This is a genomic window from Saccharicrinis aurantiacus, from assembly GCF_001660705.2.
GTDB lineage: Bacteria > Bacteroidota > Bacteroidia > Bacteroidales > Marinilabiliaceae > Saccharicrinis > Saccharicrinis aurantiacus.
Genome location: NZ_LYBV02000017.1, coordinates 1 through 57,671, shown reverse-complemented (window position 1 = coordinate 57,671; position 57,671 = coordinate 1). Strand labels below are relative to the sequence as shown.

Annotated in this window: 47 protein-coding genes, 8 tRNA genes and 2 pseudogenes (1 of these 57 running past the window's edge); 35 read left to right on the top strand and 22 right to left on the bottom strand. The window is 33.4% G+C overall.

The window, feature by feature from the left end:
- From A8B35_RS06075 to A8B35_RS06055, 5 genes are all read left to right on the top strand, one after another.
- Window positions 1–474 carry the 3' end of an MFS transporter gene (locus A8B35_RS06075; RefSeq protein ID WP_075602452.1) on the top strand. 759 nt of this gene lie to the left of the window's left edge, so only the last 474 of its 1,233 coding nucleotides appear in the window; the start codon falls outside the window, past its left edge; the stop codon is at window positions 472–474.
- A 151-nt stretch (window positions 475–625) separates the two neighbouring features.
- Window positions 626–1,696 carry an aldose epimerase family protein gene (locus A8B35_RS06070; protein WP_075602451.1) on the top strand — a complete coding sequence of 357 codons (1,071 nt, stop codon included), beginning with the start codon at window positions 626–628 and terminating at the stop codon, window positions 1,694–1,696.
- Between the two features lie 92 nt (window positions 1,697–1,788).
- On the top strand, window positions 1,789–3,123 hold the full coding sequence (locus A8B35_RS06065) for an MFS transporter (RefSeq protein WP_075602450.1): 1,335 nt from the start codon (window positions 1,789–1,791) through the stop codon (window positions 3,121–3,123).
- Window positions 3,124–3,842: 719 nt separating this feature from the next.
- On the top strand, window positions 3,843–4,424 hold the full coding sequence (locus tag A8B35_RS23670; RefSeq protein WP_075602449.1) for a PhnA domain-containing protein: 582 nt from the start codon (window positions 3,843–3,845) through the stop codon (window positions 4,422–4,424).
- A gap of 144 nt (window positions 4,425–4,568) precedes the next feature.
- Window positions 4,569–4,820 carry a putative signal transducing protein gene (locus tag A8B35_RS06055; RefSeq protein WP_075602448.1) on the top strand — a complete coding sequence of 84 codons (252 nt, stop codon included), beginning with the start codon at window positions 4,569–4,571 and terminating at the stop codon, window positions 4,818–4,820.
- A 71-nt stretch (window positions 4,821–4,891) separates the two neighbouring features.
- Here the strand turns inward: A8B35_RS06055 and A8B35_RS06050 are convergent.
- The 8 genes from A8B35_RS06050 to A8B35_RS06015 form a co-directional block, all read right to left on the bottom strand.
- Window positions 4,892–4,965: transfer RNA gene (locus tag A8B35_RS06050), tRNA-Asp, on the bottom strand.
- Between the two features lie 25 nt (window positions 4,966–4,990).
- Window positions 4,991–5,064 (bottom strand) — tRNA-Asp (locus A8B35_RS06045).
- Between the two features lie 70 nt (window positions 5,065–5,134).
- A tRNA-Asp gene (locus A8B35_RS06040) sits at window positions 5,135–5,208 on the bottom strand.
- Window positions 5,209–5,263: 55 nt separating this feature from the next.
- Window positions 5,264–5,337: transfer RNA gene (locus A8B35_RS06035), tRNA-Asp, on the bottom strand.
- Window positions 5,338–5,392: 55 nt separating this feature from the next.
- Window positions 5,393–5,466, bottom strand: a tRNA-Asp gene (locus A8B35_RS06030).
- A gap of 66 nt (window positions 5,467–5,532) precedes the next feature.
- Window positions 5,533–5,609, bottom strand: a tRNA-Asp gene (locus A8B35_RS06025).
- Between the two features lie 73 nt (window positions 5,610–5,682).
- Window positions 5,683–5,756 (bottom strand) — tRNA-Asp (locus A8B35_RS06020).
- Between the two features lie 274 nt (window positions 5,757–6,030).
- The gene (locus A8B35_RS06015) at window positions 6,031–6,237 is read right to left on the bottom strand and encodes a DUF3820 family protein (protein WP_075602447.1); all 207 of its coding nucleotides are present in this window, start codon (window positions 6,235–6,237) and stop codon (window positions 6,031–6,033) included.
- Window positions 6,238–6,730: 493 nt separating this feature from the next.
- Here A8B35_RS06015 and A8B35_RS06010 point away from each other — a divergent pair, with 493 nt between their 5' ends.
- The 5 genes from A8B35_RS06010 to A8B35_RS05990 all read left to right on the top strand — a co-directional run bounded on the left by A8B35_RS06010 (window position 6,731) and on the right by A8B35_RS05990 (window position 10,843).
- Window positions 6,731–7,456: a DUF2490 domain-containing protein gene (locus tag A8B35_RS06010; protein WP_075602446.1), complete on the top strand. Its 726-nt coding sequence runs from the start codon at window positions 6,731–6,733 to the stop codon at window positions 7,454–7,456.
- 3 nt (window positions 7,457–7,459) lie between these two features.
- Window positions 7,460–8,890: a CotH kinase family protein gene (locus A8B35_RS06005; RefSeq protein WP_075602445.1), complete on the top strand. Its 1,431-nt coding sequence runs from the start codon at window positions 7,460–7,462 to the stop codon at window positions 8,888–8,890.
- Between the two features lie 124 nt (window positions 8,891–9,014).
- Window positions 9,015–9,419 carry a hypothetical protein gene (locus tag A8B35_RS06000; protein WP_075602444.1) on the top strand — a complete coding sequence of 135 codons (405 nt, stop codon included), beginning with the start codon at window positions 9,015–9,017 and terminating at the stop codon, window positions 9,417–9,419.
- Window positions 9,397–10,188, top strand: coding sequence for a polyphosphate polymerase domain-containing protein (locus A8B35_RS05995; RefSeq protein WP_083634341.1), 792 nt, complete (start codon window positions 9,397–9,399; stop codon window positions 10,186–10,188). The genes A8B35_RS06000 and A8B35_RS05995 overlap by 23 nt, the downstream gene beginning before the upstream one ends.
- 10 nt (window positions 10,189–10,198) lie before the next feature.
- Window positions 10,199–10,843 (top strand): DUF4956 domain-containing protein, encoded by a 645-nt coding sequence (locus tag A8B35_RS05990; protein ID WP_075602443.1) that lies wholly within the window; start codon window positions 10,199–10,201, stop codon window positions 10,841–10,843.
- 501 nt (window positions 10,844–11,344) lie between these two features.
- On the opposite strand, the pseudogene A8B35_RS23665 reads toward A8B35_RS05990, so the two are convergent.
- Window positions 11,345–11,826: pseudogene (locus A8B35_RS23665) on the bottom strand (WbuC family cupin fold metalloprotein).
- A gap of 330 nt (window positions 11,827–12,156) precedes the next feature.
- On the opposite strand from A8B35_RS23665, the gene A8B35_RS05980 reads away from it, so the two are divergent.
- Window positions 12,157–13,641, top strand: coding sequence for a succinate CoA transferase (locus tag A8B35_RS05980; protein ID WP_075602442.1), 1,485 nt, complete (start codon window positions 12,157–12,159; stop codon window positions 13,639–13,641).
- A gap of 127 nt (window positions 13,642–13,768) precedes the next feature.
- Window positions 13,769–14,203 carry an outer membrane insertion C- signal gene (locus A8B35_RS05975; RefSeq protein WP_075602441.1) on the top strand — a complete coding sequence of 145 codons (435 nt, stop codon included), beginning with the start codon at window positions 13,769–13,771 and terminating at the stop codon, window positions 14,201–14,203.
- Between the two features lie 325 nt (window positions 14,204–14,528).
- Here A8B35_RS05975 and A8B35_RS05970 read toward each other — a convergent pair whose 3' ends face one another.
- Window positions 14,529–14,747 (bottom strand): Nif11-like leader peptide family natural product precursor, encoded by a 219-nt coding sequence (locus tag A8B35_RS05970; protein ID WP_075602440.1) that lies wholly within the window; start codon window positions 14,745–14,747, stop codon window positions 14,529–14,531.
- Between the two features lie 194 nt (window positions 14,748–14,941).
- Here A8B35_RS05970 and A8B35_RS05965 point away from each other — a divergent pair, with 194 nt between their 5' ends.
- Both A8B35_RS05965 and A8B35_RS05960 read left to right on the top strand, forming a co-directional pair.
- Complete coding sequence (locus A8B35_RS05965; protein ID WP_075602439.1) at window positions 14,942–15,583, top strand: Crp/Fnr family transcriptional regulator; 642 nt, start codon at window positions 14,942–14,944, stop codon at window positions 15,581–15,583.
- Window positions 15,584–15,714: 131 nt separating this feature from the next.
- Window positions 15,715–17,313: an alpha-L-fucosidase gene (locus A8B35_RS05960; RefSeq protein ID WP_075602438.1), complete on the top strand. Its 1,599-nt coding sequence runs from the start codon at window positions 15,715–15,717 to the stop codon at window positions 17,311–17,313.
- A gap of 151 nt (window positions 17,314–17,464) precedes the next feature.
- Here A8B35_RS05960 and A8B35_RS05955 read toward each other — a convergent pair whose 3' ends face one another.
- The 8 genes from A8B35_RS05955 to A8B35_RS05920 form a co-directional block, all read right to left on the bottom strand.
- Window positions 17,465–17,980: a DUF7691 family protein gene (locus A8B35_RS05955; protein ID WP_075602437.1), complete on the bottom strand. Its 516-nt coding sequence runs from the start codon at window positions 17,978–17,980 to the stop codon at window positions 17,465–17,467.
- An 8-nt stretch (window positions 17,981–17,988) separates the two neighbouring features.
- Complete coding sequence (locus tag A8B35_RS05950) at window positions 17,989–18,591, bottom strand: leucine-rich repeat domain-containing protein (RefSeq protein WP_075602436.1); 603 nt, start codon at window positions 18,589–18,591, stop codon at window positions 17,989–17,991.
- A 75-nt stretch (window positions 18,592–18,666) separates the two neighbouring features.
- The gene (locus A8B35_RS05945) at window positions 18,667–19,932 is read right to left on the bottom strand and encodes a M48 family metallopeptidase (RefSeq protein WP_075602435.1); all 1,266 of its coding nucleotides are present in this window, start codon (window positions 19,930–19,932) and stop codon (window positions 18,667–18,669) included.
- 77 nt (window positions 19,933–20,009) lie between these two features.
- A complete protein-coding gene (locus A8B35_RS05940) occupies window positions 20,010–20,423 on the bottom strand; it encodes a hypothetical protein (RefSeq protein ID WP_075602434.1) in 414 nt (137 codons plus the stop codon).
- 18 nt (window positions 20,424–20,441) lie between these two features.
- Complete coding sequence (locus A8B35_RS23510) at window positions 20,442–21,599, bottom strand: DUF6882 domain-containing protein (protein WP_075602433.1); 1,158 nt, start codon at window positions 21,597–21,599, stop codon at window positions 20,442–20,444.
- An 11-nt stretch (window positions 21,600–21,610) separates the two neighbouring features.
- Window positions 21,611–22,270 carry a hypothetical protein gene (locus tag A8B35_RS05930; protein ID WP_075602432.1) on the bottom strand — a complete coding sequence of 220 codons (660 nt, stop codon included), beginning with the start codon at window positions 22,268–22,270 and terminating at the stop codon, window positions 21,611–21,613.
- Between the two features lie 183 nt (window positions 22,271–22,453).
- A complete protein-coding gene (locus tag A8B35_RS05925; RefSeq protein ID WP_075602431.1) occupies window positions 22,454–23,191 on the bottom strand; it encodes a LytR/AlgR family response regulator transcription factor in 738 nt (245 codons plus the stop codon).
- A complete protein-coding gene (locus A8B35_RS05920) occupies window positions 23,188–25,041 on the bottom strand; it encodes a tetratricopeptide repeat-containing sensor histidine kinase (protein WP_075602430.1) in 1,854 nt (617 codons plus the stop codon). The genes A8B35_RS05925 and A8B35_RS05920 overlap by 4 nt, the downstream gene beginning before the upstream one ends.
- A 347-nt stretch (window positions 25,042–25,388) precedes the next feature.
- Here A8B35_RS05920 and A8B35_RS05915 point away from each other — a divergent pair, with 347 nt between their 5' ends.
- From A8B35_RS05915 to A8B35_RS23845, 5 genes and pseudogenes are all read left to right on the top strand, one after another.
- A complete protein-coding gene (locus A8B35_RS05915) occupies window positions 25,389–27,053 on the top strand; it encodes a Kelch repeat-containing protein (RefSeq protein WP_083634340.1) in 1,665 nt (554 codons plus the stop codon).
- Between the two features lie 795 nt (window positions 27,054–27,848).
- A complete protein-coding gene (locus A8B35_RS05910) occupies window positions 27,849–28,328 on the top strand; it encodes a hypothetical protein (RefSeq protein ID WP_222844103.1) in 480 nt (159 codons plus the stop codon).
- A gap of 143 nt (window positions 28,329–28,471) precedes the next feature.
- The gene (locus tag A8B35_RS05905) at window positions 28,472–28,918 is read left to right on the top strand and encodes a hypothetical protein (protein WP_075602427.1); all 447 of its coding nucleotides are present in this window, start codon (window positions 28,472–28,474) and stop codon (window positions 28,916–28,918) included.
- Window positions 28,919–29,587: 669 nt separating this feature from the next.
- Window positions 29,588–30,241 carry a toxin-antitoxin system YwqK family antitoxin gene (locus A8B35_RS05895; RefSeq protein ID WP_075602425.1) on the top strand — a complete coding sequence of 218 codons (654 nt, stop codon included), beginning with the start codon at window positions 29,588–29,590 and terminating at the stop codon, window positions 30,239–30,241.
- A 1,260-nt stretch (window positions 30,242–31,501) separates the two neighbouring features.
- Window positions 31,502–31,792, top strand: a pseudogene (locus A8B35_RS23845) (RHS repeat domain-containing protein); the annotation flags it as partial.
- Here the strand turns inward: A8B35_RS23845 and A8B35_RS05880 are convergent.
- Window positions 31,725–33,245 carry a M13 family metallopeptidase gene (locus A8B35_RS05880; protein ID WP_394365396.1) on the bottom strand — a complete coding sequence of 507 codons (1,521 nt, stop codon included), beginning with the start codon at window positions 33,243–33,245 and terminating at the stop codon, window positions 31,725–31,727. The pseudogene A8B35_RS23845 and the gene A8B35_RS05880 overlap by 68 nt on opposite strands.
- 222 nt (window positions 33,246–33,467) lie before the next feature.
- Between A8B35_RS05880 and A8B35_RS05875 the strand changes: the two genes are divergently transcribed.
- The 7 genes from A8B35_RS05875 (at window position 33,468) to A8B35_RS05845 (ending at window position 42,617) form a co-directional block, all read left to right on the top strand.
- Window positions 33,468–34,778 (top strand): dihydrolipoamide acetyltransferase family protein, encoded by a 1,311-nt coding sequence (locus A8B35_RS05875; protein WP_075602421.1) that lies wholly within the window; start codon window positions 33,468–33,470, stop codon window positions 34,776–34,778.
- Window positions 34,779–34,823: 45 nt separating this feature from the next.
- Window positions 34,824–36,872 carry an alpha-ketoacid dehydrogenase subunit alpha/beta gene (locus A8B35_RS05870; protein ID WP_075602420.1) on the top strand — a complete coding sequence of 683 codons (2,049 nt, stop codon included), beginning with the start codon at window positions 34,824–34,826 and terminating at the stop codon, window positions 36,870–36,872.
- Window positions 36,873–36,896: 24 nt separating this feature from the next.
- Window positions 36,897–37,403, top strand: a complete 507-nt coding sequence (locus A8B35_RS05865) for a flavodoxin (protein WP_075602419.1) — start codon at window positions 36,897–36,899, stop codon at window positions 37,401–37,403.
- A 1,221-nt stretch (window positions 37,404–38,624) separates the two neighbouring features.
- Window positions 38,625–39,110: a helix-turn-helix domain-containing protein gene (locus A8B35_RS05860; protein ID WP_171973163.1), complete on the top strand. Its 486-nt coding sequence runs from the start codon at window positions 38,625–38,627 to the stop codon at window positions 39,108–39,110.
- Between the two features lie 263 nt (window positions 39,111–39,373).
- Window positions 39,374–40,147, top strand: a complete 774-nt coding sequence (locus A8B35_RS05855; protein ID WP_075602417.1) for a dihydroorotate dehydrogenase electron transfer subunit — start codon at window positions 39,374–39,376, stop codon at window positions 40,145–40,147.
- On the top strand, window positions 40,141–41,052 hold the full coding sequence (locus A8B35_RS05850) for a dihydroorotate dehydrogenase (protein WP_075602416.1): 912 nt from the start codon (window positions 40,141–40,143) through the stop codon (window positions 41,050–41,052). The genes A8B35_RS05855 and A8B35_RS05850 overlap by 7 nt, the downstream gene beginning before the upstream one ends.
- Window positions 41,053–41,141: 89 nt before the next feature.
- Window positions 41,142–42,617 (top strand): transglycosylase SLT domain-containing protein, encoded by a 1,476-nt coding sequence (locus A8B35_RS05845; RefSeq protein ID WP_075602415.1) that lies wholly within the window; start codon window positions 41,142–41,144, stop codon window positions 42,615–42,617.
- Window positions 42,618–42,863: 246 nt separating this feature from the next.
- Here A8B35_RS05845 and A8B35_RS05840 read toward each other — a convergent pair whose 3' ends face one another.
- Entirely contained in the window at window positions 42,864–44,042 is a 1,179-nt protein-coding gene (locus tag A8B35_RS05840) for a hypothetical protein (protein WP_075602414.1), read from the bottom strand.
- Window positions 44,043–44,328: 286 nt separating this feature from the next.
- On the opposite strand from A8B35_RS05840, the gene A8B35_RS05835 reads away from it, so the two are divergent.
- The 6 genes from A8B35_RS05835 to A8B35_RS05810 all read left to right on the top strand — a co-directional run bounded on the left by A8B35_RS05835 (window position 44,329) and on the right by A8B35_RS05810 (window position 48,922).
- Window positions 44,329–44,598, top strand: a complete 270-nt coding sequence (locus A8B35_RS05835) for a hypothetical protein (RefSeq protein ID WP_139314825.1) — start codon at window positions 44,329–44,331, stop codon at window positions 44,596–44,598.
- 39 nt (window positions 44,599–44,637) lie between these two features.
- A complete protein-coding gene (locus A8B35_RS05830) occupies window positions 44,638–45,789 on the top strand; it encodes a lipoprotein N-acyltransferase Lnb domain-containing protein (RefSeq protein WP_083634338.1) in 1,152 nt (383 codons plus the stop codon).
- Between the two features lie 65 nt (window positions 45,790–45,854).
- Complete coding sequence (locus A8B35_RS05825) at window positions 45,855–46,340, top strand: TlpA family protein disulfide reductase (RefSeq protein ID WP_075602412.1); 486 nt, start codon at window positions 45,855–45,857, stop codon at window positions 46,338–46,340.
- A gap of 44 nt (window positions 46,341–46,384) precedes the next feature.
- Window positions 46,385–46,975 carry a thioredoxin family protein gene (locus A8B35_RS05820; RefSeq protein WP_075602411.1) on the top strand — a complete coding sequence of 197 codons (591 nt, stop codon included), beginning with the start codon at window positions 46,385–46,387 and terminating at the stop codon, window positions 46,973–46,975.
- Window positions 46,976–47,047: 72 nt separating this feature from the next.
- A complete protein-coding gene (locus A8B35_RS05815; protein WP_083634337.1) occupies window positions 47,048–48,367 on the top strand; it encodes a serine hydrolase domain-containing protein in 1,320 nt (439 codons plus the stop codon).
- A gap of 75 nt (window positions 48,368–48,442) precedes the next feature.
- The gene (locus A8B35_RS05810) at window positions 48,443–48,922 is read left to right on the top strand and encodes a globin domain-containing protein (RefSeq protein ID WP_083634336.1); all 480 of its coding nucleotides are present in this window, start codon (window positions 48,443–48,445) and stop codon (window positions 48,920–48,922) included.
- Between the two features lie 101 nt (window positions 48,923–49,023).
- Here the strand turns inward: A8B35_RS05810 and A8B35_RS05805 are convergent, their stop codons facing one another.
- Both A8B35_RS05805 and gyrA read right to left on the bottom strand, forming a co-directional pair.
- Window positions 49,024–50,187 carry a tetratricopeptide repeat protein gene (locus A8B35_RS05805; protein WP_075602410.1) on the bottom strand — a complete coding sequence of 388 codons (1,164 nt, stop codon included), beginning with the start codon at window positions 50,185–50,187 and terminating at the stop codon, window positions 49,024–49,026.
- Window positions 50,188–50,277: 90 nt separating this feature from the next.
- Window positions 50,278–52,800, bottom strand: a complete 2,523-nt coding sequence (gyrA, locus tag A8B35_RS05800; protein WP_075602409.1) for a DNA gyrase subunit A — start codon at window positions 52,798–52,800, stop codon at window positions 50,278–50,280.
- A gap of 411 nt (window positions 52,801–53,211) precedes the next feature.
- On the opposite strand from gyrA, the gene A8B35_RS05795 reads away from it, so the two are divergent.
- The 3 genes from A8B35_RS05795 to A8B35_RS05785 all read left to right on the top strand — a co-directional run bounded on the left by A8B35_RS05795 (window position 53,212) and on the right by A8B35_RS05785 (window position 57,484).
- The gene (locus A8B35_RS05795; protein WP_075602408.1) at window positions 53,212–55,746 is read left to right on the top strand and encodes an ATP-dependent Clp protease ATP-binding subunit; all 2,535 of its coding nucleotides are present in this window, start codon (window positions 53,212–53,214) and stop codon (window positions 55,744–55,746) included.
- Window positions 55,747–55,904: 158 nt separating this feature from the next.
- A tRNA-Ser gene (locus tag A8B35_RS05790) sits at window positions 55,905–55,989 on the top strand.
- Window positions 55,990–56,260: 271 nt separating this feature from the next.
- Window positions 56,261–57,484, top strand: a complete 1,224-nt coding sequence (locus A8B35_RS05785) for a site-specific integrase (protein WP_075602407.1) — start codon at window positions 56,261–56,263, stop codon at window positions 57,482–57,484.
- Window positions 57,485–57,671: the final 187 nt, after the last annotated feature.

The following is a 57,671-nucleotide window of genomic DNA, read 5'->3' as shown; positions in this document are numbered from 1 at the left end:
ATGGATTTTGCTTCTAAAATTTTAGGATTTTATCCATTAGGGTTCTTCTTTGGTCGTGTAATTGGAGCGGGGTTATTGAAGAAATATGAGCCAACAAAAGTATTACTTGTAAACTCAGTAATTTGTGTGGCTTTATTAGCAACATTCTTTATTACAAAAGGAAGTGCATTCTCAATTTGGCCATTAATTGCGCAAGGTTTATTCTTATCTATCATGTGGTCTGTATTATTCGATCTTTCAATGAAAGATGTACCTGCAAGCGCTGCAAAACAAGCTTCTGGTATTATTTGTACTGGTGTTGTATTCACAGGTATGTGGATGGTAATTATGGGTAAAGTTGTAGAAAACTCTACAATGACATTTAATGGTGCTGAAGTAACAAATTATGGAAGTGCTTATGCATTCTTCTTCTTATTTTACGCATACATTATTTTCTTTGCTTTGAAAGGTGCAAAAATCAGAAGAAACGCTTAAATTGGCATTCGTTTAAAAATAATAGATACATGCTAACAACAGCATAATATGATATAAATGCAAGTTTCAAATGAAGTACTACTTCATCGAGACTTGCATTTTTTATTTAGTAAAGAGATCATTTTTTTAATAATATAATCGATAAAATAATATGAAAGTTATTGATCAAGATAGTTTTAAAGGAACTTACAAAGGAAAAGAAGTAGCATTATTTACCTTAAAAAATAAAGGTGGAATGGTAGCGCAGGTTACTAATTTCGGGGCTAAAATTGTTAGTGTTTTAGCGGCTGATCGCGATGGTAACTATGCTGATGTTGTACAAGGCTACGAAACTATTGAAGAGTGGTTTAAGGGAATGCCATATTTTGGCGCCGTTTGTGGTCGTTTTGCCAATCGTATTAAGGATGGTAAATTTACTATTGATGGTGTTGACTATCAATTGCCAATTAACAATGGAACAAACAGTTTACACGGAGGACCAAACGGTTTTAACGATCAGGTGTTTGATGTTGAAGGTGGCGTAGTTGAAGCCAATGGAGGTGCATCTGTAAAAATGAGCTATGTAAGTGTTGATGGTGAAGAAGGATATCCAGGAACAGTTAAATTTAGCATTACTTATACATTAACTGAGGAAAACGAATTGGTGTTAGATTATTATGCTACCACTGATAAGACTACACATGTAAATATTTGTTCGCATTCTTTCTTCAACTTAGAAGGTGTTGAAAGTGGATCAACAGTAACTTCTCATGAGTTAATGATTAATGCTAAGGAATTTACACCTTACGATGATACTTGTGCGCCAACAGGCGAAATTAGAGCAGTAAAGGATACTCCAATGGATTTTACTGAAACTCATGTTATCGGTGATAGAATTGATGCTGATTATGAGCAATTGCAAATTGGTGTTGGTTACGATCATAACTGGATTTTAGATAAAGGAGCTGGGGAACTAGGTTTAGCAGCAGTTTACTCTGAACCAAAGTCGGGTAGAGGAATTGAGGTTTATACTACACAGCCAGGAATTCAAGTTTATACAGCAAACTGGCACGATGGCAGCGATGTAGGTAAAGGCGGAGTAGCTTATCAAAAGCGTTCGGCAATATGTCTTGAGACTCAGGGATTTCCTAATTCTCCTAACAAAGAAAACTTTCCAAGTTCTATCCTTAAACCAGGAGAAGAATATAAAGAATCTTGTGTATACAAGTTTGTAACAAAATAAAACACTACCAAATTGCCCGAATTTGCTATTTTTTGTGCAAATTCGGGCTCTAAAATTTACCAAAAAACATACTTTTAATTAAAAACTAAAAAATGACTTTATCAAAAAACAAAAGCAACTTATTGCCAATAATAATGATGTTCGCATTATTTGCGATGATATCATTTGTAACTGGGTTATCTAATCCTATTGGTGTAATTTGTAAAGCACAAGATGGTATTCCGAACTGGATGTCTCAACTAGGAAACTTTGGAAACTTTATAGCATATGCTGTAATGGGGCTTCCTGCAGGGATTATCCTTAAAAATAAAGGATACAAATTTACTGCTCTAACAGCCATCGGAGTGGGTATTATTGGAGTTGCAATACAAATGGTATCTGGCTATATGCCATATGCACCAGGCGATAACTTTATTCCAATATTTATGGTATACTTATTAGGTGCATTCGTTTCAGGATTCTCTATGTGTATGCTTAATACAGTTGTTAACCCAATGTTAAACACATTAGGTGGCGGTGGAAAATCCGGAAACCAATTGATTCAGTTTGGAGGGTCATTAAACTCTATGGCTGCTACAATTGTACCTATCTTAGGTGGAGCTTTAATTGGTACTATTACAAGAGAAACTTCTCTTCGTGATGCTATCCCAGCACTTCAAATTGCATTAGTTATTTTCCTTGTTGCATTTGCAGTTCTAGCAGCTGTAAAAATTCCAGAACCAGGTTTAGCTAAAGGAAGTGCTTCTAAAACTAAAGAAGATCATGGCCCAATGTCATTTCGCCATTTTGTGTTTGGTACGGTAGCTATATTTTTATACGTTGGTATTGAAGTTGGTATTCCTAACTTTATGAACCTTTTCTTAACAGCACCATTAACTCCAGAGGCTGGTGAAGCTGCTGGTATGGGCATCGACCCTGCTGCTGCTGGTACCGTAGTAGGTACATATTGGTTCTTAATGTTAATTGGTCGTTTATTAGGTGGTGCTTTAGGTGGAAAATACTCAGCTAAAGAACAATTGTTATTTGTTTCAGGTCTTGGTTTAATCCTTGTAGGTACTGGTATCTTTCTACCAAAATCAGTTACTGTTGAGATGCCTGTATTTTTAGCGGATATTAGCTTTGGTTTCCAAACGGTTCCATTATCTGTAATGTTTTTTGCATTATGTGGATTGTGTACGTCAATTATGTGGGGTGGAATTTTTAACCTTGCCGTAGAAGGAATTGGTAAATACACAGAGATGGGTGCCGGTATCTTTATGGTGATGGTTTGTGGTGGTGGAATATTACCACTTATCCAAGGAGGAGTTGCTGATGTAACACTTAGCTATACAGCCTCATTTTGGGTAATTGTTGCTGCTTTGGTTTACTTATTATGGTATGCTTTAGCAGGATGTAAAAATGTAAATACAGATATCCCTGTTGAGTAATTAGCGCGGATTGAATATAACTCGTCCTAAAATAAGTCTACAGGTTATTGTATAATAATATTATAATTCATATTAGTCCTCAAGGGTTGCCTTGGGGGCTATTTTTTTTCGATAAGTTTTCAACTCTTCATTCTATACGAAAGAAAATTTTATCCTTACGAAACCTATAATGGTAGTTGGTTGTGAATAGATAACTTTTTCTTGTTTTTATAAACATATTATTGGCCGTTATGATAGGGGAATTTTATCACATTTAATGTGATATATTGTAATGGTTTTTAAATGTTTGATGCAGATGTAAGGCACTGCAATACGTATTTAGTTCGCTAATTTCAATATTTCCTAAGTTTATATTTTTTTAGTCTTTAGTGAAATGGTGATTGATTGGGTGGATTAGACTTTTTCGTATAGAGATATTCAACTCCTATTCTATTATCGATAAGAGAAATATATTTTGATCTAGCCAAATATTCTAAAGAACATTAAACCTAATAATCGAGGTTCTTCAAAATATTTAATAATTGGTTCTGTCATTTGTCTAATTCAAAATGGTGGAAGGTTTCAGTAAATTGAATGGAGCAACATAGATATATCGCTTATTCTATCTATGCTATATACAATATAGTTTTATTGTACACTAATCTATAAATACTATATAGACTCTTTCTGTGGTTCTATGTAATTCAGTATATTCGCATTCTAATTATTATCAGATAAAAATGAGCATAGAAAAAGATATTATTAAAAGAAGTAATTCAAGTTGTGAACTTTGCGGATCAACTGAAAGTCTATCGATATATACGGTACCAGCCTCTCCAAAGGATGGTATTGATGCAAGCATTCATATATGTAATACTTGTGCCTCTCAAATTAACAACCCAGAAATGGTTGATGTTAATCATTGGCGCTGTTTAAATGACAGTATGTGGAGTGAAGTTCCGGCGGTACAAGTGATGGCTTGGCGTATGTTAAATCGCTTAAAAGCAGAAGGCTGGCCTCAGGATTTATTGGAGATGCTTTATTTTGATGAAGATATGAAAACATGGGCAGAAGCCGATGGTGATGGGGAAGAGGATGAGTTTGCCATTAAGCACATTGATAGTAATGGTGTTCGTTTACAAGCTGGAGATACTGTAGTTTTAATAAAAGATTTGAATGTTAAAGGCGGTGGATTTACGGCAAAAAGAGGTACTGCAGTAAGAGGAATCGGACTTGTGCATGATAATGCAGAGCAAATTGAAGGAAGAGTTAACGGGCAACACATTGTATTGCTAACACAATACGTTAAGAAAACGAATTAAAATACCATACCGTTTTAACTGAATAAGGCCTTGTGACTGATGTTGCAAGGCCTTTCTGTTATAAAGGCTCTAATAGTCAATAATCAGATAAACACTCGATTAATAATTATTAGTAACTTATCATTTTTATAAAACTGATTTGATATGAAGGCTGAAATTATTGAATTACTTACAATTGGAGATAAGTTTATTGCTGAAGAAATACAAAGGATACTTGAAGATAAAGGGATTTATGCCCTATTAGAGTCTGATAACCCTGCCTCATCATTTTTAAATACCTCTGTTGGTACAGGTACAATTGAGAATATAAGTATAAAAATAAACAGTTTAGATTACGAAAAAGCAAGCACTGTTATAAAAGACACTAGCTACAGTGATTTGCTAACTAAATCATAACCGACTTAAGGCCAAAGTGTAAACTATTTATACGAAAAAAGGGAAACTAAATAATTAGCTTCCCTTTTTTGCGGTCTGGACGGGACTCGAACCCGCGACCTCCGGCGTGACAGGCCGGCATTCTAACCAGCTGAACTACCAGACCCGGTCTTTTTGTTTTTTATATAATGCGGTCTGGACGGGACTCGAACCCGCGACCTCCGGCGTGACAGGCCGGCATTCTAACCAGCTGAACTACCAGACCAGTATATAAAAAACAGTATTTCAAGTTTTATTTTTCACAACAAGTTATTGTTCAAGTAACTTTTAACTAGCGGTCTGGACGGGACTCGAACCCGCGACCTCCGGCGTGACAGGCCGGCATTCTAACCAGCTGAACTACCAGACCAGTTATGTGAAAAATGTTTTGTATTTCCTTATTTATCTCTAAAGAGATTAACTAGCGGTCTGGACGGGACTCGAACCCGCGACCTCCGGCGTGACAGGCCGGCATTCTAACCAGCTGAACTACCAGACCAGTTATAAGGAAATGTACTTTAGATTTTTTCTTTATCTCCAAAGAGATTAACTAGCGGTCTGGACGGGACTCGAACCCGCGACCTCCGGCGTGACAGGCCGGCATTCTAACCAGCTGAACTACCAGACCAGTTTAGAAAAAATCTTCAAATACGTTTACATTTTAGATTTCTTCTTTATCTCCAAGGAGATTAACTGGCGGTCTGGACGGGACTCGAACCCGCGACCTCCGGCGTGACAGGCCGGCATTCTAACCAGCTGAACTACCAGACCAGTTTAGAAGAAATCTTCAAATATTTTTATGCTTTAAAGAGATTATTACGTTTAATAAGCTCCGTTTTACTAGCGGTCTGGACGGGACTCGAACCCGCGACCTCCGGCGTGACAGGCCGGCATTCTAACCAGCTGAACTACCAGACCAGTATTGTTTTTCATTAAAGCGATGCAAAGATAGAGGTTCTTTTTCTATTTGCAACAGTAAGGGGCTTTATTTTGCAATTATTTTCGAGGTAAAATGAGCCATATTGCAATAGCTATCTACAATACAGGGTCTTAGTGCTTGAAATTATTTTATGTTTTTCATTAACAAATATTCAAGATATGTCAATTGTCATATCATAGCACTATTTATAGGCCAATATGCAAATTATTGCTTAGAGGAAATAATTAGATACTTAACATATTTGAATAAAAACTACCTCAATGGTTTCAATAAATATTCTAAACCATTGAGTTTAATTTCATACAATGTTGATAATAACATTCCTATTTTCCCTTCGGGGAATCCTTTCTGATGATACCATGCCAAATAGAATTCAGGTAAGTCACATATTATTCTTCCTTTATATTTTCCATAAGGCATTCGCATTCTTACTAATTCAAGTAATATCTTGTTATCCATATATATTATTTCTTACTTATATCTGTCTTATAATAGTCCATTAGCTTCTAGCATTGCTAAATTACTAGGCAAGCTAAAAAAATATTTAGAAATCCATTCTCTATTATGCTTGAATGTTGATGTATGTTGTATTGCAACTTTTAAAAGTAAGGACATAATCATTTTAAATCTCTTATTACTCTCTTAATTTATATAGTAGTCTATAAGACTATGAATATGGTTTCTTGAAATCACTCATTTTAGGATAATAATTTATCACTTATTCAAATAATTAGTCCACATGAATTGATATGCATTATGTTTTCTATGCGAATACAATAAATGTAGACAAAAAAATAGAAGTCAAATTTCATGGCTAAGGTACATATTCTGAGAAAGTAATAGGCTGTGGTGTATTGCAAAGATAAAAACACTTTAAATAAATATTAAGTTTTTGGTAGGGTAAAGGAATTTTCGAACGGTATTAATGAATAACAGAAAAATCTCTAGAAATATGATTAGAAAAATTCAATTATTATTATGTGCAATTATTGTCTCCATAAATGGTGTAGCTCAAGATTCACAGGTTACGCAAGATTTAGAAATGTGGACGTCTGTTGCGGTTCAGAAAAAAGTCTTTAATAATAAACTATCATTAAATCTAAACCAGCAATTCAGGTTCGATGAAAACTCAAGCAGACTGTACGAATACTTTACGCGAATTAAAGCAGATTACGAAATTTTTAATAATCTATATCTGGGAGCTGGTTATCGTTTTATAAAAACTGGTAATTCAGACAAAGGCTTTAGCACCGAATATAGATTTAATACTGACATCACCTATAAACAAAAAATAGACAGGATTCGATTATCATATCGTTTAAGGTATCAGAATAGGACAAATGCTAAGAATAAAGATTTATCAAATAAAAAATATAGGTTCAGGTTAAAGCTAGACTACAATATTAAAAACTGGAAGTATGATCCATTCTTTGCATCTGAGATTTTCTATGCAAAAAAAGACTATAATGAAAGTTATATAGATGAAGTAAAAGATTATAATACTATTTCTGATTTCCAGAAGATACGCTTTCAGGTAGGGACAACAAAAAAAACAGGTAAGGTTGGTGTTGTTAAAATATTTTATATGCTTGAATATCAATTTGCCGATTATCAGGCAAGCTATGGTAATGCAATTACCACTAATAATATAGGTATCAATTACACATTTAAACTTTAAACCATGAAACGATATATAATATTTATATTAAGCATTATCACAATAAGTGCTTGTACGGAAGAAGTAATAATAGAACCTGGATTGGGCTATGATGATTGGAGCGAAGCAACTCATAGTAGCAGCTCACCAGACTATAATCAGGTATTTGTAACTAATGAAGTACAAAGACTTGATATAGTTATTGAAGAGGAGTATTGGGATGCTATGCAATCCGATTTAATGTCAATTGTTGGAACGACAACAAATCAGGGTGGCGGTGGAAGACAAATGCCTGGTGGTATGCCAGGGGGTATGCCTGGAGGAATGCCAGAGGGTATGCCAACATCAACCGATAGTGAAAATCCCATTTATGTTCCATGCCAAGTATTCTATAATGATAAGCAATGGTTTGATGTAGGCATTAGATATAAAGGTAATTCAAGTTTAAAGCTTGCTTATAAAGATGGTGCCAGGAAATTTCCATTTCGTTTAGAGTTTAATCATTTCGAAGATGAGAACCCATACATATGGGGTCAAAACTTTTATGGTTTTCAACAACTGTCATTTAGTAGTGGATATCATGATTTGTCGTTGATGAGAGAAATGATAACACCTGGTTTATTTCGAGATTTTGGAGTTCCTGCGGCTAAAACTGCCTTTTATAGAATCTATGTAGATCATGGTGAAGGTTCTGAATATTTTGGATTATACACTATGGTTGAGATTATCTTTGATACAATGATAAAAGAACAGTTTGAAGGTGAAAATGGTAATTGCTATAAACCTGATCAGGAAGGAGCATATCTAACCAATGCCAATGTTTTAAATGAAACCACCATGCCAAATAAAACAAATGAGGGCGATTACAGTGATGTTACTAATCTGATAAATGCATTAAATAGTTCGTTACGTACTAGCAATGTGGAACAATGGAGACAGGAGCTTGAAAAAACAATTGATATGGAACAGTATTTAAAGTATTTAGCAGCAAATACTACCATTGCTAATTGGGATACCTATGGTTTGATGTCACATAATTATTACTTATATACAAACCCTGGTGATGGCAGAATAAATTGGATTCCTTGGGATAATAATGAATCATTAACAATGACAGGTTCTAGGGATGCTCTCGAATTTGATTTTAGTAATATGGAAAACCCAGAGTCATGGCCGTTAATAAATTTCATATACAATGACGAAGTTTATCATGCTAAGTATATCGCGTATATAAACGAATTTGTTCAGCAAGTATTTACTCCCGAGAATGTTCAAGGGATAATAAATAGTTATGCAAGCATAATAGAAGAATATACCATAGGAAGTCAAGGCGAGTCTGGTGATTACTCATTTTTGGTTTCAGATTCTGATTGGACAGAAGCTGTTTCTGAATTAAATAGTTATGTAACTCAAAGGTATGATGATGCTAATGAGTTTGTTGAAGAGAATAATTAATTTTTTGTACACTTATAAATAGGGCAGTGTAAAAATTCAATAATAATCTTTTAACCAAGCTCACCTTTTTTATAATATACATTTAATAAGGAATAATAGACTCAAAAAATAAATAGATATACAGATGAAGAATTTTATGATTATAATTTTTCTTTTTTCGATAACAGCAACCGTGTTTTCGCAAAGTGAAAAAAAAGCAAAGAAGTATCACGTGAAAACAGTTACAATTAACGAAACTGTTCTTGATAATGGAAATAACAAAGAGTTAATAGAAGAAAAAGCTTTTGATGAAAAAGGAAAGCTCACGGAACACAAGGAGTATAATGACAATAAAATTAAAACGTGGAAAAAGTACACTTATACACAGGATGGAAATATTGAAAGCGAACAAACCCTGAATGCAAAAGGGGTAATAATAAAGAAGATAGTTTACAAATATTCAAATGGACTTAAAATCAGTAAGAGCTATTACGATTCAAAAGATCGTTTAAAAAAACAAAAATATTATGAGTACAACTATTATGAATAAATTAACAGACTTGCTCAATAATATGCAAGCAATTAATTTAAACGAAATGGATCATGTTAAATTAATGCGTAGGAGGGATACAAAATATGTAATACCTACAATTAAACTACCATCAATTTTAAATGATATTAAAAATCAATATAGAATCCTTGAAATAGATAAAAAACGAATACATCCGTATCAAACATTGTATTATGATACACCGATGTTTAGTATGTATCAGGCTCATCATAACCACAGGTTAAATAGGTACAAAATTCGAGAACGTAAGTATTTAACTTCTGATGATACTTTTTTAGAAATAAAGTTTAAAAATAATAAGGGAGAAACTCAAAAAAAACGTATCAAGTACAGTTTTAAAAAAACCATGAGGGATGATGTAAGAAGTAGTGCTTTTTTATATTTGAACTCGCCATATAGTAGAGACGAAATAGAGCCAGCTTTGGAAAATTCGTTTCATAGAATAACACTCGTTAATAAAGTAAAGCCAGAACGAGTAACAATTGATTTAGGACTCATGTTTTCAAAATCTAAAGAAGAGGATAGTCTGGAAGTTCCTAACCTTGTTGTAATTGAGATTAAACGCGATTTAGATGCTGGTAATTCAGAAATTGTTGATGTATTGCATGAAAGAAGATTAAAGTCTCAAGGCTTTAGTAAATATTGCATGGGAACGGCATTGGTAAATAAAACAGTAAGAACCAACCTTTTTAAAGCTAAGATGAGACGTATCGGAAAATTTGAAAAAAATATGGTTGCTAATTTTTAAAAGAAGAAAGATGGAAATATTTAATATGGAATTGATTGATGTAGAGGATTTTTTAAAGTTGGTAACCAGGTTTGCCTTAAATGCATTTGTATTAATAATATTGGTGCGGGTACTTTACTACTCTGGCTCAAAACGAAAAGATTATCTGTTTACATATATTCTTATTGGATTTATTGTATTTTTAATGTGCTTTTTGCTTGAAAATGTGAAGCTTGAGCTAGGTTTTGCACTTGGTTTGTTTGCAATTTTTGGAATAATTAGATATCGAACAAGGCAGATAGAAATAAAAGAAATGACTTATTTGTTCTTAGTCATAGGAGTATCGGTTATAAATGCTTTAGCTAATAAGAAGATTAGCTATGCAGAATTATTATTTACAAATGCGAGTTTAATTTTTGTAACCTATTTGCTCGAAAAGGTATTTCTATTAAAGCATGAATCAAGGAAGATTATAGAATATGATAAAATTGATTTAATAAAGCCTGAAAATTACCCTCTTTTATTAAGTGATGTAGAAGCAAGAACAGGCCTTAAGGTAAATAGAATTGACATTGGTAAAATTGACTTTTTAAGAGATTCAGCTAAATTACATATCCATTATTTTGAGACTCATAACGAAGTCAATTTCGCCGATGAATACAATACGGATGAGTGAAAAATATAAGAGATAATCAAGAATTAAAAATATTGAAGTAAAAGCGAGGTTAGTCTCCAAAATAGAAAGAGTGTTCAATAAAGAGCACTCTTTTTTTTGTCAAAGCTGTAAGTATCTAACCTTAACGTAGACTCTTGCGTCAAACTTAAACCAGAATACGATAATAATTGATGAATGATCTACAGCTTAACCAGAGAAAGAAAACTCGCAATGCCTATGTAGAAACTATAAAACGATTTGGAGTTTATATAGAACTAGTTATAAGTGTAAATTGAAGGTAACAATAGAACGCTAAAGAATCATATACAGGTATACTATCATAGACTAATTAAATATATTTTGTCAGGAATATTTTTCAATTTAAAGAACATGCTCTATAGATTTTAAGTGCAGATTTCTTTGCAACTCTTAAAATGTTAAGTAATTGTGAAATATTTCTTAAAGCCTGTAGTATATCAAATTACAGGCCTTTTTATGATGTAACTAGTTTTATATTACTCACTATTTAGTATTCGTGGCAAAATAATTAATGAGCATTTCTTTATAATTATTTGCATCATCAATATTACTTCCATCAGGTGCCCATGATGCAAAATCTTCAGGAGCTAAGGGATCAAATGGCCCAGGTTTTACTTCATATATTACAGTGTTCTCTATAAGAGGGATAAGCATATGCCATTCACCTGCTTTTAAATCCACACCACCGTTTCAGTATTAGGACCCATATTCAAACAATCTTTTACTTTCCCATCTTCATAAAAACTAAAAAACAGTAATTCTCCACTCAAAACAATAATCGATTCCTCTTTAGCAGGGTTTGTATGCCTATGTGGCCTTATGTATGTTTCAGGCTCAAGGGTATTTAGAAGCCTATGTACCGGGTTTTCCATTTCATCATGGAAATTATGATTGATACGCTTGCGTTTATTTAAACGTGCTTTTTCAGAAGTTTCAGAAAGAAGTTTATGGTTAATTATCTTCATTTATATTTATTCTTATTTTGTGATAACTAGAAGTAAGGTTGATATTATTTATCAATTTAGAATTAATGTAGCTATACAATTTATTAACTAATCAATAGATTAACAATATTAATTCGTATTAGAAAAGCAAAGTCTATTGTTTTAACATATATATGCTGTAGAACATGGAGTGCTTTAGCTTAATAATACACTCTACGAAGCCCATAAATATTGAGGTGTAGAGGTTTTTCTTTTTAAAGAAATATTTCTTTAATATGTGTGATTATTTACCATGTTTGACTTATATTTGCGCTCGTTATTTTGATAATAAAAAATTCGATTAGAACAGATATGTCATTTAAAAAAATTACACCAGAAGAAGCAGCATCATACATTCATCATGATGCAACTGTAGCGTTCAGTGGTTTTACACCAGCAGGTTCGCCTAAAGTAGTACCTGCAGCAATAGCAGCGAAAGCTGAGAAAGAGCACGAAGCTGGAAGAGAGTTTAAAATTGGAGTTATCTCAGGAGCATCAACAGGTGACTCTTTAGATGGAAAATTAGCTAGAGCTAATGCAGTTAAATTCCGTACGCCTTACCAGTCTAATAAAGACTTAAGAAACGCTATTAATAGTGGTGAAGTTGAGTATTTCGATATGCACTTATCTGCATTAGCTCAAGAAATGCGTTATGGCTTTTTTGGTGATATTGATGTGGCTATCATTGAAGCGGCAGATGTTTCTCCTAACGGTGAAGTTGTTTTAACTTCAGGTGTAGGTATTTCTCCAACGGCTGCTAAGTTAGCTAAAAGAGTTATTATTGAGTTAAATACAAATCACCCAGCATATATTAAAGGTTTACACGATATCTATGAGCCTTTAGATCCTCCATACAGAAAATCTATTCCAGTTCATGCTCCTGATATGCGTATTGGTGATTCTGTATTAAGAATCGATCCTGCTAAAATTATGGGTATCGTTGAGAACAATGCTCCTGACGAAACAGGTGGTTTTGCTCCAGTTGACGAGGTTACTGCTAAAATTGGTGATAACGTAGCAAGTTTCTTAGCTGGCGAATTACGTAAAGGTACTATTCCTGAGGAGTTTTTACCAATTCAATCGGGTGTAGGTAACATTGCAAATGCCGTTTTAGGTTCATTAGGATCTAATGAGGATATTCCTCCATTTAAAATGTACACTGAGGTTATTCAAGAGTCGGTTATTGAATTAATGAAAAAAGGTGATATTACTTTCGCTTCTGGTTGTTCATTAACGGTTTCGCCTCCAGTATTAGATGAGATTTATAAAGATTACGATTTCTTTAAAGATAAATTAGTTCTTCGTCCGCAAGAGATTTCTAACAACCCTGAGTTAGTACGTCAGTTAGGATTAATTACTATTAATACTGCAATTGAAGCAGATATCTTTGGTAACATTAATAGTACGCATATTTTAGGTACAAAAATGATGAATGGTATTGGTGGTTCGGGTGACTTTACTCGTAACTCATTCCTTTCAATATTTACTTGTCCTTCAGTTGCTAAAGGTGGAGCTATCTCTGCTATTGTTCCTTTGGTATCTCACCAAGATCACTCAGAGCACTCGGTTAAAGTATTAATTACTGAGCAAGGTGTTGCCGATTTAAGAGGAAAATCTCCTCGTCAGCGTGCAGAAACAATTATCGAGAATTGTGTACACCCTGATTACAAAGACTTAATGAGAGATTATTTAGCGCAAACTGATGGTGAGCCTCAAACTCCACAAGCATTGAAATCAGTATTCAATATGCACAGTGAGTTTTTATCTTCAGGTGATATGAGAAAAACTAAATGGTAATCTACCATTTTAGCTAATAATATATAATGAGGGGGTTGTTCGTAAGAGCAACCCTTTTTTTTAATCGAAATTACTCGATTTTTTTTTACACAACTTTAAACATCAAACTATTTAATTCAATCACCATATGAAGAAATTACTTTTTTCTATCCTATTCCTTCTTACATTATTATCAACAAGTAAAGCACAAGAAGTTGGTATTCGTTTCCCTAACTTTAGTGGTAGTCAGGTTGCTATCGATGGTGTTTTTAGTTTAGGTAAATTCTCTCGTTTGCATACAGATATAACATTTGGAGGTGGCATGGGTATAGATTGTTTATGGGATTTTTGGTATCAGAATTTAGGAGGTGAAAAAGGCTTTATGTGGTATACAGGTGTTGGGCCAACTGCTTTTTTTGGAGATGCTTTTAAATTTGGTGCCGCTGGTGAAGTCGGGATAGAATATCACTTTTCAAGTGCACCCTTAGCAATTGGGGTTGATTGGAGACCTTATTTCCAAATGATTGATACCACTACCTTTAATGCAGATAGTTTTGGATTAAATATCAGGATCTGCTTTTAATCTATACAGTAAGGTTATAAACCAAATTAGTTTTAAATATACACTTATGTATATTGAAGTTGTTTAAAGTCGTGCTGAAAAACTGCGAGTAACATCTTGATTTTATGAGATTGAAACATGTATTTTATTTTGTCTCATAGAACTCTCGTTTCATTGACTTCTGCTAATCTTTATTCCGTAGCTAAGGCTATGCAATAAAAATTGAGCCTTGCCACTGAAAACCAATATATCATTCTCGAAATTTCCAGACAACTTTAAACAACTTCATTTAAAACTAATTGTAATTGGTTGTATATGACTATAAATCATATGGTTTTTCTGGATATTATATCCAAATGGCTTTTTTAGGTGGATTACCTGTAGATTCAAAGCCATCTCCGTTTTCACGTAATACAGCTTGTAATTCTTCTGCTGTAAACTCAAAACCATCTTCTTTTGCTACAGCTGCAAATTTTTCCATAGAGAAAATGTTGTCGTATTTAACACGAAACTCTCTATCATCTCCTCCTTTGTCTAATAATGCTTCTACATCTTTCCTTGACATAATATATAAGTTTAAATTTTAATTTGCTCAAAGATAATTACATTATGTAATATTTAAAATACAAATACTGTTAAATCGTAAATATTAAGCGTGTTTATGTGTTATATTGAAATTATTATTTCAATGAAGGAGAAAAGTTAAACTACATTTTGAATTTATTATATTTGCTGCTCACTGAATATGAAACTTAATCTATGGAGATAACAGAACTTGTAAAGAAGCATTTCCCATCACTCTTGGAACCTGAATTACTAGCAGATATAGAAAAGTACTGCAGTATTAAAACTATCGATGCTAATCAGAACTTTATCAATATTGCCGATGATGTTATAGCAATGCCATTATTAATTAAGGGAAGCATAAAAATAGTTCGTGAAGATGATATGGGTAACGAACTGTTACTTTATTATTTAAATGGTGGAGAAACTTGTGCAAGTATAATTTCATGTTGCATGAATAGGGCCATAAGTGAAGTTAGGGCTACTGTTATAGACGAGGCCACAGCAATCATGGTACCAATAAAGTATATGGATGAGTGGTTACAGAAATACAGTAGTTGGCGCAGTTTTATTATGATCGCTTATAGAACTCGTTTTGAGGAATTATTAAAAACCGTAGATAGTATTGCTTTTTTAAAGATGGATGAGCGTCTGGAGAAATACCTCATACAGAGATCAAAAGATACCAATACATTAATACTGCAAGGTACACATCAAGAAATTGCCGATGATTTACATACTTCTCGTGAGGTGGTTTCTAGGTTATTAAAACAGCTCGAAAAAATTGGAAGAGTTAAATTATCAAGGAATAAAATTGATGTAAGTACTTTATTTTAGTTATAAAATTTACTGAAGGGTGCTATTGATGGACAGAAAAGACATTATAATAGCAGAAGTGTTTGTTTATTTAACATGTAGATAAATTGTAGAGTATAAGAATTTTCAAATAACCTTTAAGTAAATAATTTATGAAACTATCCGTTTTATCAATTGCATTAGTTGTAAGCTTAATTTCTGTTAAGGCGCAAACTAAATATAGTGCAGATTGGGAATCATTACAAAATTATCAGGCTCCAGAATGGTACGAAGATGCTAAAATAGGCTTTTGGGTACATTGGGGCGTTTATTCAGTACCTGCATTTAAAGGTGGTCATGCTGCTGAATGGTATGGACGCTGGATGTATTGTCAGAGAGGACAAAGTAGCAGAAATAACCAGGGCTTAGCAACTCATTTACATCATAATGAAGTATACGGACCACCAGAGGAATTTGGTTATAAGGATTTCATACCTATGTTTAAGGCAGAAAACTTTAATGCCGACGAATGGGCTGATCTATGTGTAAAAGGTGGTGCTAAATTTTTTACAATGATGGGAGCCCATCACGATGCTTTTTGTTTATGGGATACCAAACTAAGTAAATGGAATTCGGTTAATATGGGACCCAAACGTGATTTGGTTGGTGAGATGGCCGAAGCAGCACGTTTGAAAGGACTGAAGTTTGGCGTTTCGAACCATACGGCATGGAATTATTGCTTTTTTGAGTGGAATCATATTAATAGGTATGATGCAGTTAATCCTGCATATGAAGATTTATACGGAAATCCTATCGTTCAAGCGAGCGCAGATACCATTAGAATGTACGATGGCGAAACACGTAAAATCTGGATTCCGCGTTCAAGGGGTGCAGTTAAACCCAGTGAGCGTGATATGAATCGTTGGTTAGACCGTACAAAAGAACTTGCAGATATGTATAAGCCTGATTTGTATTATTTCGATTGGGGATTTAACCCGAAAGAATGGGAATCGCGCAAGCAACAATTTGGGGCCTATTATTATAATAATGCCATTGAAGCGGGTAAGGGTACTATGGGTAATCCTAACGTAGTAATTAATTATAAAGGATGGCCAACATGGCGTCAAGGTGCGGCTGTGCGAGATTTTGAGCGCGGTGGTATGAATGATATCGCAGATATGGTTTGGCAAACAGATGATTGTGTTTACGACGATCATAATTGGGGTTATGTAGAAGGAACACCCATTAAACCTACCAATATGATTGTAGATCAGCTAATGGATATTATTAGTAAGCGCGGAGTGCTCATGTTATCATTTGCACCAAAACCAGATGGTACTTTCCCCGAAGAGCAAAAAACAATGATGTATGAATTAGGCGATTGGTTAAATATATGTGGAGAGGCAGTTTATAGTACGCGTCCGTATGAAATATTTGGTGAAGTAGGCGAACTATGGGGACAAAAAAATGAAACTGGTCATAAAATGTATACTGCAACCAATCAAGATATCCGCTTTACCCGTAATAAAGAAAATACAATTCTTTATGCCACTATTTTAAAGTGGCCATCAGATGGTAAGTTTATGATTACGAGCATGAGTGAAACTGATTTAAGTAACTTAAAATCGATGCGAATGATAGGAGCGAAGGGTAAAATAAAATTTGAACAAAGCAATGAAGGCTTATTATTAAGCTTACCAAAACAACCCAACTACAAATATGCTTATCCAATAAAAATGGTATTTAAAGGTCAAATTCCGAGTGTAAAATAGTTATTGAATTCAATTATATTGAAGCGATAGTATGTAAATAATTCTTACATATTATCGCTTTTGTTTGTTTAATCAATATAGGAAACAGAGTCTTTGTTGTTTGGTTTTTAGCCAACGACTTGCTATGTAATGATTCAATAATGCTATAAAACTAATAGTAATATAACACTAAATCATTATTGTCTCCAGAATTACAGGCATCTATCCATGATAGAAATTGGTCTCTTTGCGCGCTATCGCTTATTATTTCACTTACCTCTATTCGAAGGGTTTCTATATCTTCGCTTCTACAAGAATATACCAATGGAAAATCATCAGGGTAAGGAATGTTTTCTAGTTGAAGGTCAAAAATCTTTAGCGCTTTTAATTTTCCTAGTTCTGAAAGATCAGTAGGATACCACTCACTGTTATTGAGGGAACTACCATGCAGCAAAAATATTTTCTCGAATATGTACCAATACAAATAGTCATATTCAGCCTCGAAACCTTTACCGTTTAACATGTCTTTTAATATCTGTAAAACGGGTTCGCCAAAAGAAGCTTGTAGTTCTTTTAAATGCGGCCTTAATGCTTTTATATACTCCTTTTTTTGTGTCTCGTTTAGGTTTAATATTTGCTGCTCTATCAGCTTAATATTAGTTTGTATGGGTGTAATGCCGTAACTCATAATATGTATTAATTAGATGTTTTAAAAGTGATGCTATTAAAATCTGATCCGGTAAATATGCTTTCCCTATCGCTCATAAATTTTTCTGGTAAGGATACCTTTTTAAGGTTTTTAGAACTAGCGAAAGCCGCAGAGCTTAATGTTTCTATATGGTTAGGGATTGTAAGCTCGGTAAAATTATTCTCGGCAAAGCAATTGTTATATAAGGTGTTTACAGATTCGGGTAAATCGAGTTTAGATAATGCATTGCCTACAAAACAAAACATTGGTATGGTTTTAAGGTCTGCCTTGATGGTAAGTTTTTCTAACTGATTTCTTCCAAATGCACCGCCACCAATTTGCTTAACATTTTGCGGAATAGTAATTTCTGTAAGTTTATTCTTATAAAAAGCATCTTCGCCAATATATTCAAGATGTTCAGGTAATTCAGCCGTTTCTAAACCCTTGTTATCAAAGGCTTCTTTCCATATTTGCGTTACGGGCTTGTTGTTGATATAATTGGGGATTGAAATATTAGTTGCCTTGCCTATGTAATTTAGGATAGCAATGCCATCAGCAATTTCTTTGTAAGTATAATTATTACATTTTAAGTTTTCGATAGGTTCTTGCATATTCTATTTGTCTTGTTTTAAAGCTCCCTATAACCTTATCTTTTTTAATAAAGCTTGCGGAGTTTTTAATATTTATTACTCGATGCCTTGTGCATCATTAAGTGTTCTATCAATAAATTCAGTATTGATTTTTAAGAGGTGCGCTAGGTTATGAAGCACCACCACTTCTTCTTTGGCGATTTCGCCATCTGAATAAGAAATAATTGATAGATCACGTAGTATATTTAGCTTTTGCATTACAGATAAGGACACATTGAGTTCCTTAGATAAGTGTTTCAGTTCGTCAATAATTTCATCTTGTGTATGTTCATTGATTGTCATCATGCTTGTTGTAAAAACATCCTGATTAACGATAGAGCGGAGTGCTTGTATTTCCGAATCCTCAACAACACCATCAGCAATAGAAATCATATAACCACCAAAGAACATAAATTGCTGAATTTTAGCACCAAATTCAGTATCTGAAGCTAAATATTCAGGTTCCATAAGCGACATAATTTTCTTGATTTCATCCTCCATCTGATCCTCTGTAATCTCTGAATTTACAGTAGGAATAAACTGTTTAAAGGTTTCGCTTTTATTGAATAACTCCAAAGCCTTAATGCGCAGAGGACTAAATGGGTGTGTGCTATACCAATCAGATGGGTCGTGATCCGAGTCATTCATTACAGCCTCCAAGTCAACAAACTGCTTAATGTATTCATTTAGCTTAAAATCCAAGGAATTGGAAGTTACACCGGAGGATAGCTTAAAGAAAGCTTTTGCTGCTGATTCAAAACTACCACAGCATAATAATCCTGTTCTATCTGCGCTAATTTCGGCATTTCTGTTCCAAGCATACAATTTCATGGCATGTAATGGTGATAGAATATTGCAGCCAACCTCTAAAATATGACTTACAGGATATTTAAAATGCTCAAATAGAACATGACCAATCTCGTGGCCAACTACAAAGAGTAATTCTTCTTTTGTGAAGCGTTCAATCATTCCCGATGAAATGATAATGTATAACTTATCTTCTTCTGGCGGATAACAAGCAGCGTTAAACTTATCACTTTGATAAACGAAGAACTCAATACTCGATTTCAGTTGTAATACATCAATACAATGATCGGCTATTTCATGCAGATTTGGAGCAAGTGCTCTTGTTAACCTAAGACTGGATTTTAATAGGTGTCGACGCGATTTAAATACAGGATTATTATCCTTAATATCGCTTACTGTTTTCTGAATTTCTTTGTCTTCATCAAACTCTAATACATAATCGCGGTCACCATCGTATACCAATAAGTCTAGGTCAATATCTGTTCTTGTACTTTTATATGCTTCAATTACACTCATAATTTTTCTAATTAGTTAAGGTTTTTTGATTTGAGGATAAATAATTTCAATATTTATCCTCATTTAAAAGGTATTTACTAAAGGCTATTCTCTAGTAGTTCATTTAGTTTTTCGGTTCTGCTTTTTACATCATCGACATTCATAATAGGGCTGTGATCCACCTTTAAAATACCATCAGAAAAAGAATATGCATGTGTAGGATTATGATGGTTATTTTCGTTTACAATTAGTACCTTTTTTAATGATTCTTGCAAAGCTTCCTTACCCATATCGTCAGCACAAATTGCTGTAAAAGCCTCAATTAATGGTTGGAAATAAACTTTAGGGTAGGAGTCGGCAAGCAGGTGATTAAACCTTTCTTCTGCCACTAGAGTTTCCCATTTAATTTCCATTTCAACTTCAAAGCCAGCAGCCTTATTAATTTGTTCTGTTAACTCAGGTAGTTGTTCTTGCTCAAATTGTTGTGCGATTCTTCTTTCTTTAAGTCCCATGATTCGATTGTTTAAAATTTAGTTATTAGTAATTTTCATTAGATTCCCTTTTAAGTTAAAAAGGGCAAATACTTCTTCGTTATTTCGTTTAGCAATAAGGTTGTTTCCTGCTGGTTCAACCGCAAAGCCATTCTGGTTTAAGTAAGCTGTTAGGCACGCTTTATGCGACACGTTCATCGATGCTATTAATCCTGTAAATGTTGATATTAGGATAGGAGTTGGAGTTTTATCTTTTTTAGTCATCAGCTCCGAGTTGGTTAACACGTAAATTGTGATGCCATTAAAATCAACCGGAAAATAGGCACTTGCATTGATCACTCCAGAAGCAATCATAGCATAATAATGCCCCGGATCGTTTTTAAATGCTATTTTAGGTACAGTGAATTCTTCAATATTATTGTTGATTCCTATTTCACGTATTTGTTTGGCTGTAGCTAATAACGCATCAGGAATACCACTTTGAGTATTTCCCCATCCCCAAAGCCATGTTTTTTGTTTTGGCGAGTAGGTACCTAATATCTGTATAGGTACTTCGAGCGCATCGCCAAAACGAAGTATGCCATCCATTAAATTAAAATCCCATTTTTTGTCGCCAGTAATTTCGGCGCAATGGTTTTGTTTTTCGTAGGATTTTGCTGCGTGCAGGTTAAATAAGTCATCAATACCTACTTTAATTTGGTTTTTGTCTGTAGTTATTGCAGTGGGGTTAGGGTTATCTACTGAAGGGATTTGCGTGTCTACATTCTCGTCAGAACTACCTGTTTCTTCTAATTTTCGTTCCAATAAATCGGTAAGCGCTGAAATCCTAGGTTCCATATTATCAGCATTAATAACAGGGTCTAGGTTAATGGTTAAAACCTTGTTTTCTAATGAATACCCAGTTTCAGGGTTGTGGATATTACCATCGTTTTTTATGATTACTTTTTGTAATCCAGCATACAGAATATTTTTTCCGAAATCGTCGATGCAAATGGCCTTTAAGGCTTCAATTAACGGTTTAAAGTATATTTTCACATAAGTTTCGTTATACAAATGTGCAAAACGATCTTCTACCATGGTTTCCCATTGAATCTCTAGGGGTAAATCGAAACCTGCAAATTGTTTAATTTGTTCTTCTAATTCAGGGTATTGTTCCTCCTGAAAAGCTTTTATAGCTCGTCGTTCTTTAAGTCCCATAATTATTAACTTTATAAGTTGTTTAGTAGAGCATTTTCAATATCAGTTGCAAAAGTTTCGCTCAGTGCTTTCTGGTATTGAATGGATAAGTTAATGTGCTTGTTTTCTTTTTTATCAAGAGAAAAACCCTTATCACAGTATGTTATTTGTATTGATTCGATGATGCACCAAGCTTCTTTTCCCATAGTATCACTGCATACAGAATTAATGGCTTGTAGCACCATACCAATAATATCTTTTATATTTAAGCGGTCTGTGGCACTCAAGTTTTGCATTGGCAACACAATATCAAACTCAGGATGTTTATGAGCTAAGGCCTCACATTCCGATTTTATCCAACGTTTAAGTTGTAACAGGCTAATTTTTTCATCGTTGTTTAATGCACGCGGTATTTCACCTTTGCTTAAAAGTGTAGCTATTTTCTCAGGCTGATGAACTTCTAAGGCAATGATATCGGAAGCATGAAAGAATATAAGGGATTTTGTAGCCTCCGTTTGAAAGCAAATATGGATACCCTCTAAATCGGTTTTATCCAAGGAAATGATGAAGCCATAAATGGATAGCCCTGTGCGTAAATGTAAACTAACAATAGGTTTAATTTCTTGATGAGCAAGTTTCTCTAAAAGTAGAATTGTATTAAACGCTTTGTATTTTTCTGCCGATGCAATCATAGTATTTTGTTTTTGCTTCGACTAATGTATGAGCTAGTAGTTTGCTTACAAAAAACACTTTGTTTTCGTGGCAATTAATTTCATATTCGTTCTTTATGTGATGGAAAAGGATGTTTTAGGTAAGCGGCTAAATGGATAAGTAATCGAGTTAGGGTACTCGATTACTCCAAGGTTACATTGCTTTTAGCTCTTTAATGCTTTCTGCAGTAATGCTTTTTTTCGTGTAGAAACAGGTACTTCCGAATTATCCTTCAGGGTTAATATATTGCTGCTATTAATAGACTTAATATGCTTTAGGTTTACCAAATGTGATTGATGAACTCTAAAGAAGAGATGCGAATTTAAAACGCCCTCGTAATATTTAAGATTACGTGATATTAGTATTTGTTTTTCGTGAGTGTAAATAGTTGTATAGCTACCATCAGATTGGCACCTTATGATATCATTTACATTTATAATATATTGATTATCGGCAGTTTTTAGTAATAACTTTTCTTCAGCTACTTCAGTAGTTGTGGTTGTATTATTTGTTTTTTTACTTTCTTTAATTGAAATGGTTTTATTTAGAAAGGACCTGAATCTATTAAGGCAGTCTTCCAACTCATCCATATCAATGGGTTTTAGTAGATAATCAAAAGTATCAAACTTAAAAGCTTTAATTGCAAACTGGTCATAAGCTGTTGTAAATATCACATTAAAGGTTCCTTTGTCGCAGGCTTCTAATACCTGAAAAGCATTGCCTCCAATTAATTCAATATCGAGTAATACCAATTGTGGTTTTGTGCTGTTTATTAGTTGTATGGCATCCTCAACATTATCAGAATCGCCAACGATATCAATATCTTCAGCAAGTATGGAGAGCATTTTTTTTAGTGTGTTTAATGCGTTAAACTCATCTTCTATAATAAGTGTTTTTATCATTTACTCCTAAGTTTAAATTTTACAATTGTTCCCGAGGCATTACCTCCGGTATCGAATAAATCAATTACTTCAAAGGAATTCTCTTCGCCTAAATGACGTTTTTTTAATCGTGATAAAAATACATCTGTAGCATGTATTTCGTTTTCGGTATGCTTGTATTTTTTCATTTGACTACGACCAATACCATTATCTGAAATAATAAATTCAAGATGGTGATTAATCTTTTTTATAGAAACCTTTATTTCACCAGGTATTTTTAAATGCTTTAATCCATATTCAATTGAATTTTCAATGAAAGGTTGTAGTAGCATTGGAGGAATTTGTACTTGTTCGGGGTGTATTTTTTCATCCAGCTCTAGCTGATAAATAAATTTATTATTAAACCTGGCTTGTTGTGTTCCAATGTAATTAGCTAGCATATTAATCTCTTGATCTAAAGAGATATTTTCTTTACGTACATATTCAAATATTTGTCGCATTAAGCGAGAGAATTTTGCAATAAGCTTGGTTGATTTTATAGTGTCGCCATCGAGTATAATATTTTGAATTGCCGCTAATGTGTTGAATATAAAATGAGGATTCATTTGGATGCGCAAAAGTTTCTGTTCTAAATCGGCTGTTTGGTTAGCTGTGCGTAATCGGTAGTTGTTAAAAGTTACTATGAGCGCAAATATTAACAAGACTAATGTTAATGCAATAATACTAAATATTATTCGGTTTGATTTGTTCTTTTCCGCTTCTTGCTCTACCTCTTGTTCCTTTTTTAGTACTTCGTATTTTACATTAGCAAATGATAGCAACTCTTCTTTTTCTTTTGCCCAACTGTGGTTCTGTATGCTATCTCTATCTTTTTGATAAGCAATAGCTGTATCGTAGTTTTTAGCAATAAAGTTATTGGATATAAGTTGATTGAGTATCTCAATCATTTCAGAATATTCGGCTTCTGATGAGTAAATATTTAAAGCTTTTTGATAATAGTAATTAGATGAGTCTATTTTACTTTGTATAATATATGCCTTACCTAGTCCTTTAAATGGGGCAGGATTGATAGTACTACTAGTTCTATTTATGGTAATTGATTTTTTAAGATAAAATATGGCATTGTCAATATCGCCAACCATAATGTGTGTAAAGCCAAGGTTGTTATAGGTACTAACTAGCGGTCTAACGTCAGTATCATTAATCATTAAGTCTACGGCTTGTTCAAAATAGCTTATTGCGTTATTGTATTCATTTAGTCGCATATAAATGGCCCCTATATTGTTTTTACAAGCTGACATTGAGGAGGAGTCCTTCATTATTGTAAATAAGGAATCGGTTTTGAGTATATACATCAATCCTGTTTCATAATCATTCAGAGCAATGTGTATATTAAAAAGCCGATTATATACTTTACCTAACAAACGTATATTCGATTGTTCTTTTGCTAGTTTAAGCGCTTTAAAAGCTACTTCTTGTGCCTTTTGATATTGTGTTAAATGTGCATGCGCCGAACTTATTGTAATTAGGCATAAACCAGTAGTATAATAATGATCAGTATTTTTATAATAATTATAAGCTATTGTACTGTTTGCAATGGCCTCTTCAAACTGACGGTTTAATATATTTATTTCACCCTTTAAAAAATAGATATGCGCTTCTTCCTCCTTATTGTTTATGCGATTTGCCAATAGGCTATCTAGTTTAATTAATGAAGCATCAGCTTTTGTAAAAGATTGCTGATAAATAGGTAAAACTATTTTCTCAAAATTAGTAGTTTCAATTGTGTTTTTATGTTCAGGTTTGAAAACCAATAGGAGGGAAGTAATGCCTAAAATAATAAATAGGGCAACACTATATTTTTTTTGCATAAATGCTTACAATTAGGTCTAAATTATTCTGTTTAAATAATGCATAAAGATATACACCCGAATTTTATAAATGGTTACATACCCAATAAATTATAATATAGCTTTTGACGTGGTTTTGTTTTTCTTAGGTCCAGTTACAGGTTTTTGTTTTGGTTACCGATTCTACCATACTAATAACCATTATTTTAAACTGAATATTGAATTTGAAACAATAATTCTAGATTAGATAGTAATTAAAATAATTATACAAACACTACGAGTCTACCCCCTCAAAATCAATGATTATTATATCATTATTTATTGTTGATCAAGTATATTTATAGCTAATAGTATTAGCTAAATATTTTATGAAAAAATTATACAGTATCTCATTCTTCATTTTGATGATCATCCAGTTATCTGCGCAAGAACATCTGGATAATTATAGATGGACAAGTGTTGAAACTAAGGGAGAAGTAATTGGTAGACACGAAAATTCCTTTATTGAGTTTGAGGGTAAATTCTACTTAATAGGTGGTAGGGGTATAAAACCCGTGAATGTTTTTGATCCTGAGAATAATACCTGGACTTCGCTTGGTAAAACACCTTTTGAAATTCATCACTTTCAGGCTGTGGTTTATAAAGATGCCATTTACTTGATGGGTGCCATGACAAAAGGATATCCTAAAGAAATTCCTGTTGAAAATATTTGGATCTATTATCCCAATACCGATAAATGGGAGAAAGGTGATGCCATACCAAAGGAGATGCAACGTGGAGGAGCAGGCGCATCCTTATACAAGGATAAAATATACATGACTTGTGGAATTGAATTTGGACATACTAGTGGTACACATAATCGCTTTGATAGTTATGACTTAAAAACAAGAGAGTGGCAAAGTCTTACAAAAGCTCCTCACGTACGAGATCATTTTTCGAGTATCGTGGTTAAGGATAAGCTTTATTGTATAGGTGGACGAAACTCAAGCGTTCATTATCCTAATAATTTTAATGCCTTCTTTTGGGCTACAGAAAGGGCTGTAGATGTATACGATTTTAATAAACAAGAATGGTACACTATTAAGTCTCCTTTGCCATATGGTACTGCAGCTGGTGCGCTTGTTAACATTGGCAACTCTATTTTATATATGGGTGGCGAAGGCTCGCAAAAGCAGGCGTATACAAATACTCAGTGCTTAAATATTGAAACAGAACAATGGACACAGTTGGCACCCTTATGCATAGGACGGCATGGTACAGGAGCTATTTTGTATAACAATGATATTTACATTGCTGCCGGCAGTCATGTGCAAGGTGGAGCGAATATGAATACTGTTGAAAAATTCTCGTTAAATCATAGTTGGAAATCCTTATTTAATGGCCATAATTTAGATGGATGGAGTGTGAAATGCATTGATGCTGATAAGAGTAAGAACTTTTGGATGGTAAAAGATGGTATACTAGAATCTAATTCCCTTGGCACTGAAGATCATCATTATATATGGCTGCAAAATGATGAGATATTCGGTGATTTTGAATTGAGATTAAAGTTTCAGGCTAGTAAACTGAACAAAGGAAATAGTGGTGTGCAGATTAGAAGCAGATACTCAGAAAAAGATATAGTAGAAAATGATGTAAAAGGATGGCTCGATGGTCCTCAGGTAGATATTGATCCCAACAATCCTTGGCGTAATGGTTTTATTTACAATGAAACCAGAAGCGCAAAAAGATGGATTTATCCTGATTTACCAGATTGGAAAATCAGTAAGGAGGAATATGCGCCAAAACGTGTGATTCATTATTTCGAAGGTGATGAAACTGGATGGAACGATATGACTATCATATGTAAGGGCACGCGCATAAAAACCATTGTAAATAATATTGTTGTGGCAGATTATGATGGTGCGGCAACATTAAAAGATAAAGGGCATAAAAAACTTAAGGTCGGACTTGAAGGTTATATTGCTTTACAAATACATAAAAACTCGCAAAACAATATTCGCTTTAAAAATATAGAAATTAGAGAATTATAATGCCAAATATTCATCTGCTTATATGCGAGCCTTGCACCTTAGAAGATGTAATGCTTAATAATTATAAGATTGTTGCATAGGACCTATATAGCCAATTCAAATTATGGTTTTATCTTCTAGCTGGCGCGAGTTTCAAACTCGTGCTTCTAAAGCTGCATTAAAAAAAGTGCGGTTTTTATTTTATATGGTAGTTTGCCTGTTATTTATTATGCTTCGGTAAAACACACAATTTTGTGCTTTGTACTATCTTTATGTAAAGTTAAATCTAAATGAGTAGAAAGTACAAATTGCATAAGCCAATAAGTATATATTTTATTAGTTTCGCTACAATTTATTGGATATTAGTAAAAAAATAAAGACCCATACATCAAACATTGATAAAATAAAATCAGCGAGAAAGTAGAAAGGAGTGGATGTTATGGGTGTTTAAACCACCAGAGTTAAAAAAATTGCAATATAAAGAAGGATAGTTTTGGCAGAAACATAACAAAGCGATAGAATTTAGAGCAATAAAGTTATTCAGAAAGAAAAGACAATGTACATAATAAGCCTGTTGTATCAGGTTTTATATTAGAATCCGAATATTGGAAATATAGTAGGGCAGTAAAGATGCCAATGAATTTAGCATCATTAATGTTGAAAACATTCTGTAGTCACGAGCTAAAAGCTCGCGCTAGCTCTGGGGGCAAGGTTATGACAAAATAGTAATGATATATATTAAGAAGAATCTTTTGAAAAAAATGGATTCAAAACCAATACAATTAGTGAAACCTACAATGTCAAATGCGGAATAGTATGAGAGTGTACATGTTATTGTTGTTTAAATTGTTAATATCTGTTGCTTATGGGCAAAAAGAACAGGAGGTGAAAGATTTTGTTCTTGCCACAAAGCCTACATATATCGGGGAAAATGATACTTTAGTTGTTGCGAGGTTGCCAAAACTTACAGATCAGTTGAATGAGTATGTCTATGAAGAATTGAAAAGAGGAGAGTATAGCTTATTACCATGTGCATTAATTTATGTACTAAAATTGAATAAAGAGTTTTTTCTTGTGAATAAAACGGATTATGATTTGTGTATTTACTATAATTATGCACTAGTAGATTTGTTGAGAGCTAGATTAAATATTCCAGATGATGATTTAGGGTGTATATTTTATAAAACATATAATGTATATGAATGGGCGATAAAGAATCAGGAGGTGTTTTTAGAAGAGGAGGAATTATTAAATTTATTAGAAGAATTGAAATTGTTGTATATGAGAAGAGAATGAGACTTTTTTAAGCAAGAATGCAATTAAATAAATAATAGCCCCCCCAGCTGTCGCGAGTTTCAAACTTAAGTCCTTAAAACTAACAAAAGACTTTAGCTCGCTCTGCTCAGGAGTAACAAAGGATTAAAACTACTCTAATAGGTATGCGCAAACTGAGTTTAATATATATTCTATTAATTCTATTGATTGGAATATGTAAAGGTCAAGAAGGACAAGATTTAAAGTATTCCTTACCCGAAAACATAACAAAAGACTCATTAGTAAGTGATATTCTAGAAAATGGTAGTGTTCAGGCATATAATGACTTAAGTTCCTTTTTCTTTTCCAATGCTTACTTTGAGGAAATTCTACCTTATTCTTTAATGATGGCGAATAAGTGGAAATACCCTGATGCTATGTTGGACGTATATGTAATACTCTTAGCTCTTAATGATTGTTTATTTTATCGTAATGTTAATGTTATGGATGCTATGTCAAGGAATATGGCATTAGAATATCTTATAAGGTATAATAGCACAGCAAAATCAAGTAATAAAAAGGCTGATATTTATAAATTTCATGTTCAGAAATTAATTGATGATAATAAATGAAAACGAGATTATACTTAACCCCGAGCTGGCGCAAGTTTCAAAATCGAGCCCTTTAAAATAAAATTTGCTATTAGCTAGCTCTAGTTCGGGAAAATAAGGGAGTGTTATTCAAAGAGTAAAAAATAGATAAGGTTTTGTAATATGAATAGAATTAAGAATATTAGAATATATATTGGGATACTTTATCTAACCTCAGGTATTTTCTTCTTTTATATCTATAAGGATGAAGATGCACTCAGGCTGATGGGATCAGGTAAATTTGGATTAAGCAAATTATTATATCAGATCTCATATAGCGTAATAGGAAGAGTTGGAACATTAATTTTTAATACAATACTTGGTTTGGGGCTAATTTTTTATCCCCAGATAAAAAATTATTTAAATAGATCCACCTCCTAGCTCCCAGCTAGCGCTAGTTTCAAACTCGCGAGCATAAAACTAACAATAGCTTTTTTGCTCGCGGGAGTTCAGGGGGAAATACTAATTACAAGTCAGAAAGTACAGTTGAGGATGTACGAAAAGGTACTAAAAAGCACAAAACTCTTGGAAATTTAATGGACGTAAGGGTTTATGCAGTGATTGCAGATATAGTAAATCGAGGTATTAAAAGAAATAGAATAAAGCCATTTAGAGGGACACACGAAAATAATGATACAAATAGAAAGGTTAATGTTAGTGCTACTAAATAAAATATTAGGTTTAAGAATAATAGGGCTTATATTATTAAGTAATATAAGTGTCGTGGTTGGGTTGTCTCAGGTTGTTAAAACTGACAGTTTAGGTTGTTTTTATGATATCGTTAATTATTCTGACTCAATTGAAACGGGTACTGTAATATTTCATAATTCTAATCATAGTTTAAAGGGTATTTTTGAGTATAAAAGCCGTAAAAAAGATGGTCAGAGTATTGATTTTTTTGAAAATGGACAAGTAAAAAAAATATGTCATTACAATAATGGTAAACTATGGGGAATGTTTTTGACATTTTATAAGAATGGTGCAATACAGACTCTTGGTAATTATGGTGAGGGTGTTGGTGTCAAGTATGTTAATAGTGAGAATAACTTTTTGAAGCCTGAAGATTGTAGTAAGGATACAATTACAACATTAATAGGGGAATGGCGTATTTTTTATCCTGATGGAGGAATTAAGGTTAAAGGCAAGTATAGTGGTAACTATATGGTCGTAATAGAGGAGCATATGGATGCCGGAAGTATAGTATTCTCTCGTAATATTGTTAATGAGCAAATTGGAGAATGGGTTTATTTTAATGAGGAAGGAGAAGTTGCAAAAATTAGGCAATTCTTCCCTAGCTCACCGTAGGACAAAAACACTACAAACCGCTCGGCGTATGGCTCTGCTTACGCTGTTTGTACGGCGGCCCCTTTTGTAAGTTTTATTTCAAATGGGGCAATAAATTTTAGTAGTCAGATCTTAACAAATGGTTTAGAAATATAGGTAGTAAGTGTTTTAAAGGTAGTATTAATCTTTATAGGATTGTTGCAGATGTTTTTTTTTAGTTCTGCTCATGATGTTAAATCTCAGGTACGCAACAATATTTGATAAAAATTCGCGTAAGGATTTTATAATAGTTTTTTAGCCCGGAGTTACTTTAGGTGTGGTATGAGAGGTTTCTGACAATTTAGTTAGAGGGTTTATCGATACAAGTTTCAGTAAATTGTTAGAGGGAGTGTCAGATGATAACTTAAGTGGCAGGGAAGGAAGCGACAACTAAACTTGTTAAGTCGTAGAATCTAATGGAGGCCAAAAAATTACAGGAAAAATAAAAGAATAAATTAACATGCTAGTATTTAGATCAAGGTATATAGTTATTACTAAAGTTGATAATACCGTAATAATAAACCATAAACCAAGGTATTATCAAGTAATAGCTTTGATATTATGCTTGTTAGGTTTGTCATGGATTTGGACTTTAGTTAGTTCTGGGATTGGACTAGTTATTCAATTAATTCTTGTTTATTCTATAGTTTTACACCTACTGATAGGATTAATACATTCTCGTGTTAAATATCCAGTAAAGTTTAATAATTCTGAAATAATATATAAGTCGATTTCTTATTTTTTTGTATCGATTAATTACATCAGTTATAGCGATATAGAATTAGTTTATCTTAATCAAGAGACAGAAGAGAGGTGGAAATTTGAGGTGAGATGTAAAGGTAAGAGAGTTGTTAGAATACGTTTGTATGTATCAGAACATGAGCAACAAATTCAAATGTTGAATTTTGAGAAAGAACTAAGGTATCTTAATGTCCCGCTAAACGTAGTAAATAAATAATGCCTCAGCTCACCGTAGCGACTAATTAACGCAAAACGCTCGGCGTATGGCTCTGCCCACGTCGCATTGCATAAGGCCTCTGGCCGTATAAAGAATAGCCTTGCAGCAATAATGTTGCAGGGCTTTTTTTGTACAAGCAAATTAGGCAGTTAACTCATCACTGGGTCGTTAAGCGACCCAAGAAGGTATACATACCTACAGCTACCAAATAGTAGATGATGGCACAGCAAACCAAAAGCTCAATTTTGCCATAAGCTAGTAAAGCACTACATTTAACCCGTATTATGCACGTGCCTTTAAACCACAAGCAATACGAATTAACAGATCACCTCGGAAACGTTCGGGTGGTGGTAAGCTCCGACTTAAACAAGCAAAGCACCAGCCCCGTGGCCAATATATTAGCCACCAACTACTACTACCCATTTGTTAGTAGCATCAGCCCACTATCGCATAACAGCGAAAAGTATAGGTTCGGGTTCAACGGGAAAGAGAAAGATGATTATGGCTTTAGGATTTATAATCCAGGGATAGCGAACTTCTTGAGTGTGGATCCATTGACGAAGAGTTATCCTTGGTATACGCCTTACCAGTTTGCGGGGAATAAACCAATTTGGGCAATAGATTTAGATGGGTTAGAAGAATGAATGGTATTATTGGAAAAGACATGCTAAAGGCAAAATCGAATTGGTTAGATGCCAATACATTTTCTAAATAAGAATCTGGTTTTACTTCTAAAGTGGAATAGTCGCGCCATTTATTTGGGTATCCAACCTTTACTTTAATAGCAGCCAATTTATCTTGGGCTTTAACTTTAGTATCAGTACTCATCCATTCTAATTTCTCAATGCGCTGAGAGAAACCAACTCTAAGGTTTTCAACCAAATTTACCATCTTTGTTTTTGCTTCCTCCGGAAAATGTCTTTCAACAAAAAGCTGACCAACAGCCTCGCCTAAAGCACTACTAGTTACCCCTTGAACTCTTTTCCAACGAGGTTCCATTTCACTTCTACCTTGAATGGTTTTGCCATACAGTTCAAAGCTTGCATCGGTATATGCTTTTGGTAAGTAACTTGTAAATGATCTAATAATTAAAGACTCTAAGTAATTCTTCCAAGTATTGATAGAAGTGGAATTGAGCGTTTCTCCAACATATTCAACATATGCAGTTTGACTCACATTAATCTCTGCAGGAACAGGTTGACTCATCCCTCTAAAAAATGCATCCCAATTAATTGAAGAATATGTTTTGCTCAATTGAGTACCATCAATTTTATTATACGTTAAATGCGGATCTCTGTTCTGTAAACGTGTGTAACTCGCTTTAGCCAGGCCTTTTTCAAAAGTTAACACATCACTTGCTTTTTGCTCTGCAGTTTTATCATTATCTCCTGAAAGTGTGAAAATAGAAGTCAAAAATGTAGCGTATGCTTTTCTAATTTCTTCTGAATTTTCATCATCTTCTAAATAATAATCTCTATCAGGAAGCCCCAAACCAGTTTGCCATAAACCAGCAATATTCATTTTACTATTTTTTTCATCGGCACTTACATAATAGGCAAATAAAGGCACCAATTGATAGCTTTGTAGTAAACCACAAAGTTCAATTACATCATCGCTGCTTTTTAAAGCATCTACTTTATCTAATAAGAAGGTAAGTTTCGATAAGCCTTCTTTTTCGATTGCTAAAGTATCCATTCCTGAATTATAGAAATCGCCAATCTTTTGGGCTACAGTGCCATGTTTAACCTCTCCAGTTGTAACTTCAGTAAAAATAGCTTTAAGGTTTTCTCTATTTTGTTCTAACAAAATATCAAACCAACCAAATCTACTTTTATCGTCTGGCATCGGATTCGCATCCATCCAACTTTTGTTTACATAACGATAAAAATCATTTCCAGGATCTAATTCTGTGCTTAAATCGTTTACATTTAAAGTAGGTTTTTGTAATGTTCGGTCTGAATTGTTAGAACAAGATGCAATAAAAATTGCAGCAGCAAGTACTCCCGCCTTGGGTAATAACGGTTTCATTTTCATAATCTAAGTATTTTAAAATTTCGAATACAAATGTATCGGCAATAAAGATATTTAACAAGTATAGAACCATTTCTATTTTAGGTTGTTTATAAAACGAAATCAAACTAGCAAGAAAGTATATTTATACTTATGTTAAGATTTTGATAAATTAATACTTGAGTATTATAGTTATATTGAATAGATAAAATAATTCGAACAAAACAAAAACAAGATAATATGTCAACATTTGAAATTCTTATGCCCAAGATGGGTGAAAGCGTTGAAGAAGCAACTATCACTAAGTGGTTTGTTGGTGTGGGTGATAAAATTGAAGAAGATGATGTTCTTCTAGAAATTGCTACTGATAAAGTAGACTCTGAAATTCCATCTCCAGTTGATGGAGTTGTGAAAGAGATTTTATTCGAAACAGACGCGCTTGTTCCTGTCGGAACTCCGGTTGCAATAATTGCATTAGAAGGAGCAGAGGGCGAAGAAGTAAGTGCTCCGTCTGCGGCTGCAGAAGTTGAAAAATCTGTTGAAGATGCTAAGGAAGTTACCACTGCAGCTGAAGCAGACTTTAGCGAGAGTGATAAATTCTATTCTCCTCTTGTAAAAAGTATTGCTAAGGAAGAAGGTATTTCAATTAGCGAATTAGATGCTATTGAAGGAACAGGGCAAAACAATAGAGTAACTAAAGCAGATATTTTAAACTATATTGATACCAAAGGTTCAGCACCTGCAGCACCAAAAGCTGCTCCGGCATCAACACCAAGTGCGCCTGCTGCAAAGGCAGCTTCTGCTCCAGCTGAAATAAAAAGACCTCCAGTTTCTGTAAATGCAGAAGATGAGATTGTTGAGATGGACAGAATGCGTAAGATTATTGCCGATCATATGGTAATGTCGAAACATGTTTCACCACACGTAACTTCTGTAATTGAAGTGGATATGACTAATATTGTATTGTGGAGAAATAAAAATAAAGCTGCATTCCAAGAAAAATATGGCGAAAAAATTACATTCACACCAATCTTTACAGAGGCTGTAGCCAAAGCGTTAAGGGATTATCCAGGAGTAAATGCTTCTGTTGATGGAGATAAAATCATCTATCGTAAAAATGTAAATGTTGGTTTAGCTGTTGCTCTTCCTAGTGGAAACTTAATTGTACCAGTTATTAAGCAAGCTGATCATAAAAACCTTGCAGGTTTAACCTCTGATGTAAACCGTTTAGCAGGATTGGCTCGTGAAAATAAACTTGGAGCAGATGATATTCAAGGTGGAACCTTTACTATATCAAACTTTGGATCATTCAAAAATATCATAGGTACACCAATTATCAATCAACCTCAGGTTGCCATTTTAGCAATTGGAGCTATTGAGAAAAAACCAGCTGTTATTGAAACTCCAACAGGAGATACAATTGGTATTCGTCAGAAAATGTTCCTTTCTCTATCATATGATCATAGAATTGTTGATGGTGCACTAGGTGGCGGATTCTTACGCCAGATTGGAGATTATCTTGAAGCTTTTGATTTAAACAGAGAGATTTAAGATTGAGAGTTATAATTTGAATTAGCACAATTTAAACTAAAACCAATGAAGGCAGACGTACAAGAAATATATAAAATAAAAACCACCGAAAAAGAATCACTATTAAAGTGGTATCACTTATTAAAACTCGGCCGCAGCTTAGATGATAAGGCTCCCAATTATTTGCGCCAAGCAATTGGTTGGTCATATCACGCACCTGCAGCAGGACACGATGCTATTCAGTTAGCTATCGGTCAGGTATTTGATCAGGAACACGATCATTTATTTCCGTATTACCGCGATTTGCAAACTTGTTTATCTGCAGGTTTAACAGCAACAGAAATTATCCTTAATGGTATTTCTAAAGATACAGATGTAGCTGGTGGTGGACGTCACATGAGTAACCATTTTGCAAAACCAGAAATTAACATTCATAATGTTTCGTCGTGTACAGGTAACCATACTTTGCATGCTGTTGGTATTGCTAGGGCAATAAAAACTTACGAAGCTAAAGGAGTTGCGATTAGCTCACAAGGTGAATCTTCTGTTTCTGAAGGGTATGTTTATGAAGCGATTAATGGTGCTTCAAACGAAAAGCTTCCGGTAATATTTGTATTCCAAGATAATGGTTACGGTATTTCAGTTCCTAAAAAAGATCAAACGGCTAACCGTAAAGTAGCTAAGAATTTTGAGGGAATGAAGAACCTACGCATCATTTACTGTAATGGTAAAGATGTTTTTGATTCGATGAATGCCATGGCTGAAGCTAAAAAACATGCTGAAGAAAATCAGACTCCAGTTATAGTTCATGCCAACTGTGTACGTATTCATTCGCATTCTAATTCTGACCGTCATGATTTATATCGCGACAAAGCAGAATTAAACTATGTGCAAGAGTATGATCCAATTGCAAAATTCCGTCGTTTATTAGTTCGCTACAACAGAGCTACCGAAGAGGAGTTAGATGCCATTGATGCAGAAGTAAAAGCAGAAGTGAAAGTTGCTCATAAAGCAGGTTTAGCGGCACCAAGTCCTGATCCTGAAAGTATTCACGATTTTGTAATTGCCCCATCATATGTTCCTCAAAAATTTCCTGATGGAACACATAATGAAGAAGGTGAACCTAAGAAATTAATTGAAGCTTTAAACGGTACTTTAAAAGAAGAGTTTAGAAGAAATCCACATACTTACATTTGGGGTCAAGATATGGCCAATAAAGATAAAGGTGGAATTTTTAATGTATCAAAAGGTCTACAGCAAGAGTTTGGACATAAGCGTGTATTCAATGCCCCAATTGCAGAAGACTTTATTATGGGAACGGCTAATGGTATGGCCCGCTATAATAAAGACATTCGAATTGTTGTTGAAGGTGCAGAATTTGCCGATTATTTCTGGCCAGCTATGGAGCAGTTTGTTGAAACAACCCATGAGTACTGGAGAACTAAAGGACAGTACTCACCAAACATCACAGTTCGTTTAGCTTCTGGTGGATATATTGGTGGAGGTTTATATCACTCTCAAAATATTGAAGGTGCACTTTCAACATTCCCAGGGGTTAGAATTGTATATCCATCATATGCTGATGATGCAGCAGGATTACTTCGTACTTCAATGCGTTCAGAAGGAATGACGGTTTTTATGGAGCCTAAAGCTTTATATAATGCACCTAAAGCAGCAACTCCAATTCCAGAAGAATTTGAAGTGCCATTCGGAAAAGCTCGTATTAGACGTGAAGGTACTGATTTAACAATTGTTACTTACGGTAACACTACGCATATGTGTGTAGAGGCAGCTGACAAATTAGCAAAAGAAGGTGCTGGTAACATTGAGGTAATTGACTTAAGATCAATTGTACCTTTAGATACTGATACCGTTTTAGAATCAATTAAAAAAACATCCAAAGTACTTATTGTACATGAAGATAAAGTATTTGCTGGATTTGGTGGTGAGGTTGCAGCAACAATCTCTGATTTAGGATTTGAGTATTTAGATGCTCCTGTAAAACGAGTAGGATCTACATTTACACCAGTTGGTTTTAACCGCATTTTAGAAGCGGCAGTATTACCAAATACAGATAAGATTGAAGTTGCTGCACGTGAGTTATTATCGTTTTAATTATTGACTATAAAAAATTTAGATATGAAAAAGATAGGTTTATTTTATAGCTTTCATTCAGTAAAAACGAAACAACAAGCACAAAAGATTATTGCAGCTCTTGGAGCTGAGAATATCGAAGAAGTTAATGTTGAAGAAGCTGATGAAGCAACTTTTAAGAAATATAGCAACTATATACTTGCAGTACCAACATGGTTTGATGGCGAGTTACCTAATTATTGGGATGAATTTCTACCTGCAGTAGAAGATGGATCTTTAAAAGGTAAAACTTTCGCACTTTATGGTGGTGGAGATCAAAAAGGATATGCTGAGAATTTTGTTGATGGTTTAGGTATTATGGCTGATTTCATTGAGGCTAGAGCCGGTAAAGTAATTGGCTTTACATCAACTGAAGGCTATGAATTTGAAGGGTCTAAAGCAGCTAGAGGTGATCAATTTGTTGGTTTAGCACTTGATATTGAGAATCAGGCAGCATTAACTGGTGAAAGAATAGAAGCTTGGACAGAACAGCTTAAAAAGGAGTTTAAATAGAGCAATAAACTCATACTTAATAATAAAACCTTGCAATTAGTTTTGCAAGGTTTTTTTGTGTCTAAATATTTTGGGATCAGATAAAAAAATAAGACCATAAGTTTTTAATGTCGAAATATAATTGATCAGCTACAAACAAAATATATCGCAAGTAATAGAGCATAAAATAAGCTGAAATTTATTTACATAATTAAATCGATTAGAATTTAATATTCAGATCAAATATGTGCAACATTACGATTATAATAATCGATTATTTCCTTCTATTTTTCTGAATTTAGGCAATAGAGCCAAATAATGAGAGATAAGATATACTCCGACCAAATTCTTTGTGGAATATATCTAATTACAAACATAAACTTATGCTGGATATTTAATTCTCACAAGAATTTTATTTACATATGTAAAGCGCCTCATTTGAAACGTAGCATAATTTTTTAGAGGTCTCAATTATTTGAATTACAAAAGTAATCACGAATCCGACTAGATTAGTGTTGATATCTGTAACATAGAGTAGGGGAGAGTCTTATGGTTATCATTGCGAAATGTAACTTGTAAATTCGGTAAATGTATAAATATGCAAAGAGTGAATAACTGCAAAAATAATCATAACACATATTTTAACAATAGCCACATATTGTTAATTATCAATACTTTACAATACTTATATAAATCAATAAACAATGTATTAAGACGTTTTCTTTCTTTAAAGGCAATTTTGCATCAATCGCATTGTATACAAACAACATAATTCATTGCATATCAGCAATATGCAAACATTACATAAACTAGCACTACAACGCTATCTGCTATACGATTAAGTAGCTATAGTTGAGGACGATATAATTACAACCAAACTGTACAGACTAGACATGATTAACTAATCAACCATAGGTATACTCCCTTATATATTTATCCACAACTAAATTAATTACAACTACTTAAGCCGTATTGAGTGAATTAATAATAACATGCATATTTACTTAAATATGAAATATAAAGGATCATAAGATTAAATTACTGAAAGTAAGTAATAACATTATTAGTTATATACAATTTTAGATAGTTTCATTTTGTAATTGAAATATATTAATTACATTTGTATCGAGCCTTTCATTACAAATGAAATATACTCGCCAACACATATGTAACGAAAGTGTAAATGCTGGTGTTATAGATGTAATTAATTATAATTTTATATTCTTATACAATATATTACATATGAAAACTCGTTTACAAACTTTATTATCCTCAGAAGGTATTGCTTCATCAAGATTTGCTGATGTCTTAGGTGTTAACAGATCGAGTATTTCTCATCTTTTATCAGGGCGAAATAACCCAAGCTTAGATTTTTTACAGAAAGTATTGGTTAAATACCCAAAAATAAACCCTGATTGGTTGTTGTTAGGGCAAGGTGAAATGTATAGAAATAATGCTGGTAAGGTAGAAAAACAAGGTGGTAGTGATTTGTTTGATATGGAAATTACAAATAAACCTAAGCAAATGCCTCAGCAATCTTCAAAAGTGGTTAATAAACCTATTTTTAATAAGGTAAAAGAGGTAAGTCCACAAGTTGCTCCTGAGCCTGTAATATCAAATAATGTAGCACCTAAGGATCTAGTATCTTTAAGTTCTGATAAGAAGAAATTAAGGAAGATTGTATTCTTTTATGAAGACAATACTTTTGAAACTTTTGATGCTGATTAACGAATAAAGTATTTAATGGCTGTTGTTTCTGGCTTAGGGATAGCAGCGTCATCCTTTGTGAGCCCATTTTGGCGAAGCAAAGATATAGCGCATAGCCCGCCCCTTGGGGAAGCCCCTTAATAATAACCCTCATTTACTAATTATTCAATTGTTTGGTTTTACATCTGATCAATTTGCTTATATTTGCAAAGTTTTTTAGATATGTACGTTTGTTTACATATGTAAAAGGCTGTTTATTTACAATGTAACAAGCTGAATAACAGATGAAGAAACACGTTGAGTTATTTAAAGTCACTCAAAACAGACGTATAAATGCGGAGTATATGATACTTCACGTCGCTAGTGAAAATAAACTTCCAGAAATCCTTCCTGGTCAATTTGTAGAAATTAAGGTTGAGAATGGGCCAAATACTTTTCTTAGAAGACCAATTTCGATACATGAAGTTGACCATGACAAAAATGAAATTATCCTTTTAATACAAGAAGTTGGCGAAGGAACTCAATTAATGGCTAAACTTCAACCTGGAGATGATTTGGATATGATATATCCTTTAGGTAATAGCTTTACTACGGAAGGTATCAAAAAAGCCGTTCTTGTTGGTGGTGGTGTTGGTGTTGCACCAATGCTTATACTTGGTAGAGAACTTAAAGCCAAGGGAGTTACGCCTTATTTCCTATTAGGTGCTAGAAATAGTGAAATTTTAATGGATCTGGATGAATATTTAAAAATTAACGAGGTAGGTGTTACTACAGAGGATGGTTCTCAAGGAATTAAAGGTTTTGTTACTGACCATAGCCTATTAAATGAGCAATTAGCAGATATGGACATGGTATATACCTGTGGCCCAGATCCAATGATGCGTGCTGTTGCAGCAAAAGCGAAAGAAGCCGGTGTTGATTGCGAGGTTTCGTTAGAAAATATGATGGCTTGTGGTTTTGGAGCTTGCTTATGTTGTGTAGTAGATACTTTAGGAGGCAATAAATGTACTTGTACTGAAGGTCCAGTGTTTAACACTAAAGAATTAAAAGGATGGTAAACTTAGCTGTAGATATAAATGGGTACACTTTAAAAAACCCTGTAATGACCGCTTCTGGAACCTTCGGATTCGGAGAAGAATATGAAGATTTTATTGATATTGACGCTTTAGGAGGTATTGTAGTTAAAGGTACTACGAGAGAGCACAGAGAGGGTAATCCTTATCCTAGAATGGCTGAAACACCTTCTGGTATGTTAAATGCTGTTGGACTTCAAAATAAGGGTGTAGAACACTTTGCAAGTAATATATATCCTCGAATTAAACACTACGATACAGGTATCTTTGTAAATGTATCTGGATCTACAATAGAGGACTATGTAGCAACTGCGGAAAGAATTAATGAACTTGACCATATACCCGGGATTGAATTAAATATTTCTTGTCCTAATGTTAAAGAAGGTGGAATGTCCTTTGGGGTGCATTGTCCATCGGCAATAGCTGTTACAGAGGCAGTTCGTAAAGTTTACAAAAAGCACATGATGGTGAAGCTTTCTCCTAATGTTACAGATGTAACTGATATTGCAAAAGGTGTTGAAGGTGCTGGTGCTGATTCTGTTTCTCTGATAAATACCTTATTAGGAATGGCCATTGACGCAGAAAAACGTAAACCACTTTTATCTACTATAACTGGTGGTTTGTCAGGCCCAGCTGTTAAACCTGTTGCACTCCGCATGGTTTGGCAAGTATATAATGCTGTTAAAGTACCTGTAATTGGTATGGGTGGCATTATGAATGCTACCGATGCTATTGAGTTTATGTTAGCAGGAGCAACAGCAATTCAGGTAGGTACAGGAAATTTCGTTGACCCAACAATGACCATTAAAATACTTGATGGAATTAAGGATTATATGGAACGTCATAAGATTAATGATGTTAATGAGCTAATTGGTGGAATGCACGTATAGATTTTATATATTTTTACATATATTGAAAGGGCATTTAGTGCCCTTTTTTTTGGCTCTAAACGTTAATATGTTTAACCTAAATATAATATATGAAACCATATTTACTATTTGCACTCTTTATTGCTTTAATAGCTTATTCATCCTGTAATCAGGCACCTTCTCAAAAAACTACTTCAGAAGAAACCAACAAAAAGTATAAACATTTAGATAGTATACGAGCGCGCTTAACTCCTATAGAGAAGGATTGGGAAGAAATTATAAAAGATGGTAAATTAAAAGTACTAACCACATATAGCGGGACTAGTTACTTTCTTTATAAGGGAAGAACAATGGGGTTCGAGTTTGAACTCTTGAAGAAGTTTGCTGATGATATGAAGCTCGAAATAGATTTACATATTATCAAGGATATTGATAGTATGTTTATTTACCTTAATCGTGGCGATGGAGATTTAGTAGCACACACCATTGCTCAAACACGCAAACGCAATAATCTTGTAAGTTTCACAAAACCTTTATTTTCAAGTCATCAAGTTTTGGTGCAAAAAATGCCCGAAAAATGGTATGCCTTGCATTGGAAAGTTATTGAAGATTCATTATTGCACGATCCTATTGAGTTAATTGGCAAAAAGGTGAGCGTTAGAGCCAACTCTTCCTACCACGACAGATTATTAAATTTATCTGATGAAATGGGTGGTAAAATTATCATCGACGAGGTTCCTGGAGAAATGACTACCGAAGAAATTATAGAATTGGTTGCTGAAGGTAAATTAAAATATACTGTTGCTGATAATAATATTGCAAGTTTACTGGCCTCGTATTATCCTATTTTGAATACAGAAATTAAAATTAGTACCACTCAAAATATGGCATGGGCAACACGGAAAAATTCGCCAGTATTGCTTTCTAAAATCAACGAGTGGCTAATTCAATATAAGAAGGAAACAGATTACTATGTTACCTACAATAAGTACTATAAGAATAAAAAAGACTTTAGAAAGAGAGTGAATAGTGATTTTTATAGTTTAAAAAACAATCAGATAAGTAAATATGATGATTTAGTAAAAAAAGAAGCAGAACAGCTAAATTGGGATTGGCGATTATTAATGTCGCAAGTATATCAAGAGTCTCGATTCGATCCGCACGCAGTTTCATGGGCTGGCGCTTCAGGCTTGATGCAGATTATGCCTTTAACAGCTAAAGAATTGGGAGTTAAGAACCGAAATGATCCTAAGCAAAGTTTAAATGGTGGTGTAAGATATTTAAAGTACCTAATGGGACAATTTGAAGATGTTCCGGACACCTTACAAAGGATAAAATTAGCATTAGCATCATATAATTGTGGCTATGGGCATGTAGCAGATGCGCAAAGGTTAGCCTTAAAAAAGCATTTAGATCCATACAAATGGGATGAAAATGTTGAAGAAATGATACTTGCTTTACGATATCCTAAAAACTATAATGATGAGTCTGTTAAACATGGCTATACAAGTGGTTTAGAGCCTTATACTTATGTAAGGCAAATATTTGAAAGATATGAACACTATAAAGTGTTTATTAGAGAGTAAGCCTATCGGATATAGTAAGAAAAAACGCCACATCTGTTATAAACAAGTATCAGATGTGGCGTTTTTTATTGATTTGAATTTCATCAAAGTAAGAATGATCTAGAACCTATTGAGTGATCTATGCTAGTTTAGGATTCCTAAATGAATAAGGGAATGATTTACAAATCTAAATTATAAAAGAAATAGGACTCTGAAAAATGAGTTACACATGTAATGAGTATAGTGATTACAAAACTAAACACACTATTATCCCAAATTCCTCAAGTGGATATCTTTTTTGGAGGTTACATTAATAACTGGCCTGAAGTTCTCCTTAATAAAAGCCCAGTCATTAGGGAATTCCTTAATCAGAATATTAATTCGTTCCTTATTCTTACTTAAGAAATCGGAAATGGCAGCTGCAGTAATAGGGCGCTCCATCGACTTACCAACATTAGAACTGGTCAAACTGATACCTTCTTCATATACCCAAGTAGCTGTTTCTTCTAGCTTATCTAAGAAGGCTTTTGTTTTTAATAAGCGAGGTGATAATTGCTCTATTTTAATCTGATCCTCGCTGTATACATTTGTAACAAGGCTTCTTGATTCTTCCGTTTCCAATTGTAAGTATGATAATTCTATTTCAATACTATCTGTATTTACGTATGTAAATAATAATTTTGTATACTCTACAGCTCCAGCAATTGCTTTTTGTAATGGTAAAAATGGTCCTTTGTAATCCTGAATAAACTCGATACATTCTTCATTGTAAACATAATTAACTCCATCAGAATTAGAAAATTCTGCTAAATATTGATATGCCCATGATACAACGAAATCATTATTATTATGATCCTCTTTAAGTATCTTATTTTCAATATGCTGTTTGGTAATAATTGCTTTACTTTTTTGAGCAAAGTCAGAGAATAGTTTATTATTTCTGTTGAAATCTTCTATAAATGAAAATACAGATCCAGATATTAAACTTGCTATAATAGACTTGTTTTGTGTATTTAAAACTTCCTTTGTATGATGAACTCCAAAATGGCTAATATCATCTTTAAAGTAAATAAAAATTAAACCTCGCGTTTCAACGTGGCTTTGCGGTATTTTTAACAAAAGTATTAAATGCTTGTACTCATCAAATATGTTTTTTTGGAAAGTAGAAATATCGGTCTGTTCAAAAGGAATAGATTTTCGATCAACCCATTTAGATACATTATTCTCCTTTTGAAGCAATATTAACTTTTGGGCAGTCTCACTATCAATATTCAAAGTATATTCTACCAGTCTATTATTTAATAGTTTTAAACCAATTCCTTCAATAACATTCTCTGCTTCTTGCTGATTATAAATACCTATAATACGCTCTATACCATCAACCAATTTTACAATATGGTTAAAAGTAGCCTGAAATAAATTATATGGTGTTTTCGCGTTTGGCATCAATAATTAAGCAAATAAGATGTCATATTTAAGCTGAGTCCCTACAAATTTAAGCAAAATTTCGCTAGTTATTAAGTGATATTTAAGTTAAAATTTCAATACTTAAGCAGTTAAGTAAAGCTTTATTATAGCTTAAATTACTTAAATCACTATCAATTAGAACGGTATTGCCATTACTTTTGTAGTACAACAATTATAAATAAAATATTCTTAAGTTATGGCTTCAGCAAAATTAAGTTTTTCTATTATGCTAATTCATTGGTGTAACAAATTAATAGATTGGTTCATGAGGTTTTTTGAGGATTCAGATTTATACTGGACCGACTCATCAGAAAATGTAAAAATAAAAGATACATTTACAAAGGCTCAAAAAACTACTGCAAAAGTTGCGAAAAAGACGACTCCCTTCACTTCTCGAGTGAAACGGTTTTTCAGAGAAAGAACCTTTCTAATAGTTATTTTAACAGTTATCATTATGCCGTTCTTTTATTTAAAGCATCAAATGAGAATAATATCTTCATCATTAAAAGGGTCGATTATTAATATGTTTGATTGACTAGGTAAAACCATTATATTTGAGGCAAAATAAGAAAACATGTCTCGAATTACCTTACTCATTATTTCAATTGTTATTTGCCAATACTCATGGTCTAAGCCCTTAAAGCTTTCATCCAACTCTAAAATTTCAGTATTAACTTGTGACTCGGGAGAAGAATTATATTCAGCGTTCGGACATAGTGCCTTAAGAGTTAAAGATAGTATCAATAATATTGATTTAACCTTCAATTACGGGACTTTTGATTTCGATACGCCTAATTTTTACCTGAAATTTGCAAATGGGAAGCTAAATTATATGCTCAGTGCCAGTAGGTTTAAGTATTTTCTTCCTTCTTATTTTCATGAGAATAGAACAGTTACAGAACAAGTCTTAAATTTAAATATAAAGGATAGGCAAGCGATTTACGATGCACTTATTTTAAACTATCAACCTGAAAATAGAAATTATAAATATGATTTCTTTTTTGATAATTGTGCAACCCGCATATATGATATTATTAATAATAATATTGAAGGTGGATTAATAATAAATAATTCTGCTAATTCAGAACTAACATTTAGAGAATATCTGCATACTTATCTAATTAATTCTCCATGGGTTGAAACAGGTTTAAATTTATTACTAGGTCTTCCGGCGGATGATATTGCTAGTATTAAAGAATCAACCTACTTGCCTAATTTCTTATTATTGGCTTTAGAGGATGCAACTTTGGTTAATGGCAGCAAAGCTGTTTCAGAAGAAATTGTACTTCTTGATTTTAGTGATACTCCAAAATCACCTCAATTGCCTATTACACCAGCCATACTGTTTTGGTTATTATTGGCTTTGGGAGTCGTTTTATCTTTGCTTTCTATAAAATACAACTTTAGTTTATTGTGGTTCGATAATATGCTTTTTATAATATCAGGATTTATAGGTATATTCTTAAGTTATATGTGGTTTATAACAGACCATCAAGTTCCGCAAAATAATTTGAATGTTCTTTGGGCAGTACCATTTGCAGCACTCATTCCTTTTGTTAGCAAACGTAAGCCTTTTGGAAAGCTATGTATAAAATATCAGTTGATCAGTTTATCTATTTTTGTACTAGGGTGGTACTTTTTACCACAGAGCTTCCCTCAAGCAACTTTACCTTTTGCTATCTTACTTTTGTTACGAACAGGCTTTATTTATAAAAGAGGTTCGTAATTTTAATTTAATCTGCATAAACATTAAGATAGTTGCTTTGTTTTAATGCTATAACAAATAGCAATATGAAGCATCTAATTTTAATTATTTTTCTTTCTCTATTTCTAGTAAATAGTTACTCTCAGCAAACTAATGCTGAGAGTGTCAATATCAATCAACTTAAGGCTCGTTTCGAAAATAGCAATGATACCATATTCTTTGTTAATTTTTGGGCAACATGGTGCAAACCATGTGTTGAAGAAATGCCATTAATTGAGAACATTCAATCCAGTTTTAAAGGGATTCCTGTTAAGGTTCTTCTGGTTAGTTTAGATTTCAAAAGCCAATTAGAAAGTCGGTTAATCCCTTTTATTAAAGAAAACTACATACAAAGTGAAGTGCTAATTCTTGACGAAGGAAATCCTAATGAGTGGATACCTAAGGTTGATAAGAGTTGGTCTGGTGCTATTCCTGCTTGTTGGATTTACCATAATAAGCAAGAAGTCTTTCACGAAGGACAAGTTAATCTCAAAATTATAGATGACTTATTAAGTAAGTTAATATCAGAGTAATATTATAAAATTCAAACTAAAAATTAATAAATTCAAGAGTTGTTATGAAAAATATATTAAGCGTTATCGTTATCATGTGTATTAGCCTTGTTTCACAAGCTCAAACTGAAATAGGTGAAAAGGCTCCAAATTTTACTTTAAAAAATATTGATGGAAAAATGGTAAGTCTAACAGATTATAAATCGCAAAAAGGTGTGATTATAGTCTTTACCTGTAATCATTGTCCTTACTCTAAGTTATATGAGGATAGGATTGTTTCGTTAAATGCAAAATATGAAAAAGAAGGATTTCCGGTAATAGCCATAAACTCTAATAATCCTAAAGATTATGAAGAAGACTCATATGAAAATATGATTATTAGAGCAAAAGAAAAAGGATTTACATTTCCATATTTAGTTGATGATAAAGGTATTTATAAAAAATATGGAGCCAGTAAAACACCACATGTTTATCTGCTAGAAAAAAAGAATAATTCTTTCGAAGTAGTTTACATTGGAGCAATTGATGATAATGCAAGAGCACCCAAAGAGGTAAAAGAAAAATACATAGAGAATGCTATTCAGGCAATAAAAAAGGGAGATAAAGTAAATCCTAGTGTAACAAAAGCAATAGGATGTAGTATTAAGCCTTATTAAGGCCATATAATATTTAGGTTTGTTTCAAACTAAAGTGCATTTTGCTATTTTTGTGTAAAATGCACTTTTTTAATGACATTCCTAAGAAAAATATTTATATCGTTAATTGTAATTACACTTATCACTGCTCTCAACGTAATTCTATTCAGTTGGAATAATGCTTTTGATATTGATTTCATTCCACCAACAGTTCAAAACTCCTCCAATCACATTAACAACACTTTATCTGAAAGACCCGAGTTTAGACACATTGATAAAAATGTTGAACGGTTCATTAAACGAAATAATCTGGCAGGTGCATCATTAGCAATTACTAAAAATGGTGCACTCAAATTTGCTAAGGGATATGGAAGTGCTGATAAAGAATTAGATATTGCCGTTCAGCCATATAACTTATTCCGGATAGCGAGTGTATCTAAACTTGTTACTGCAACGGCTATTATGAAGTTGTGTGAAAACAATAAAATTTCATTATCGAGTACTGCATTTGGTAATAATGGTATTTTAAATGACTCGATTTATCTCAATTATAGAGATAAAAAAGTTGAGCAAATTACAGTTAGAGATCTACTAAATCATACTAGTGGTTGGACTAACAGGTGGGGAGATCCTATGTTTATCCATAGAGCTGTTGCAAATCAACCGGAGTTCTCATATCCAATTACTGGAGAAGATATAATACGCTTCATGCTTAAGAAACGTTTACATTATCCTCCAGGAACACTATCATCATATAGCAATTTCGGTTATGCAATACTTGAGAAAATTATTGAAAAAGCATCAGGAACTAGCTATGAGAACTATGTGAAGACTGAAATCTTATATCCATTAGAGATATTTGATATGAAGATTGGAGGAAGCTATTTATGGGAAAGATATGATTTGGAGGTTAAATATTATGAACCAGATGAACCATACTTAGTACCTGATCATCTTGAACGAGATAAGCAAGCACTGCGTAGTTACGGTGGAAACGATATTAGAACACTAGGTGCTGCAGGCGGTTGGATAGCTTCATCAACAGATATATTAAAACTAGTTTCTGCAATTGATGGTTTTGAACACCCAGATGATATACTATCACTTGAAAGTATTAAGCAGATGACCGAAATTGAAAATTTAGGTGATAGTCCGTTGGGTTGGAGAGGTATACGAAAATCATATTGGTACAGAACCGGAACTTTAGCTGGTAGTTCAGCATTAATTGTTAGGTATGATAATGGAATTTCGTTTGCTATAATCTTTAATTCAAGTTCATGGAAAGGACCAGAGTTTGCGAATGACATTAAAAAGATGATGGACAAATCGTTAAAATCAGTAAAAACATGGCCCGAATATGATTTGTATAATTTGAAACTAAACACTAATAATACTGAAGATATAATTTTCTAATATCTCAAAACAATAATAAATATGGAGTGTTTAACGAATATTAAACTCACATGTTCTTAATTAGGTTAAATAGAAATGATAAATATAGATAAATTTAAAATAAGCGAAATTCCATTTGGAGAAAGACGAACTACATTTAAACCAAATGTTGAATTGTATAATTACTTAGGAGAAGATGGATTTAGAAAGATTATTGGTAGTCATTATGATCTGCTAGTAAAGAGTGAAATAAAAGATATATTTCCGACGAGTGATGAAGAATTAGATGGTGCCAAGAAACGATCTGCTGATTTTTTCATTCAACGTTTTGGAGGTCCTGAGTATTATAAAATGACACGAGGTAATCCAATGCTTGCTAATAGGCATTTGCCTTTTAAAATTAAGCCAAGTGGTCGTAAAGTTTGGTTAGATTGCTACAGACAAGTTTTATCTCAGGTTAATGATGTTCCTGAGAACCTAATAATGGATTTTTGGAATTGGTTAGATGAATTCTCTAATTGGATGGTTAATACACCTGAAGAACCTAAATTCAAATTAGGGTTTTCATTAAAATAGCCCAATTATAAGATCATTATATTTGTCCTATAGTTTATATTATGTTAAATAGGATATATTGAAAGAAACCGAGGCAATATAAACCTCGGTTTTCTATTATATTATAAAGACTTTAATTTATCATTAACCTCTTTGTATTTATCGTTCATTTCAAATCTGTAGTAAAGTGTTTTTAAACTCTCTAACACAGCAACCTCTTCAGGTTTAACAGATAATGCACGTTCAAAAAATGGTAATGACTCTTTGAAAGTTCCTTCAGCAGCTTCTTTTTTTGCTTCAAACTTTTTAAAGTCAGTTTCTTCATTAGCTAAGTTCATTTCTTCAACACCTTTGTTAAAATACATTACGCCAATATTATATAATGCATTAAAATATTCAGTATCAATCTCTAAACACTTATTATAATCAGCTAATGCAGCTTCGAACTCACCGCTATTATCATTTAAAACTCCTCTAGCGTAATAAAATGAAGGATTGTCTTTATCTCCTTCAATTGCTTTGTTAAGGTAATTTAAAGCTTTATCATTCTGATTGCTTTCTAAATAGAAGTTAATCAAAGAAGTTAAAATTCTATCATCCCCAGGATAAGTTTCAAAACCTTTAATTAAGTTAGGACCCATTTTTGCAGAATCACCTGTCGCAGTGTGCACTTGTTGTAACAATAAGATAGCATCTCCACCTCCATATTTGTAATCAACAGATTGATTAAAATACTTTTCAGCTTCCTCCCACATTTCGCCGTTATAAGCAGCTAAAGCAGTATTAAAAATGATTGATGTATCAACTTTTTCACCTTGTAATTCAATCATATAAGGATGTGCGTTAATAGCTAATAGATCTTCAAACGCTGTAACAGCATCTTTAAAGTTCTCCTTATTGAATGCATCAACACCGTCGTTAGTTAGTTCTCCTGAGAAAAATAATAAAGACTGTCCGATCTCTTTCTTATATTTACCAACTTTCTTTCCTTTAGCATCACCTTTTTCATCAAGTTCTATAGCTTTCTTATAAAACTCAAATGCTTTAATAGTCCCTTGATCATCTTTACCTTTTTTATCAAGTTCACCATAAACTTTAGCTGCCATGATATAAGTCTTTGGCCAAGTGTTACTTTTTTCACTCGCTAGGGCTTGATCAATAGCTTCTTTTGCCTTCATAATGTCGCCACTGGCCATTAATGTTTCGGCACTAGTTACTTTTCCTTTTTGGGCAAATACTGCTGATACAGAAAGCGCCAGTGTTAGAAATAAACTAATTTTCTTCATCGTATTACTTTTTAATTTTAGATTAACAGGGCTGATTTAATCTATTCAGCCCTGTTGTGTGTTATGATTTATTTATAGAATCTGTTTTTATTATTCTTCTGTTGGTATTTCAGGAGTACCTTCGCTGCCTTCAACTTGATCTTCTTCTGTTTCTGTTGCTACTTCCTCTTTATAAGCAGGAACTCTTGCAACAGAAGCAATTTGATCTGTCTTTTTAAGATTTATCACTTTAACTCCTTGTGTAGCACGTCCCATTGTTCTTAATTCAGACATTGCTAGACGAATAGTGATACCTGATTTATTAATAATCATCAAATCATGTTCATCAGTAACATTCTTGATAGAAATAAGAGCTCCAGTTTTTTCAGTGATTTTCATGGTTTTAACCCCTTTACCACCTCTATTGGTAATTCTATAATCTTCTATTTTCGAACGTTTTCCAAATCCATTTTCAGATACCACAAGAGCATCTTCTTCTTGAATATTATTAACACAAATCATACCAACTACCTCATCCACCTCAGTATCAATACTTATACCCCTAACACCTTGGCCTGTTCTACCAATAGTTCTGATGTTTGTTTCGTTAAATCGAATAGCTCTACCTGATCTTGTAGCCATTAAAATTTCGGTTTCTCCATTCGTTAATCTTGCTTGGATTAACTCATCATCCTCCTTAATTGTAATTGCATTCACCCCATTTACACGAGGACGAGAATAATCAGCAAGTAGTGATTTTTTAATAATACCTTTTTTGGTACCCATCACAATGTAGTTGCTATTTACGTAATCTTCTTCGTTAAGTTTCTTAACTTTAATGAATGCTTTTACTTGATCGTCGCCCTCAATATTTAATAAATTTTGGATGGCTCTACCTTTAGTACTTTTGGCTCCCTCAGGAATTTCATATACTTTAAGCCAGAAACAACGTCCTTTCTTGGTAAAGAAGAGCATTGTATTGTGCATTGTAGCAGGATAGATATGCTCAATAAAATCTTGATCACGTGTTGTACTTCCTTTAGAACCAACTCCTCCTCTACTTTGCGTTCTGAATTCAGCAAGTGGCGTACGTTTAATATATCCTAAATGAGAAATAGTAATGATCATTTCATCATCAGCATAAAAATCTTCAGGATTAAATTCTTCTGATGAATAAACAATTTCTGTTTTACGCTCATCACCATATTTTGCCTTAATTTCAACTAACTCTTCAGTAATAATCTCCATACGAAGACTCTCGTTAGATAAAATATCTTTTAAATGAGCAATTTCTTTAACCAACTCATCAAATTCGTTACGCAATTTATCTTGCTCAAGACCAGTTAATTGTCTTAAACGCATTTCAACAATTGCTCTTGCCTGAATATCAGAAAGTTTAAAGCGCTCAATTAAGTTATTACGAGCCTCTTCAGGATTTGAGGCTGCTCTAATAATTTTAATTACTTCATCTATATTATCACTTGCGATAATAAGTCCTTCTAAGATATGGGCTCTTTTTTCAGCTTGTTCTAACTCGTATTGCGTTCTACGAACTACAACATCATGTCTGTGCTCAACAAAATTACTGATCATGCCCTTTAAGTTCAATAACTCCGGACGACCTTTTACTAAAGCAATATTGTTAACACTAAATGATGATTGAAGTGCAGTAAATTTATATAGGTTATTTAAAACTACATTTGCAATTGCATCGCGCTTTAAATCAACTACAATACGCATTCCGCGTCTATCTGATTCATCATTAACATTGCTTATGCCTTCGATTTTTTTATCGTTAACTAAATCGGCAATCTTAATAATTAATTCAGCTTTATTTACTAAATAAGGTATTTCAGAAATAACAATTTTTTCTCTTCCGTTGCTATCTGTTTCAACCTCAGCCTTAGCTCTTACAACTACTTTTCCCCTACCCGTTTCAAAAGCATCTCTTACACCTTTGTAACCATATATAATACCTCCCGTAGGGAAATCAGGTGCTTTTACATATTCACATAATCCATCAATATCAATTTCTGGATTCTCAATATAAGCAACTGTAGCGTTAATAATTTCGGTTAAGTTATGTGGTGGCATGTTTGTTGCCATACCCACAGCAATACCTGAAGCTCCGTTTACTAATAAATTAGGAATACGTGTTGGTAATACGGTTGGCTCCTTAAGCGAATCATCAAAGTTTAACTGAAAATCAACAGTTCTTTTGTCGATATCAACTAAAGTTTCTTCAGCAATTTTGTTTAAGCGTGCCTCGGTATAACGCATTGCTGCAGGACTATCTCCATCAACAGAACCAAAGTTACCCTGTCCATCAACCAATGGATAACGTAAAGACCAATCTTGGGCCATACGAACCATTGCGAAATATACTGATGAATCACCATGCGGGTGATACTTACCTAGTACTTCTCCAACAATTCTAGCAGACTTTTTATATGGCTTTGAGGCTGTAACTCCTAGTTCACTCATCCCGAATAGCACACGCCTGTGAACGGGCTTAAAACCGTCCCTAACATCAGGAAGTGCTCTTGAAACAATTACCGACATCGAATAATCGATGTAGGCAGACTTCATTTCTTCCTCAATATTTATTTTAATTATTTTCTCTCCTTCAGCCATTTATATTTTAAATTTTGAATTAGAATAAACAAATAAAACAGACCTAATAAGTCTGTTTTTTCGACCGCCTAATTTAGCATTAATAATGCTAACAATAAAGACTTTTTTCATATTTTATTAAGGATCATTTAACGCTCTGAAATGCGCATTTTTACTGATATTTTTGATTTTCTACTAAAGAATAAATATATTCAAGTTTTTATTCTTAAAACTACACGCAAATGAAACAATTTTTAAAGTGTAAAATGAAAAATAAAGTTTGTATTTATTTGATTTATAATTGATCATTTTTTTGTAAAAAATATGCTCGCATCAAACTTTAATACGGTTTAACCTGTTATGTTATTGTAATTCTTCTAAAAATTGAGAAGAATTACATTTTTTCTGACTTATTTAATTTGATATATTTTAATGAATTTAAATTTTTCACCACAAATAAATGAAGTATTAAGCAATTCTAAAGCTGAAGCAATTCGTATGGGTAACCCATATATATCTCCTGAACATTTGCTATTAGGACTAATTATAGATACAAAAGGTAATGCTTACAAGCTATTAAATGAGCTTAATATCGATTTAGAACAACTAAAAATAAAAATCGAGGATAAATTAAGAGAAGATGAACCTCTTAGACACAAAGATCATATACCACTTTTAAAGTCCACAGAGAGAATACTCCGGTTAGTTTTTCTTGAGGCTCGTATTTTACAAAGTGAAAATATAAATACCGGACACTTATTATTAGCTTTACTAAAAGATAACCATGGATATATCCCAGAACTTATGACAAAAGAGAATATTAATTACGAAAGAGTACACGGTTTGATGAATTATAACAAACCAATGGCTAAGGCCGATTTACCGGAAGATGATGACCAAGATAGTCCATTTGCAGGAGGAAGTTCAGGTGGTGGTGATAACCCTAGAGCTTCAAGTGGATCAAAAGGCTCAGACACGCCTGTGTTAGATAACTTTGGCATTGACATGACTCAAGCTGCTGAAGAAAACAAACTAGATCCAATTGTTGGTCGAGAGCAAGAAATTGAGCGATTGGCTCAAATTTTAAGCCGACGTAAGAAAAATAACCCAATTTTAATTGGAGAACCAGGTGTTGGTAAATCTGCCATAGCAGAAGGACTTGCCATTCGTATTCACGAGAAAAAAGTATCTCGAGTACTATTTGATAAACGTGTTATTACACTCGATTTGGCTTCAATTGTTGCAGGTACAAAGTATAGAGGCCAGTTTGAGGAACGAATGAAGGCTATTCTGAATGAGCTCAGTCGTAATCCAAATATTATTCTGTTTATTGATGAAATCCATACTATTGTTGGTGCGGGTGGTGCTACAGGATCTCTTGACGCTGCAAACATGCTGAAACCTGCCTTAGCGCGTGGTGAAATTCAATGTATTGGAGCAACAACTCTCGATGAATATCGTCAACATATTGAGAAAGATGGTGCTTTAGAGCGTCGCTTCCAAAAAGTTATGGTTGAGCCAACATCCATTGATGAAACTATTGAGATTTTAAATAATATAAAAGAAAAGTACGAAGATCATCATAATGTTGAGTTTACACCTGAGGCAGTAGAAGCTTGTGCTAAGCTTACAGAACGCTACATTACCGATCGTCATTTACCAGATAAAGCAATTGATGCTTTGGATGAAGCAGGATCGCGTGTACATATTTCTAACATTGTAGTTCCTGAAACCATCTTAAAACTTGAGGAACAGATTGAAGAAACAAAAGAAAATAAAATTAAAGCGGTTAAAGCACAAAATTTTGAATTAGCGGCAAGCTTTAGAGATAAAGAAAAAACATTTTCTGAAGATTTAGATTCTGCAAAAGAAAAGTGGGAGAAAGAATTACAACAACACAAAGAAACTGTTGACGTTGAAAAGGTTGCTGAAGTTGTAGCCATGATGACTGGCATACCAGTTCAGAGAGTTGCACAAGCTGAAGGTTTCCGATTACTTAAAATGGGTGATCAATTGAAAGGGAAAGTTATTGGTCAGGAAGAAGCTATTGTTAAGATTGTGAAGGCTATTCAGCGCAACAGAGCTGGATTAAAGGACCCTAATAGACCAATTGGATCGTTTGTATTTCTTGGACCAACAGGTGTTGGAAAAACGCACTTAGCTAAAATATTGGCAAAATACTTATTTGATTCTACTGATGCACTTATTAGAATTGATATGAGTGAGTATATGGAGAAATTTGCGGTTTCAAGGCTTGTTGGAGCCCCTCCTGGATATGTTGGCTATGAAGAAGGTGGACAATTAACCGAGAAGGTTCGTAGAAGACCTTATTCAGTTATTCTTTTGGATGAAATAGAGAAAGCCCACCCAGATGTGTTTAATTTGTTACTCCAGGTTTTAGATGAAGGTAGACTCACCGATAGCTTAGGTAGAAAAGTTGATTTTAAGAATACCATTATTATTATGACTTCAAATATTGGAAGTCGTGAATTAAAAGATTTTGGACGAGGAGTTGGATTCCAATCTGCGTCTAGAGAATCTGATTCAGACCATGCACGTCATGTAATTCAGAAAGCACTTAAAAAAGCTTTTGCTCCTGAGTTTATAAATAGAATTGATGATGTTGTTGTATTCAACACTTTAGATAAAAATGATATTCATAAAATTATCGATATTGAATTAAAGGGTCTTTATTCTAGAGTTGAAGCTCTTGGTTATACTCTAAAACTTACTGACAAAGCCAAAGATTACATTGCTTCGAAAGGATATGATAGTAATTTTGGTGCACGCCCATTAAAAAGAGCGATTCAGAAGTATCTTGAAGACGAAATGGCTGAAGTAATCATTCAGGCGAGTATATCTGAAGGGGATATTATTAAGGTTGATTTTAATGATAAGGAAGAGAAAATTTTTAGTGAGATTAAAAAAACAAAGAAACTTGTAAATAAAGAAGATAAAAAAGAATAACTAGGTCTATTCTTAGAATACTAAACCCCAGGTCTTTGTAAGCTTGGGGTTATTTCATTCCCAAAAAACCAACAAATTTTATCATTCATTTATTTGCAAACTAAATTATTTAGTCTAAATTTGCAGCCGTTATCAAAAAGGATAACAACAGAATTATTGGAGAGTTGGCAGAGTGGTCGAATGCGGTAGTCTTGAAAACTATTGTGCGGCAACGTACCGGGGGTTCGAATCCCTCACTCTCCGCTGATACAGATGTCATAAAAAGACACTAAACGGACAAGTCCCACAATATGAGAGTATTGTGGGACTTTTTTTATACATCAATGTTTGCTATGTCTGGCCTAAAATGCCATAAAAAGACATAGTTTAGTAGCTAAATCGTAACCTATTTTCATAAAATGATAATAGGTCACAAAAAGTCCACGTATGGCTTTAACTTGGCCGCTCCTGTCCTACCTACAAGTATTTCATTTTAAGATTGATAAACTATTTTTACAATTAAAAAATGAAGCGTATGCGAAGTACATTTAAAGTCCTTTTTTACATCAAGAAGAATGCAAAAAAGAAAGATGAAACAGCCCCAATTATTTGTAGAATTACCATAAATGGTAAAATGACTCAGTTTAGTACCAAGATATTTATTAAACTAAACGAATGGAACATTGATAATGCCACAGTCATTGGTAAAACAGTACAAGTTAAATTGATTAATGCAACTCTAGAAGAAATTAAGTCTTCTTTACATAGAGTATATCATGACCTTTCAAGAAAAGAATTACTTGTCACTGCAGAGAAAGTTAAGAATGAATTTCTTGGTATTAATAATACACAATATCTTTTAATGCAATTATTTGCCAAAAATAACGACATCCTCAAAGAGCAAATAGGTATTAATAAGTCCAAGGCTACCTATCAAAAAGCAGAAGTATGTAGGCGTCATCTTAGTAATTACATTAAGGTGAATTATAAGATGACAGATATTGATATTAGAGAAATAAACCATTCGTTTATTGTTGGTTTTGAAAATTACCTCATTGTAAAATGCCTCTGCAACCCTAATACGGCGGCGAAGTTCATTCAGAAATTTAAGAGTATCGTTCTAATAGCTAAGAATAATGGATGGATATCAGCTGATCCATTTGCCAGTTACAAGATATCATTAAAGAAAGTGGACAGAGGCTACTTAAATGATGATGAATTAAAGAGGATAATGCAAAAAGAGTTCGCTACTGAGCGATTAGAAAGAATAAGAGATATTTTTATTTTTTCATGTTATACCGGTTTAGCTTACATCGATATAAAAAACTTGCGACAAAAACATCTTATTAAAGGATTTGATAATAATTTGTGGATTAACACCAAAAGACAAAAAACCAATGTACAAACTGTTGTTCCTCTTCTTGATTTAGCTCAAAATATTTTAAAAAAATACGAAGGTCTGCCCCATGGTCTTTTATTACCTATACCAACTAATCAAAAAACGAATGCTTATTTAAAGGAAATAGCAGATTTATGCGGCATTACAAAAAACTTAACATTTCATTTGGCTAGACATACTTTTGCTACGACAATAACTCTTTCTAAAGGTGTACCTATAGAAACGGTAAGCAAAATGCTTGGTCATACTAACATAAAGACGACACAGATTTATGCACGTATTACAAATGAGAAGATTAGTTCGGATATGCTAGTGTTAGCCGAAAAATTAAGAAATTCTAATGCAATGCAGTCGATATAACATGAAAGGCTTCCGGTTACACTGTTGTAACCGGAAGCTTCACTTTTTTTTAATACTTGTCAGTCAGATTCCGATTATAGTGCTAGCGTTCTTCTAAATCAGTAGTTTCTTTATTAGCAATGTCAATCGAAATCTCCTCTTTACCTACCGGACTAGCTGTGCAATTACTTATCAATTCTCTTAAATT

Excerpts from the sequence above, each read along its gene's own strand:
- A8B35_RS05910 (WP_222844103.1), top strand. The coding sequence starts at position 27,849 with ATGAGAGTGTACATGTTATTGTTGTTTAAATTGTTAATATCTGTTGCT.
- A8B35_RS23510 (WP_075602433.1), bottom strand. The coding sequence starts at position 21,599 with ATGGGACTTAAAGAACGACGAGCTATAAAAGCTTTTCAGGAGGAACAA.
- A8B35_RS05920 (WP_075602430.1), bottom strand. The coding sequence starts at position 25,041 with ATGCAAAAAAAATATAGTGTTGCCCTATTTATTATTTTAGGCATTACT.
- A8B35_RS05850 (WP_075602416.1), top strand. The coding sequence starts at position 40,141 with ATGGTAAACTTAGCTGTAGATATAAATGGGTACACTTTAAAAAACCCT.
- A8B35_RS06055 (WP_075602448.1), top strand. The coding sequence starts at position 4,569 with ATGAAGGCTGAAATTATTGAATTACTTACAATTGGAGATAAGTTTATT.
- A8B35_RS05895 (WP_075602425.1), top strand. The coding sequence starts at position 29,588 with ATGTTAGTGCTACTAAATAAAATATTAGGTTTAAGAATAATAGGGCTT.
- A8B35_RS05835 (WP_139314825.1), top strand. The coding sequence starts at position 44,329 with ATGAGGTTTTTTGAGGATTCAGATTTATACTGGACCGACTCATCAGAA.
- A8B35_RS06010 (WP_075602446.1), top strand. The coding sequence starts at position 6,731 with ATGATTAGAAAAATTCAATTATTATTATGTGCAATTATTGTCTCCATA.
- A8B35_RS05975 (WP_075602441.1), top strand. The coding sequence starts at position 13,769 with ATGAAGAAATTACTTTTTTCTATCCTATTCCTTCTTACATTATTATCA.
- A8B35_RS05825 (WP_075602412.1), top strand. The coding sequence starts at position 45,855 with ATGAAGCATCTAATTTTAATTATTTTTCTTTCTCTATTTCTAGTAAAT.
- A8B35_RS05860 (WP_171973163.1), top strand. The coding sequence starts at position 38,625 with ATGAAAACTCGTTTACAAACTTTATTATCCTCAGAAGGTATTGCTTCA.
- gyrA (WP_075602409.1), bottom strand. The coding sequence starts at position 52,800 with ATGGCTGAAGGAGAGAAAATAATTAAAATAAATATTGAGGAAGAAATG.
- A8B35_RS05925 (WP_075602431.1), bottom strand. The coding sequence starts at position 23,191 with ATGATAAAAACACTTATTATAGAAGATGAGTTTAACGCATTAAACACA.
- A8B35_RS05880 (WP_394365396.1), bottom strand. The coding sequence starts at position 33,245 with ATGAAACCGTTATTACCCAAGGCGGGAGTACTTGCTGCTGCAATTTTT.
- A8B35_RS05950 (WP_075602436.1), bottom strand. The coding sequence starts at position 18,591 with ATGCAAGAACCTATCGAAAACTTAAAATGTAATAATTATACTTACAAA.
- A8B35_RS05785 (WP_075602407.1), top strand. The coding sequence starts at position 56,261 with ATGCGAAGTACATTTAAAGTCCTTTTTTACATCAAGAAGAATGCAAAA.
- A8B35_RS06000 (WP_075602444.1), top strand. The coding sequence starts at position 9,015 with ATGAAGAATTTTATGATTATAATTTTTCTTTTTTCGATAACAGCAACC.
- A8B35_RS05815 (WP_083634337.1), top strand. The coding sequence starts at position 47,048 with ATGACATTCCTAAGAAAAATATTTATATCGTTAATTGTAATTACACTT.
- A8B35_RS05820 (WP_075602411.1), top strand. The coding sequence starts at position 46,385 with ATGAAAAATATATTAAGCGTTATCGTTATCATGTGTATTAGCCTTGTT.
- A8B35_RS05940 (WP_075602434.1), bottom strand. The coding sequence starts at position 20,423 with ATGGGACTTAAAGAAAGAAGAATCGCACAACAATTTGAGCAAGAACAA.
- A8B35_RS05980 (WP_075602442.1), top strand. The coding sequence starts at position 12,157 with ATGTCATTTAAAAAAATTACACCAGAAGAAGCAGCATCATACATTCAT.
- A8B35_RS05830 (WP_083634338.1), top strand. The coding sequence starts at position 44,638 with ATGTCTCGAATTACCTTACTCATTATTTCAATTGTTATTTGCCAATAC.
- A8B35_RS05805 (WP_075602410.1), bottom strand. The coding sequence starts at position 50,187 with ATGAAGAAAATTAGTTTATTTCTAACACTGGCGCTTTCTGTATCAGCA.
- A8B35_RS05855 (WP_075602417.1), top strand. The coding sequence starts at position 39,374 with ATGAAGAAACACGTTGAGTTATTTAAAGTCACTCAAAACAGACGTATA.
- A8B35_RS05930 (WP_075602432.1), bottom strand. The coding sequence starts at position 22,270 with ATGATTGCATCGGCAGAAAAATACAAAGCGTTTAATACAATTCTACTT.
- A8B35_RS06005 (WP_075602445.1), top strand. The coding sequence starts at position 7,460 with ATGAAACGATATATAATATTTATATTAAGCATTATCACAATAAGTGCT.
- A8B35_RS06070 (WP_075602451.1), top strand. The coding sequence starts at position 626 with ATGAAAGTTATTGATCAAGATAGTTTTAAAGGAACTTACAAAGGAAAA.
- A8B35_RS05970 (WP_075602440.1), bottom strand. The coding sequence starts at position 14,747 with ATGTCAAGGAAAGATGTAGAAGCATTATTAGACAAAGGAGGAGATGAT.
- A8B35_RS06065 (WP_075602450.1), top strand. The coding sequence starts at position 1,789 with ATGACTTTATCAAAAAACAAAAGCAACTTATTGCCAATAATAATGATG.
- A8B35_RS05905 (WP_075602427.1), top strand. The coding sequence starts at position 28,472 with ATGCGCAAACTGAGTTTAATATATATTCTATTAATTCTATTGATTGGA.
- A8B35_RS05795 (WP_075602408.1), top strand. The coding sequence starts at position 53,212 with ATGAATTTAAATTTTTCACCACAAATAAATGAAGTATTAAGCAATTCT.
- A8B35_RS05845 (WP_075602415.1), top strand. The coding sequence starts at position 41,142 with ATGAAACCATATTTACTATTTGCACTCTTTATTGCTTTAATAGCTTAT.
- A8B35_RS05945 (WP_075602435.1), bottom strand. The coding sequence starts at position 19,932 with ATGAGTGTAATTGAAGCATATAAAAGTACAAGAACAGATATTGACCTA.
- A8B35_RS05960 (WP_075602438.1), top strand. The coding sequence starts at position 15,715 with ATGAAACTATCCGTTTTATCAATTGCATTAGTTGTAAGCTTAATTTCT.
- A8B35_RS05965 (WP_075602439.1), top strand. The coding sequence starts at position 14,942 with ATGGAGATAACAGAACTTGTAAAGAAGCATTTCCCATCACTCTTGGAA.
- A8B35_RS05810 (WP_083634336.1), top strand. The coding sequence starts at position 48,443 with ATGATAAATATAGATAAATTTAAAATAAGCGAAATTCCATTTGGAGAA.
- A8B35_RS05865 (WP_075602419.1), top strand. The coding sequence starts at position 36,897 with ATGAAAAAGATAGGTTTATTTTATAGCTTTCATTCAGTAAAAACGAAA.
- A8B35_RS05955 (WP_075602437.1), bottom strand. The coding sequence starts at position 17,980 with ATGAGTTACGGCATTACACCCATACAAACTAATATTAAGCTGATAGAG.
- A8B35_RS05990 (WP_075602443.1), top strand. The coding sequence starts at position 10,199 with ATGGAAATATTTAATATGGAATTGATTGATGTAGAGGATTTTTTAAAG.
- A8B35_RS05840 (WP_075602414.1), bottom strand. The coding sequence starts at position 44,042 with ATGCCAAACGCGAAAACACCATATAATTTATTTCAGGCTACTTTTAAC.
- A8B35_RS05995 (WP_083634341.1), top strand. The coding sequence starts at position 9,397 with ATGAGTACAACTATTATGAATAAATTAACAGACTTGCTCAATAATATG.
- A8B35_RS05915 (WP_083634340.1), top strand. The coding sequence starts at position 25,389 with ATGAAAAAATTATACAGTATCTCATTCTTCATTTTGATGATCATCCAG.
- A8B35_RS05870 (WP_075602420.1), top strand. The coding sequence starts at position 34,824 with ATGAAGGCAGACGTACAAGAAATATATAAAATAAAAACCACCGAAAAA.
- A8B35_RS06015 (WP_075602447.1), bottom strand. The coding sequence starts at position 6,237 with ATGGATAACAAGATATTACTTGAATTAGTAAGAATGCGAATGCCTTAT.
- A8B35_RS05875 (WP_075602421.1), top strand. The coding sequence starts at position 33,468 with ATGTCAACATTTGAAATTCTTATGCCCAAGATGGGTGAAAGCGTTGAA.
- A8B35_RS23670 (WP_075602449.1), top strand. The coding sequence starts at position 3,843 with ATGAGCATAGAAAAAGATATTATTAAAAGAAGTAATTCAAGTTGTGAA.